At 70.5% G+C, this 56,553-nt stretch carries 53 protein-coding genes (2 of these 53 only partly in view); 25 read left to right on the top strand and 28 right to left on the bottom strand.

What is annotated here, in order from left to right; genetic code table 11:
* Positions 1-124, bottom strand: partial view of a sugar phosphate isomerase/epimerase family protein gene (locus tag ABD784_RS10880; RefSeq protein WP_344884254.1) — the beginning only. It extends 833 nt beyond the left edge of the window; only the first 124 of its 957 coding nucleotides appear in the window; the start codon lies at positions 122-124; its stop codon lies off the left edge, out of view.
* Positions 125-450: 326 nt separating this feature from the next.
* On the opposite strand from ABD784_RS10880, the gene ABD784_RS10875 reads away from it, so the two are divergent.
* Together ABD784_RS10875 and ABD784_RS10870 are read left to right on the top strand one after the other, a co-directional pair.
* A complete protein-coding gene (locus ABD784_RS10875; protein WP_344884251.1) occupies positions 451-1,650 on the top strand; it encodes an ROK family transcriptional regulator in 1,200 nt (399 codons plus the stop codon).
* 149 nt (positions 1,651-1,799) lie between these two features.
* A complete protein-coding gene (locus ABD784_RS10870) occupies positions 1,800-2,738 on the top strand; it encodes a sugar phosphate isomerase/epimerase family protein (RefSeq protein ID WP_344884248.1) in 939 nt (312 codons plus the stop codon).
* A gap of 108 nt (positions 2,739-2,846) precedes the next feature.
* Here ABD784_RS10870 and ABD784_RS10865 read toward each other — a convergent pair whose 3' ends face one another.
* A complete protein-coding gene (locus tag ABD784_RS10865; protein WP_344884245.1) occupies positions 2,847-3,305 on the bottom strand; it encodes an Lrp/AsnC family transcriptional regulator in 459 nt (152 codons plus the stop codon).
* 62 nt (positions 3,306-3,367) lie between these two features.
* Between ABD784_RS10865 and ABD784_RS10860 the strand changes: the two genes are divergently transcribed.
* The 4 genes from ABD784_RS10860 (at position 3,368) to ABD784_RS10845 (ending at position 5,218) form a co-directional block, all read left to right on the top strand.
* Entirely contained in the window at positions 3,368-4,099 is a 732-nt protein-coding gene (locus tag ABD784_RS10860) for an AzlC family ABC transporter permease (RefSeq protein ID WP_425582966.1), read from the top strand.
* Positions 4,092-4,421 (top strand): branched-chain amino acid transporter permease, encoded by a 330-nt coding sequence (locus tag ABD784_RS10855; RefSeq protein ID WP_344884242.1) that lies wholly within the window; start codon positions 4,092-4,094, stop codon positions 4,419-4,421. Before ABD784_RS10860 ends, ABD784_RS10855 begins: the two co-directional genes overlap by 8 nt.
* A 215-nt stretch (positions 4,422-4,636) precedes the next feature.
* Entirely contained in the window at positions 4,637-4,807 is a 171-nt protein-coding gene (locus ABD784_RS10850) for a hypothetical protein (protein ID WP_344884239.1), read from the top strand.
* Between the two features lie 204 nt (positions 4,808-5,011).
* On the top strand, positions 5,012-5,218 hold the full coding sequence (locus tag ABD784_RS10845) for a hypothetical protein (RefSeq protein ID WP_344884236.1): 207 nt from the start codon (positions 5,012-5,014) through the stop codon (positions 5,216-5,218).
* Positions 5,219-5,267: 49 nt separating this feature from the next.
* Here the strand turns inward: ABD784_RS10845 and rlmN are convergent, their stop codons facing one another.
* Positions 5,268-6,500, bottom strand: a complete 1,233-nt coding sequence (gene rlmN / locus ABD784_RS10840; RefSeq protein ID WP_425582965.1) for a dual-specificity RNA methyltransferase RlmN — start codon at positions 6,498-6,500, stop codon at positions 5,268-5,270.
* Between the two features lie 180 nt (positions 6,501-6,680).
* Here rlmN and ABD784_RS10835 point away from each other — a divergent pair, with 180 nt between their 5' ends.
* On the top strand, positions 6,681-7,523 hold the full coding sequence (locus tag ABD784_RS10835) for a hypothetical protein (protein ID WP_344884230.1): 843 nt from the start codon (positions 6,681-6,683) through the stop codon (positions 7,521-7,523).
* 98 nt (positions 7,524-7,621) lie between these two features.
* On the opposite strand, the gene ABD784_RS10830 is transcribed toward ABD784_RS10835, so the two are convergent.
* Positions 7,622-8,077 (bottom strand): Hsp20/alpha crystallin family protein, encoded by a 456-nt coding sequence (locus ABD784_RS10830; protein WP_344884227.1) that lies wholly within the window; start codon positions 8,075-8,077, stop codon positions 7,622-7,624.
* 822 nt (positions 8,078-8,899) lie between these two features.
* Between ABD784_RS10830 and ABD784_RS10825 the strand changes: the two genes are divergently transcribed.
* The 6 genes from ABD784_RS10825 to ABD784_RS10800 all read left to right on the top strand — a co-directional run bounded on the left by ABD784_RS10825 (position 8,900) and on the right by ABD784_RS10800 (position 13,699).
* Positions 8,900-9,466 carry a hypothetical protein gene (locus tag ABD784_RS10825; RefSeq protein ID WP_344884224.1) on the top strand — a complete coding sequence of 189 codons (567 nt, stop codon included), beginning with the start codon at positions 8,900-8,902 and terminating at the stop codon, positions 9,464-9,466.
* Between the two features lie 107 nt (positions 9,467-9,573).
* Positions 9,574-10,035 carry a hypothetical protein gene (locus tag ABD784_RS10820; RefSeq protein ID WP_344884221.1) on the top strand — a complete coding sequence of 154 codons (462 nt, stop codon included), beginning with the start codon at positions 9,574-9,576 and terminating at the stop codon, positions 10,033-10,035.
* A gap of 83 nt (positions 10,036-10,118) precedes the next feature.
* On the top strand, positions 10,119-11,102 hold the full coding sequence (locus ABD784_RS10815; protein WP_344884218.1) for a hypothetical protein: 984 nt from the start codon (positions 10,119-10,121) through the stop codon (positions 11,100-11,102).
* On the top strand, positions 11,090-11,728 hold the full coding sequence (locus ABD784_RS10810) for an ABC transporter ATP-binding protein (protein WP_344884215.1): 639 nt from the start codon (positions 11,090-11,092) through the stop codon (positions 11,726-11,728). The genes ABD784_RS10815 and ABD784_RS10810 overlap by 13 nt, the downstream gene beginning before the upstream one ends.
* Positions 11,729-11,753: 25 nt before the next feature.
* Positions 11,754-12,869, top strand: coding sequence for a hypothetical protein (locus ABD784_RS10805; RefSeq protein ID WP_344884212.1), 1,116 nt, complete (start codon positions 11,754-11,756; stop codon positions 12,867-12,869).
* Between the two features lie 185 nt (positions 12,870-13,054).
* Positions 13,055-13,699, top strand: coding sequence for a dihydrofolate reductase family protein (locus ABD784_RS10800; protein ID WP_344884209.1), 645 nt, complete (start codon positions 13,055-13,057; stop codon positions 13,697-13,699).
* A 16-nt stretch (positions 13,700-13,715) separates the two neighbouring features.
* Here the strand turns inward: ABD784_RS10800 and ABD784_RS10795 are convergent, their stop codons facing one another.
* From ABD784_RS10795 to ABD784_RS10745, 11 genes are all read right to left on the bottom strand, one after another.
* The gene (locus ABD784_RS10795) at positions 13,716-14,870 is read right to left on the bottom strand and encodes a hypothetical protein (RefSeq protein ID WP_344884206.1); all 1,155 of its coding nucleotides are present in this window, start codon (positions 14,868-14,870) and stop codon (positions 13,716-13,718) included.
* Positions 14,867-16,066, bottom strand: coding sequence for a Gfo/Idh/MocA family oxidoreductase (locus tag ABD784_RS10790; RefSeq protein WP_344884204.1), 1,200 nt, complete (start codon positions 16,064-16,066; stop codon positions 14,867-14,869). Before ABD784_RS10790 ends, ABD784_RS10795 begins: the two co-directional genes overlap by 4 nt.
* A gap of 13 nt (positions 16,067-16,079) precedes the next feature.
* The gene (gene idi / locus ABD784_RS10785) at positions 16,080-16,634 is read right to left on the bottom strand and encodes an isopentenyl-diphosphate Delta-isomerase (protein WP_344884201.1); all 555 of its coding nucleotides are present in this window, start codon (positions 16,632-16,634) and stop codon (positions 16,080-16,082) included.
* Positions 16,631-18,100 carry an SDR family oxidoreductase gene (locus ABD784_RS10780; protein WP_344884198.1) on the bottom strand — a complete coding sequence of 490 codons (1,470 nt, stop codon included), beginning with the start codon at positions 18,098-18,100 and terminating at the stop codon, positions 16,631-16,633. Before ABD784_RS10780 ends, idi begins: the two co-directional genes overlap by 4 nt.
* On the bottom strand, positions 18,097-18,987 hold the full coding sequence (locus ABD784_RS10775) for a tryptophan-rich sensory protein (RefSeq protein ID WP_344884195.1): 891 nt from the start codon (positions 18,985-18,987) through the stop codon (positions 18,097-18,099). The genes ABD784_RS10780 and ABD784_RS10775 overlap by 4 nt, the downstream gene beginning before the upstream one ends.
* The gene (locus ABD784_RS10770; protein WP_344884192.1) at positions 18,980-19,843 is read right to left on the bottom strand and encodes a sulfurtransferase; all 864 of its coding nucleotides are present in this window, start codon (positions 19,841-19,843) and stop codon (positions 18,980-18,982) included. Before ABD784_RS10770 ends, ABD784_RS10775 begins: the two co-directional genes overlap by 8 nt.
* Before the next feature lie 59 nt (positions 19,844-19,902).
* Entirely contained in the window at positions 19,903-21,111 is a 1,209-nt protein-coding gene (locus ABD784_RS10765; protein ID WP_344884190.1) for a type II toxin-antitoxin system HipA family toxin, read from the bottom strand.
* Positions 21,108-21,305, bottom strand: a complete 198-nt coding sequence (locus ABD784_RS10760) for a helix-turn-helix transcriptional regulator (protein ID WP_344884187.1) — start codon at positions 21,303-21,305, stop codon at positions 21,108-21,110. The genes ABD784_RS10765 and ABD784_RS10760 overlap by 4 nt, the downstream gene beginning before the upstream one ends.
* A 225-nt stretch (positions 21,306-21,530) precedes the next feature.
* Entirely contained in the window at positions 21,531-22,472 is a 942-nt protein-coding gene (locus tag ABD784_RS10755) for a carbohydrate kinase family protein (protein ID WP_344884184.1), read from the bottom strand.
* A 148-nt stretch (positions 22,473-22,620) separates the two neighbouring features.
* Positions 22,621-24,660 (bottom strand): CocE/NonD family hydrolase, encoded by a 2,040-nt coding sequence (locus ABD784_RS10750; protein ID WP_344884181.1) that lies wholly within the window; start codon positions 24,658-24,660, stop codon positions 22,621-22,623.
* Positions 24,657-25,982, bottom strand: coding sequence for an ATP-grasp domain-containing protein (locus tag ABD784_RS10745; RefSeq protein WP_344884178.1), 1,326 nt, complete (start codon positions 25,980-25,982; stop codon positions 24,657-24,659). The genes ABD784_RS10750 and ABD784_RS10745 overlap by 4 nt, the downstream gene beginning before the upstream one ends.
* A 308-nt stretch (positions 25,983-26,290) precedes the next feature.
* On the opposite strand from ABD784_RS10745, the gene ABD784_RS10740 reads away from it, so the two are divergent.
* A complete protein-coding gene (locus ABD784_RS10740) occupies positions 26,291-27,046 on the top strand; it encodes a VOC family protein (RefSeq protein ID WP_344884175.1) in 756 nt (251 codons plus the stop codon).
* A 7-nt stretch (positions 27,047-27,053) separates the two neighbouring features.
* On the opposite strand, the gene ABD784_RS10735 is transcribed toward ABD784_RS10740, so the two are convergent.
* The 7 genes from ABD784_RS10735 to ABD784_RS10705 form a co-directional block, all read right to left on the bottom strand.
* Positions 27,054-27,455, bottom strand: coding sequence for a DUF779 domain-containing protein (locus tag ABD784_RS10735; protein ID WP_344884172.1), 402 nt, complete (start codon positions 27,453-27,455; stop codon positions 27,054-27,056).
* 117 nt (positions 27,456-27,572) lie between these two features.
* A complete protein-coding gene (adhP, locus tag ABD784_RS10730) occupies positions 27,573-28,649 on the bottom strand; it encodes an alcohol dehydrogenase AdhP (RefSeq protein WP_344884169.1) in 1,077 nt (358 codons plus the stop codon).
* Between the two features lie 130 nt (positions 28,650-28,779).
* Positions 28,780-30,303 (bottom strand): acetaldehyde dehydrogenase ExaC, encoded by a 1,524-nt coding sequence (exaC, locus tag ABD784_RS10725; RefSeq protein WP_344884166.1) that lies wholly within the window; start codon positions 30,301-30,303, stop codon positions 28,780-28,782.
* A gap of 103 nt (positions 30,304-30,406) precedes the next feature.
* Positions 30,407-31,762 carry a GAF domain-containing protein gene (locus ABD784_RS10720; protein WP_344884164.1) on the bottom strand — a complete coding sequence of 452 codons (1,356 nt, stop codon included), beginning with the start codon at positions 31,760-31,762 and terminating at the stop codon, positions 30,407-30,409.
* A gap of 70 nt (positions 31,763-31,832) precedes the next feature.
* On the bottom strand, positions 31,833-32,147 hold the full coding sequence (locus ABD784_RS10715; protein WP_344884161.1) for a CHY zinc finger protein: 315 nt from the start codon (positions 32,145-32,147) through the stop codon (positions 31,833-31,835).
* A gap of 7 nt (positions 32,148-32,154) precedes the next feature.
* Positions 32,155-33,528: a copper amine oxidase gene (locus ABD784_RS10710; RefSeq protein WP_344884158.1), complete on the bottom strand. Its 1,374-nt coding sequence runs from the start codon at positions 33,526-33,528 to the stop codon at positions 32,155-32,157.
* Between the two features lie 158 nt (positions 33,529-33,686).
* Positions 33,687-39,557: a choice-of-anchor G family protein gene (locus ABD784_RS10705; protein ID WP_344884155.1), complete on the bottom strand. Its 5,871-nt coding sequence runs from the start codon at positions 39,555-39,557 to the stop codon at positions 33,687-33,689.
* Positions 39,558-40,168: 611 nt separating this feature from the next.
* On the opposite strand from ABD784_RS10705, the gene ABD784_RS10700 reads away from it, so the two are divergent.
* From ABD784_RS10700 to ABD784_RS10690, 3 genes are read left to right on the top strand one after another with little or no spacing between them, the layout of a single operon-like run.
* Positions 40,169-41,548 carry an FAD-dependent oxidoreductase gene (locus tag ABD784_RS10700; protein ID WP_344884152.1) on the top strand — a complete coding sequence of 460 codons (1,380 nt, stop codon included), beginning with the start codon at positions 40,169-40,171 and terminating at the stop codon, positions 41,546-41,548.
* Between the two features lie 27 nt (positions 41,549-41,575).
* A complete protein-coding gene (locus ABD784_RS10695) occupies positions 41,576-42,049 on the top strand; it encodes a hypothetical protein (RefSeq protein WP_344884149.1) in 474 nt (157 codons plus the stop codon).
* Between the two features lie 41 nt (positions 42,050-42,090).
* The gene (locus ABD784_RS10690) at positions 42,091-42,522 is read left to right on the top strand and encodes a VOC family protein (RefSeq protein ID WP_344884146.1); all 432 of its coding nucleotides are present in this window, start codon (positions 42,091-42,093) and stop codon (positions 42,520-42,522) included.
* 247 nt (positions 42,523-42,769) lie between these two features.
* On the opposite strand, the gene ABD784_RS10685 is transcribed toward ABD784_RS10690, so the two are convergent.
* From ABD784_RS10685 to ABD784_RS10670, 4 genes are all read right to left on the bottom strand, one after another.
* Positions 42,770-43,261, bottom strand: a complete 492-nt coding sequence (locus tag ABD784_RS10685; RefSeq protein ID WP_344884143.1) for an FBP domain-containing protein — start codon at positions 43,259-43,261, stop codon at positions 42,770-42,772.
* Positions 43,245-43,799, bottom strand: coding sequence for a helix-turn-helix domain-containing protein (locus tag ABD784_RS10680; protein ID WP_344884140.1), 555 nt, complete (start codon positions 43,797-43,799; stop codon positions 43,245-43,247). The genes ABD784_RS10685 and ABD784_RS10680 overlap by 17 nt, the downstream gene beginning before the upstream one ends.
* A gap of 84 nt (positions 43,800-43,883) precedes the next feature.
* Positions 43,884-44,582 carry a class I SAM-dependent methyltransferase gene (locus ABD784_RS10675; protein ID WP_344884136.1) on the bottom strand — a complete coding sequence of 233 codons (699 nt, stop codon included), beginning with the start codon at positions 44,580-44,582 and terminating at the stop codon, positions 43,884-43,886.
* 35 nt (positions 44,583-44,617) lie between these two features.
* On the bottom strand, positions 44,618-45,781 hold the full coding sequence (locus tag ABD784_RS10670; RefSeq protein WP_344884133.1) for a lipid II:glycine glycyltransferase FemX: 1,164 nt from the start codon (positions 45,779-45,781) through the stop codon (positions 44,618-44,620).
* A gap of 149 nt (positions 45,782-45,930) precedes the next feature.
* Between ABD784_RS10670 and ABD784_RS10665 the strand changes: the two genes are divergently transcribed.
* The 3 genes from ABD784_RS10665 to ABD784_RS10655 are packed head-to-tail and all read left to right on the top strand — an operon-like array spanning position 45,931 to position 49,129.
* Positions 45,931-47,346, top strand: coding sequence for a DUF6421 family protein (locus ABD784_RS10665; RefSeq protein WP_344884130.1), 1,416 nt, complete (start codon positions 45,931-45,933; stop codon positions 47,344-47,346).
* The gene (locus ABD784_RS10660) at positions 47,343-48,071 is read left to right on the top strand and encodes an SDR family NAD(P)-dependent oxidoreductase (RefSeq protein ID WP_344884128.1); all 729 of its coding nucleotides are present in this window, start codon (positions 47,343-47,345) and stop codon (positions 48,069-48,071) included. Before ABD784_RS10665 ends, ABD784_RS10660 begins: the two co-directional genes overlap by 4 nt.
* On the top strand, positions 48,068-49,129 hold the full coding sequence (locus ABD784_RS10655) for a threonine aldolase family protein (RefSeq protein ID WP_344884124.1): 1,062 nt from the start codon (positions 48,068-48,070) through the stop codon (positions 49,127-49,129). Before ABD784_RS10660 ends, ABD784_RS10655 begins: the two co-directional genes overlap by 4 nt.
* Positions 49,130-49,138: 9 nt before the next feature.
* On the opposite strand, the gene map is transcribed toward ABD784_RS10655, so the two are convergent.
* Positions 49,139-49,924, bottom strand: coding sequence for a type I methionyl aminopeptidase (gene map, locus ABD784_RS10650; RefSeq protein WP_344884121.1), 786 nt, complete (start codon positions 49,922-49,924; stop codon positions 49,139-49,141).
* Between the two features lie 154 nt (positions 49,925-50,078).
* Between map and ABD784_RS10645 the strand changes: the two genes are divergently transcribed.
* The 3 genes from ABD784_RS10645 (at position 50,079) to ABD784_RS10635 (ending at position 53,168) form a co-directional block, all read left to right on the top strand.
* Positions 50,079-50,429: a metal-sensitive transcriptional regulator gene (locus ABD784_RS10645; protein WP_344884118.1), complete on the top strand. Its 351-nt coding sequence runs from the start codon at positions 50,079-50,081 to the stop codon at positions 50,427-50,429.
* Between the two features lie 39 nt (positions 50,430-50,468).
* The gene (locus tag ABD784_RS10640; protein ID WP_344884116.1) at positions 50,469-50,699 is read left to right on the top strand and encodes a heavy-metal-associated domain-containing protein; all 231 of its coding nucleotides are present in this window, start codon (positions 50,469-50,471) and stop codon (positions 50,697-50,699) included.
* A 117-nt stretch (positions 50,700-50,816) separates the two neighbouring features.
* Complete coding sequence (locus ABD784_RS10635) at positions 50,817-53,168, top strand: heavy metal translocating P-type ATPase (RefSeq protein ID WP_344884113.1); 2,352 nt, start codon at positions 50,817-50,819, stop codon at positions 53,166-53,168.
* 57 nt (positions 53,169-53,225) lie between these two features.
* Here ABD784_RS10635 and ABD784_RS10630 read toward each other — a convergent pair whose 3' ends face one another.
* Entirely contained in the window at positions 53,226-54,305 is a 1,080-nt protein-coding gene (locus ABD784_RS10630) for an EamA family transporter (RefSeq protein ID WP_344884110.1), read from the bottom strand.
* Positions 54,306-54,444: 139 nt separating this feature from the next.
* On the opposite strand from ABD784_RS10630, the gene ABD784_RS10625 reads away from it, so the two are divergent.
* On the top strand, positions 54,445-54,987 hold the full coding sequence (locus tag ABD784_RS10625; RefSeq protein ID WP_344884108.1) for a CGNR zinc finger domain-containing protein: 543 nt from the start codon (positions 54,445-54,447) through the stop codon (positions 54,985-54,987).
* A gap of 152 nt (positions 54,988-55,139) precedes the next feature.
* Positions 55,140-56,553 carry the 5' portion of an amino acid permease gene (locus ABD784_RS10620; RefSeq protein WP_344884105.1) on the top strand. Its footprint extends 23 nt past the window's final position, so 1,414 of the gene's 1,437 nt are visible here — the first part of the coding sequence; the start codon lies at positions 55,140-55,142; its stop codon lies beyond the right edge, outside the window.

The following is a 56,553-nucleotide window of genomic DNA, read 5'->3' as shown; positions in this document are numbered from 1 at the left end:
CGGCGGTGGCCGGCTGGCCCGCCAGGGCGGCGCCGGCCATCAGGGAGAGGGCTGCGACGGCCCCAAGACGGCGGGACCTCCGGCGTCGGGTGGTTCCCGCAGGGGCGGTGGCGTGGTGAGTCAAGACTTCCTCCTCGAAGTGCGTCTCTGCTGAGCCGACGGCCGCGCGGCGCATCGGTCGGCGCGGCGGGATCGCCGCACTCCGGTCGCCAACGAGACGTTGATCACAGAACGTAGCACGACTAATGACGGTGAACAACGAATCTTCGACTTGTCGCGATATATCCACGGCCTGAGTCTGTGATGTTCCGGCGAATTGAATCGATCGCTGTGTCGGCGGGCCGCACCACTACGTGCATCAACCCGACTGCGGGGCCTGCGGGGTGGGAAGTTTCTGAATGTCAACCAAAGCCGGAGGTGTTTCGTCGATCAGTATGCTGTAATGAGTCGGTGAGTGACATAAGCAACTTCAGCGGCCTCGGCGGCTCCGGCGCCAGCGAGCTCTTCCAGCTCCTCCGCGACGGACGCCCGAGGACCCGGACGGAGCTCGCCGAGCAGATGGGGCTGGCCCGCTCCACCGTGACCCTCCGCATCGAGGCCCTCATGGAGCTGGGCCTGATCGGCTTCGTCGACGAGGCCGTCTCGACCGGCGGGCGCCCCTCGTCCCGCATCGCGCTGCGGGCCGGCAGCAAGGCGGTCCTCGGCGTCGACATCGGAGCGTCCCACCTCCGCGTCGCCCTGACGGACCTGGCCGGGCACCGGCTCCGCGAGGCGGGGCGCACCCTCGAGGTCAGCCAGGGCCCCGACGTCGTCCTGGAGGCGGTGGTCGAGCTGTGCCACGAGCTGATGCAGGAGTCGGGCCGCGCTGCCGGCGACCTGCTGGCCATCGGGGTCGGCGTCCCCGGACCCGTCGAACACCGGACCGGGCGACCGATCAACCCGCCGATCATGCCCGGGTGGAACGGCTTCGACGTCCCGGGATTCCTCCAGGACCACTTCCACGTCCCCGTCCTGGTGGACAACGACGTCAACATCATGGCGCTCGGCGAGCGCAATGTGGCCTGGCCGGACGTCGACAACCTGCTCTTCGTCAAGATCGCCACGGGCATCGGCGCCGGCATCGTCTCCAGCGGCATGCTGCAGCGCGGCGCCGACGGCGTTGCCGGCGACATCGGGCACATCCGGGTGCACAGCGGCAACGGGGTCCCCTGCCACTGTGGGAACCAGGACTGCCTCGAGGCCGTGGCCTCCGGCCCAGCGGTCGCCACCAAACTGCGGGCCCAAGGCCTGGACGCCCAGACCGGCGAGGACGTGGTCCGGCTCGTGGGGGCCGGGAACACCGAGGCGGTCCACGCGGTGCGGCAGGCCGGGCGGGACGTGGGCGAGGTCCTCTCCGCATGCGTCAGCCTGATCAATCCGTCGGTGATCGTCGTGGGCGGCTCCATGACGCTCACCGGGGAGCACTTCATCGCCGGGATCCGCGAGATGGTCTACTCGCGCACCATTCCCCTCGCGACCCAGCACCTGCGCATCGTGCAGTCGGGCTCTGGGCTCGACGCGGGCGTCCTGGGCGCGAGCATGCTGGCCATCCACCACGCGATGTCCCCGGAGCGGATCGACGAGATGGTCAACGGGCTGACCGGCAGCTGAGCGGGCTCGACGGTCTTTCGAGGATTGCCGACGAGTTTTGCTTGACAGACAACAAAAGCCGGAAATGGTGTAACGGTGGTCACATCATCCGGACGTCGAAGCTCTCGCCGAGCCGGGCGTTCTCCAGAATTGCCAGAAAGGCAACCACCATGTGCTTCGGTTTCAATGCTTCTGCCGCCCTGAACAAGTCCCTCGAGCAGAAGGGCGTCGACCGACGCGGCTTCCTGCGCGGTGCCGCAGCCCTCGGCCTCGGGGCCGGCCTCGCCACCGTCGGCGGGGCGGCGGCCTTCGCCGCTCCGGGCGGCGGCGCCGGGAAGCCCGTCCCGCCGGGTCTGATCAGCATCCAGCTCTACACGCTCCGCTCGATCATGAACGGCGAGGGTGTGGACGCGACCCTGGCCAGCCTGGCGGACTACGGCTACCAGAAGGTCGAGCTGGCCGGGCTCTACGGCCGCACGGCCGAGAGCATGCGTTCGACGCTGGACGCGCTGGGCATCCGCCCCTCCTCGAGCCACGACGGCATCAGCCGCGACTCCGCGTCGCTGGAGGGCAAGATCGCGAACGCCCTCACCCTCGGCCAGACGCACATGAACGTCCCCTATCTCGTCTCGAGCAATGGTGACGACTGGCGCCGGTGGGCGGACGAGATGAACGCCGAGGCTGCCGTCGCGCAGGCCGCAGGCCTCAAGTACGGCTACCACAACCACGCGCACGAGTTCACGACCGACGTCGGCGGCGGCGTCACCCCGTGGGACATCTTCACGGAGCGCCTGGACCCGAGCCTGGTGCACTTCGAGATCGATCTCTACTGGGCCGTCACCGGCGGCGTCGGCGTCGGCGCGGCGGATCCCGTGCAGTTCGCGATCGACACCATCCTGCAGTCCCCGCAGAAGGTCCTGCAGTACCACGTGAAGGACCGCGACGCCTCGGGCGACTTCGCGGACCTCGGCACGGGCACGATCGACTTCGCGCGGATCTTCGCGGCCCACCGGCCGAAGGAGTTCATCGTGGAGAACGATCGGCCGGACGTCACGCCGCTGCAGACGGCCGAGGTCGGCTTCAACTACCTCCGGAACCTGCGCTTCTAGGACCACCGAAACGCCGAACGCCGGGCGTGCACCTCAGGACGAGGTGCACGCCCGGCCTTTTTCATGGCGCCGGCGACGCGGCACGGCCGCGCTGGGCCGAATCGGCGGCTAGACGGCGCTCTTAATGAGTTTCATCGTGAGCCGTGAGTCAATGTGGCGCACTCCAGGGAGTTTCGTCATCTTCTCGGTCTGGAAACGTTCGTACTCGTTGCCGTCGGCGACATCGACACGGATGATGTAGTCCGGGACTCCGTAGACGCGTCGTACCTCTGTCACTTCCTCGAGCGCTGCGACGGCCGTTTCGAAGTCCTCCACCGTCTGCCGGTCCGTCATGGTGATCTCGACGTTCATGACCACGCTGAAGCCGCGACCGACGGCCTTCGGGTCGATGACCGCCCGATAACCGGCGATCACTCCCTCAGCTTCGAGCCGCTGGACCCGCCGCAAGCAGGGCGCAGGCGTGAGCCCCACCCGTCGGGCGAGCTCCAGGTTGGTCAACCGGCCGTCTTGACTCAATTGGAATAAAATTTCTCGATCAAGCTCATCCAGTGCGCGTTTGTTGTTCATTAGGTCCCGCCTCAGCAGTATCTGGCAATCATATTCCGCGAATATTTTCATATCATTGTCCTATGCGCCCCGAATGTTCGCCACCCAAATTAGCTGGACGGCCACCCGCGCCGCGCGGGGAGGTCACTTCCGCGATCCGCCTCTGCCTCCCCGCCGTCCTCGGGCTCATGCCGATGGGCGTGGCGTTCGGCGTCGCCGTCGCACAGTCCCCGCTGGCGTGGTGGTGGGCGCCGGTGTTCTCGACAGTCATCTTCGCGGGCTCGCTGGAATTCATCCTGCTCGGCCTGGTCCTGGCGGTAGCGCCGCTGACGACCGTCGCGCTCACCGCGGTCCTCGTGAACTTCCGGCACGTGTTCTACGCTCTGACGTTTCCCATGCACAGAGTCCATGGGGTCGGCGCGAAGCTCTACAGCACGTTCACGCTGACGGATTCGGCGTGGGCGCTGACCGCGTCTCCCGGGGCGCAGAGCTGGTCTCGTCGCCGCATTCTGGCCGTTCAGGCCAGCTTCCAGGTGGCCTGGGCTGGGAGCGTAACGGCCGGAGCCCTGGGCGGGACGTTGATCCCCAGCAGCGTTGTGGGCCTGGACTTCGCGCTCACGGCATTCTTCCTCGTGCTGTGCATCGACATGTGCCGCGCCCGCCGGACCGTCGGTTTCCCACTCGTCGCTCTCGGATGTGCGGTCGCCGCCGGCTCCCTCCTGGGCGATGCGATGCTCGTCGGCGGGATGCTCCTGTACGTTGCCCTCCTGCTGGCCCACTACTACTTCATCCGGAAAGCCCAGCCAGATGCCTGAAACCCCCTACATTCTCGCCGCGATCCTGATCAGTTCCGGCATCACCTGGGCCCTGCGGGCACTGCCGTTCGCCTTCCTGGGCCCCATGCGCCGCAGCGCATTGCTCCCATATTTGAACGACTACATGCCCCCGGGCGTCATCGCGATCCTTGTCCTCTACACAGTGCGCGAGACCCCTATCGCTCTCACCAGCACCACAGTCGCGGTGACAGCGGGGCTGATCGCCACCACCGGACTCCACCTCTGGAGGCGCAACGCGACGTTGAGCGTGCTCGGCGGTACCGCGGTCCACGTGCTGATCTCATCGTTGTTGCCCCACTGAGACGTCGTGATAAACCACGACCTAAGGCGGACCATGTGGTAGGCCAAACGCAGGGGGCGTCGCCGGCGCCGGTGCCGAGTCGAGCTACTCAGCCAACCCCATTCCCGAGCTCCTCGAGAATCCGTCCTCCCTCGAAATCGATTGGCGCCGCCCACCACTCCGCTGGCCAGGATCGGACGGATGTACGGCACGGACGGCACCATCGAAGGAATGCCATGGATGACCGGCCGTCGAAGCAAGTGAACCGCTTCGCGCTGCAACTCGACGACAGCGGCTCCTACGACTTCGTGATCGACGGCGTCAGACTTCGCGGGCAAATCTACGGTCCCGATGATGCGACTGGCGCCGACGTAACCCTGTTGAGCGTTCAGCATGCCCTGACCTGAGGCGAGGACCAGACTCGTCAGCTACTGGGGGAATTGCCGGGGGAATTCATTCCGGATCGAGTGTGGCTCTACTTCTGCCCTGCCTGTGGCGACGAAGACTGTGGCGGGTCCAGTGTTGCCATCGACTTTCACGCTGACTGTGTCGTGTGGCACGACTTTGCCCATGATCCGGGCCCCGAAGGGGGCAGGATCCAAGGGTGGACCTTGGCTCCAGACGACATCATCGAAGCGTTGGGCCCGTATACGTTCGACCGCAACGAGTACACCACCGCCCTCCGCGAGCTACTTCGACAGTTGCAGGACGAGCACCGCGCCGAGCAGACCCGGCTGGCCCGACTGTCGGAGGAGCTCGGGAACCGGGCGGGCCTCTGGGCGAAGTGGCGAGGACGGCACCGCGCTATCGACGAATAGCCGCCGAGTGCGCCCGGCAACTCCCACAACGGCTGCCGCGCGGCGTCTACTACTCGGCGGCGGCGAGCTGGCCGCAGGCTCCGTCGATCTCCTTGCCGCGGGTATCGCGCAGGGTGGTGGGCACCCCGGCGTCGTTCAGGATGTCCAGGAACTCCTGCATGACCTCCGGCTCCGACGACGTCCAGATAGACCCGGGCGTCGGGTTAAGCGGGATGGGGTTCACGTGCACCCAGCCGCGGCCGCGCGCGTTGAGCTTCTTCGCCAGCAGGCCGGCGCGCCAAGGGTGGTCGTTCATGTCCTTGATCAGCGCGTACTCGATGGAGACGCGGCGCCCGGTCTTCCGGTAGTAGTTGTAGGCGGCGTCGATCGCCTCATCCGCCTTCCAGCGGGAGTTGACCGGGATCAGATCATCGCGCAGCTCGTCGTCCGGCGCGTGCAGGGACAGCGCGAACGTGATCGGGATGTCCTCCTCGGCGAGCTTGTTGATCGCCGGCACCAGGCCGACCGTGGAGACGGTGATGCCGCGGGCACTCATGCCCAGGCCCTCTGGCGCCTCGTCGATCATGCGGTGCACGGCGTTCATGACGCGCTTGTAGTTCGCCAGGGGCTCGCCCATGCCCATGAAGACGATGTTGGTGACGCGCTCGGCGTCGTGCACGCCCTCGCGGCCGCTGCCCTTGAGCCCGCCCTCCGCGATGACGCGGTTGGCCTGGACGATCTGGTCCAGGATCTCCGCGGCGGACATGTTGCGGGTGAGGCCGTTCTGGCCCGTGGCGCAGAACGGGCAGTTCATGCCGCAGCCGCACTGACTGGACACGCACAGCGTCACGCGGCCCGGATAGCGCATGAGCACGGACTCGACCAGCGAGCCGTCGAACAGGCGCCAGAGGAACTTGATGGTGTCGCCGTTGTCCGTGACCAGGCGCTTCACCTCAGTCAGGAGGGTCGGGAACATGGCCTCCGCCAGCTCCTCGCGCTGCGCGGCCGGCAAATCCGTCATCTTCGCCGGATCCGTGGTGAAGTGCTGGAAGTAGTGCACGGAGAGCTGCTTGGCGCGGAAGCCCTGCAGGCCCATCCCCTTGAGCTTCTCCTGCCGCTCGGCCAGCGTCAGGTCCGCCAGGTGCACGGGCGGCTGGGAGACGCGCGGCTTCTGGGCGAACTGCAGCTGCGGGCGCCCATCGGGGCCCATCGGCTGCTTCCACCCCTCGGGGGTGGGGCGGACCTGCGGACGGGCGCGGTTGGGTCCGGCCGTGGAGGGGGTTTGAGAAGTCATCCTTCCCATTGTCCCACGCATCCTTAGCACATCACACGTGTTCTCCCCGACATCCTGACGCTCGCGTGACGGCGCGCCGCGGCAGGGGTGCGGACGATCCGGCTTGACCACGCCGCACAATAGAAATCTCCGACCTCCAGGGTGGAATCTATGCCAGGGATGAACTGGCTCGGGAAGGCAGGGGCAACCATGGCTCGGATCGACGTCAGCCTTGTCCCTTGGAACGATGCCCCACTTCCTCTCGGCCTGGAGGACGGCTGGGCCTCTACGTACGTCACGCAACGAATCGAGATCTCCGTCGACGGTGTTAGGCTCATCGACCTCGCTGGCGCTGACGAGGTGATACCGACGCGAGTAACCCCGTTCGACACCCTTACGCCGGCCGAGGCGTTAGAGGTTCTGCTGGGACAGGCACAGTACCCAGAGGACTTCGTCCGGCGCCGCGACGTCCCCCTGTTGTTATGCCCTTGTGGTGAGGCAGCCGAAGGGTCCTTGCTGGCAACTCTCATCGTCACCGATGAATCCGTGTGCTGGGAGAAACTGCGTTGGGAAAGTGATTGGCCGGACGCTCCTGCCACACCCGTGTGCGACGTCATTCAGTTTCATCGCGACGAATACACATCTGCACTGACGGCGGCGGCTCGCCTGAGCGAGGAGTTCGGCGGACGATCGACGAGTTTCCTGCGAGTCAGGGAGTTCGACCCTGGATTGCGTCACCGACTCCTGCGCCGATGGAGGGGTGAGCTAGCTGACCGCCTCAAGCACTTCGACATTCACGTGGTCGAACTTGCGGACGGACCGTGGAAAGACGAAGTCGATCGGCTTGTTGACTCCTCAATGAACCTGGTCGGGCTGATTCCACGCGATCATCGTGGCGAGCCTCATCTCCCCGCAGGCAGCGCAGCAGGTGAGATTATTCGCCACGCGATGATCCTTCTTGAATCGACCGAGTCATTCCGGCTGCCATGGCCGACTCTGGAGTCAGCTCAATGGCTACTGAAACAGCTGCGGCCGCCATCAGGTCGGGCCTAGGCGGGTTCCGAGCGCGAGGCCGCCCGTCCGGCGTCACACGACAGCACGGGAGGCCTCGGCCCGCGGAATCGCGAGCCGGGGCCTCCAGGGAAATTGCCCTATCCCTCCGTGATCGCGATGCGGCGCGGCTTGACCGCCTCGCTCTTCGGCACGCGGATCCGCAGCACGCCGTCGTTCAGCGTGGCGCTCACTGCGTCGGCGTCGACGGCCTCGGCCAGACGGACCCGGTAGCTGAAGCGGCCGGTGCGGCGCGTGCGGTGCCGGAGCGTCCCCTCACGCTCCTGCTCCTTCAACTCCCCGGCGACCACCAGATCCTGGCCGGACAGCTCGATCGAGACGTCCTCGCGCTTCACTCCGGGGAGCTCGACCTCGACCAGGTAGGCGTCGTCGGTCTCGCTGACGTCCGCCAGCGGGGCCCAGCCGGCCGTCGACTGGTCCGAACGGCCGAAGGTCGAGTCCATCCAGTGACCCATCTGGGTGTAGAGGTCCTCGATCTCACGGAACGGATCCCAGCGCTCCGGCGTGCTGTTGGATCGCAGTACGGGCAGTGCCATGATTTCCACCTCCGTCATCTTCGACGATTCTCGTTTCGGGCGACCTGCGCGGTGCATGCGCAGTCGATTATTCGAACGGCTCCTGCGCGGTTCCTATTCCCGGACTTGAGTACCTTCCGCCCAAGTTTTCATTCGGGGGCGACCGCCTGTGCATACAGGTTCTGAACTGCTGACAGCCAAGTCCTGCAAGCACTCTTTTGGACGCTCGCACGGCACTGCTAGTCGCCCGGGCGTCAAGGGCGTAGCCTCCAAAGCAAGCGAGGGGCCTCAGGGCCACTACCGGCCTACGTCGAAGAGCAGGGAGTCGTGGTGAGTTCAATGACAGCGAACGGCGTGAGCTCTTCCCCGAAGTCGATCACAGCGATTCCCGTGGGCCTAGTCTCGGGAGTCATCGCTTTCTGGCTGGGGAACCAGATGTTCCTCTGGATCTCCGACTCCCCTCTGATCTGGATGCGGGTCGCGGCGTCGATGTTGCTATTGGGTCTGGTCGCAGCGCTCGTCTACCTGGCCGGACATGCCATCTCCGCAGCGGCTGCCTGCGCAGCGGCCTTGCTCCTCCTCATGACTGTCGGCCTCTCGACCGAAGTTTCGCCGGTCGCCGGCAATGTTCTCCTCGACACGGGCAATCTGCTCGGATACGGGGCTCGGACCCCTCTCCCGACAGTCCTCCTCGGGGCTCTCCTGGGAGGGGTACTCCTCCGGCGCCGGAGCTCAAACGCAACCGCTAGTCGTATCCACAATTCATGACCCGTGTGGGGTAGCGATCTAAACCACATAAGCTAGGGTGTCATTATGGGAGCGACAGTCCTCTCGGGGTCAGCCATGAGCCAACAGAACACAATTTCGCGTGTAGGCTTCATTCACGCGATCGGTGCTCTACTCGCCTACGCAATCTGGCTGATCGAGTTTCAATCGATACGCCCGACCGTCTTCTCACTTACCGGCTGGTGGCCCCTACTCATGGGCGTTTCCGTGGCCGTCTCCGCACTGCTGCTTCTCTACATCAACGGCTCTAAAAAGGCTCGAATCGGCGCCTTCGGGAGCCTGCTGATCGCCGCACTGTGTGGAGTCTTCGAGGCGGGCGGCTTCGTTGTCTACAGCGCGTTCTTCGGGCTATCTCTGCTCCTGTGGGCGATCCTATTCAGATCAGCGCTTCTCGCGATTGCCGCCGTCCTCAATGTCGGTGCCCCCTCGGCGGCATTCTGGTTATCCAACGAGCCTGTGCTGGCGCTTCAGCTGGGAATACTCGCACCCCTATCGCTGATCCTCGCGGCGTTTCTCTCCAGATATTTCCGGGCGGGCACAAGGACAGGAGACTCCCTGGGCATGTCGTCCTTTCCCGACGGCACCAAGGCGGGCTCCGACCAGCGCGTGAGAACTGGCCATTAATGGCAGATGCAAACCGATGCGCAGTGATCGCTACTCGCTCGACTCTCCTTGCGCTCATGGCTTGCACTCCGGTCCTCGTCGGGTGCACGCCCCCCGCTGCTTCGGAATTGGAGGGCCCTTGGGCTCAGGAGTTCGAGCAGGCACTGGACTCCGTCTCCTCTGATTTTCAGCGCGAAGTCCTGTCTGACGGGGAGGTCACTCCCGCCGAGTACGCCGAGGCGCAGCAGCGCTTCAGGGAGTGCGCCGCCGCGTCGGGCCTCGACGTGAAAACTCACCAGGAAGGTGGGTTCTCCTTCAGCCACCCGAACCAGCAGGAGGGCGAGTCCATTGCGGAGTCGTGCAGTTTGAAGACTCTGAACTATGTCGAGGCCCTCTACCTTGATCCACTCGCCAACCCGGAGAACGTTCCCTGGGATGAGGCATATCTGAGGTGTCTGCAAGCGAGCGGGGTCGTGGAGGAATCCATGACTGCAGAGGACATGGCCAATTGGGAGTGGGACTACGACGATCCCGCCCAGCGCGCCTGTAGCGAGGACCCCCTGGGGTCCGACAGCGCGGCCACGGGCTGATGACGGACCCGCAGCGCTCACATCGATTCCGCGAGGTACTGCCCTCGTCGGCATCCCGACCGACCTGGGCCCTCGGCATCGTTGTGTCCCTGGTGCTCGGCGCCCTTCTGGGGTTCGCCTTCGCCCCGGCGCCCCTGCCGGACGAGTTCAAGCAGAGCATCGATCCCACCATCGACGTCGTGGCAGAGCCATTCGACGACGCACGCGAGCTACCCGTGGAGATCACCACGAGGCCGGGCCAGACTCTTCGTTCGCCGATCGACGGAACGATCACACGGATCGACTGTGCTCCCGGTGGGACGTGGTCCTCCGGGAGCGCGCCAGTGGCTATCGATGGATCTCCATTGCTCGCCCTAGCCACAAGCATTCCGCCCTACCGCAGCATCTCACCCGGGACAACGGGCGCAGACGTCGAGGCACTGCACGCAGAACTGCGCCGGCTGGGCACCGAACCACCGGAGGGATCCCTCTTCACCGCGGAATCTGCGGGCGCGCTCTCCCAGGTGCAGGGCAAGGCAAACGCGCCAACCACCGGAACACTCGACCCGGGGGCCGCCATCTGGATCCCCGCGCCGGACACGCCCGTAACGGAGTGCCCAGCCCAGACAGGGCAGCGCGTCACGGCCGGCGAACCACTCGCCGCATCACCCGATACGCTCGAGAATCTGAACCTCGCCTCGGTCCCCGAGGACGGCGTCCCCGGTGAACGCGTCGCCGTCCTGGGGGACCTCCGGCTCCCCGCACGTTCGGACGGAACCTTGGAACTGAACGCCGAGCAGATCGCTGAGCTGCGCGACATTCCCGTCGTCGAGGCGGCACTGGATCCGGAAGCCGGCGTTCCCCTGACCGTGACCTGGCGGTTGTCGGAACCTGTTCAGGCCGCGCCGCTCCCGCCCTCGTCCCTTCTCGGCCACGGCGAGTCCGCCTGTGTGGTCGATCTCGACGGGGGTGTACACGCCGTCGATGTCCTCAGCTCCGAGCTCGGCCGCACCTACGTGTCCTTCCCCGAGCGAGCCCCTGAAGCTGTGCGGACCGATCCGGACCCAGGGACACCATGCCGGGGCTGATCATGGACAATCGACCGGCGGCCCACGTCTCGCTCCGGGCTGTCGGACATCGCTTCGGAGAAGGCACCTGGCTGTTCCGTGGCATCGAAAGCACGTTCGGTGCCGGCGATCTGGTCGCGGTCACCGGCCCTTCCGGTAGCGGAAAGAGCACCCTCCTCTCCCTCGTCGCCGGGGGAACCCCCACCGAGGGGACCATCGAGCGAGGAGAGGGCCGTACCCAGTGGGTCTTCCAGAACCCCTACGGGAGCGCACATCGAAGCACTGCCGACCACGTCGCCCTGCCATTCCTGGCACGGGGCATGAGCCGTACCGAGGCAGAACCGCAGGTGCAAGGGCTGCTCGAGAGGTTCAACCTCTCGGAGTCTTCGGCGGCTCCGTTCCGCACGCTCTCTGGCGGGCAGGCGCAACGCCTCATGCTCGCCCGCGCCCTGGCGGCTGAGCCCGCGTTGATCCTCGTCGACGAACCCACCTCGCAACTCGATCCGGTCAATGCCGGTATGGTCATCGATGTCCTGCAGGAACTCGCGGGCGAGGACCGCACGGTCCTCATCGCGACCCATGATCCACGAGTCGCCGACCGGGCCACACGGCGTCTCGTCCTCGGGGACCCCGATGGCGCCTCGTGAGCAGACGGGCCCACAGCGGTCGGGAATGAGATTCAGCTCGATCCTTGGCGAAGCGACCCGCAACCTGGCCGGCGGCACAAGCCGGCTCGCTGCATGGTCCCTCCTCGCCGCGGCCCTCATCGCAGTCCTGGCAGGCTATGCCGCCCACCAGTCGGCAGCGCAACTCAGGGCTGCCGACGAGTTCGTCCACGACGGTGGGTCCACCTACGTCCTTGAAGCCGAGGGATCGGTCAGCGGAACGGCATGCCGGGCACTGGCGACCCACCCCGACGTCGTCGCTTCGGGAGCTCTTCGCGACCGACCCGACGGGCTCCGTGCGCGATTTCTGCCCTCGACCCCGCTTCCAGCATTCGAAGCCGGGCCCGGCTTCATCGACATATTCGGCTCCCCGGACACACCAGACACTGAAGCGGCACGTCGGCCGAGCGGGCTCGCCCTCTCTGCCGACGCGGCCCTGACGCTCGGGCTCCACCGTGGGGACCACCTCGACGTGGTCAACTCGGACGGCACCATCCAGACGACCTCCGTCGACCAGGTCTACGACTTCCCAGACGGCTCCTCACTACCCGCCCTCGGCTATGCAGCCATCAGCACCGTTCCGTCCAGCGGAACGTTCGACGCCTGCTGGCTGCGCGCAACGACCGCTGCGGCACGCCCCGACTCCCCCGTGCTGGCCCTGGCCCGGACTGCGCTCCTCGGACCCGACGCAGGACAGAGCCAGATCAGCCAGCTGAACGGCCGACTCGGAGACACCGCGCCCGGACCCCAGACGACCAGCTACGCAGCCGGTGCCGGGCCGTCGCTTCTCGCTCTCGTCGTCGGGGCCCTCCTGGGCACGGGCATGATCCAGACGCGGCGGTTGGAGCTCGCCTCCGCCCTGCACTTGGGTGCCCGCCGCGCGGATCTAATCCAGCAGCACCTGATCGAAGCGGCCACCAAGGTGGTCACCGGAGCGATCATCGCTGCCCCCATCGTCATCTATCTTGCAGTCGACGGAGTGCCCGGCCCCTCGACGGCGCTGCCTCTCCTCGCAGGGACCAAGACGGTCACTGCCTTGGTCGCCGGTGTTCTCCTCGGCACCGGTACCCGGGCCGCCACCGTCCGCGAAAGCGACCTCTACGCATACTTCAGGGAGCGATAGCTTCCTAACCGGTCAGCAGATAGCCCGGCACGATCAATGTGGCCGCGATGCGAAAGGCGTCGCGGGCGATCTTTTGCTCCGCACCATTGGCCAACGCGGCGCGATCCGTGGCTCTAAACGCCATTTACCGCCGGCCCCTCGAGCGGTAGATTCCGCCGTACCGACTCGGATGGGAAGGACCGGCGATGCCTCAACTGGTGCGCGTCCAGAACTTCATGCTCTCCCGCGACGGCTTCGGCTCCGGCGAGGGTCAGAGCCTCGAGCGCCCCTTCGGCCACGCGGACCCGGCGCAGCTCGCTTCCTGGGCCGGCGCCACCGCGCACTGGCCGAACCGGACCGACCCCGGCGGGACCTGCGGCCTTGACGACTACTTCACCCGCGACTTCCACAACAACATCGGCGCCGAGATCATGGGCCGCAACAAGTTCGGCCCGCAGCGCGGCCCGTGGGAGAACGAGGACTGGCAGGGCTGGTGGGGCGACGATCCACCGTTCCGCACACCGGTCTTCGTCCTGACGCACTACCCGCGGCCGTCCTTCTCCCTCTCCGACACCACCTTCCACTTCCGGGAAGGCTCGCCGCAGGAAGTGCTGGAGGAGGCGTTCCAGGCGGCGGACGGGAGGGACGTGCGCATCGGCGGCGGCGTCGAGACCGTCCTGGAGTTCCTCGACGCGGACCTCGTGGACACGATGCACGTCGCCGTCGCGCCCGTCGAGCTGGAGCGCGGCGAGCGGCTCTGGCGTAGCCCGGAGGATCTCACCGACCGATTCCACCTGGAAGTGGTCCCGAGTCCCAGCGGGATCGTCCACCACCTCTTCTGGCGGAAGTAGCGAGGGAACGACGGCGTCAGGTCGCCGTCCGCCGCCAGACGTCGTCGAGCGCTGGATCGTCCTCGGGGTCGCGCTCGAAGAGCTCGACCTCGAACTGGTCGACCTGCTGCAGGGGTGCGTCGAACCAGTACGTCTGGTCCGGGTCCCAGCCCGCCAGCATGGTGTGGCCGCCGGGCAGCCCGTGGCCGGCGAGCGGGATCGGGCGCGTCGCCGTGGCGAGGTACCCGCCCACCGTGACATGGACGGCGTCGTACTGATCGGCCACCTGCTGCCAGTCGGGCATGAACCACCCGACATCGAGACCGGTGACCTGGTAGTACATGTGGCGGCGGGCCGGCGTGACGTCGAGCGGGAACGCCGCGACCAGGCGCGCCCACGCGTCCGGCGAGTCGACCTCGTAGACCCGCGGGTCCGCCTCGGGCGCCAGATGAAGAACCCGGACTGTGCCCGCCGTCAGCCCGAAGGAGTCCTCGATACCCTGCAGCAGCAAGGGAGTGCCGATCTCGACGCCCGGCGCGAGCGCGTCGGCACCGGGCAGCGGAGTCGTCGTCAGCAGGTCCACCCTCGCCGGCGTCGCCCACCATTCGCCGCCGAAGTTCGCACGCACGTCCCGGGGCCGGTCACTGCGGGCGCGGCGCACGCCCGCGTCCACGTGGCGCCGCCAGCGCTCGAGCTTGTCCCGGCCCTGCGCGTCGGTGCGGGACAGGTGCGGAGGGAAGCGGCGGTCGGGAGAGGACGGATCGATCCAGTCGATGTGCGCGGCAGGGTAGTTCAACCGTCCGGACCAGGCGAGCAACGGCCGGTCCAGGGCAGCGAATACCGGATGCTCCAGCAGCGCCTCGGCGGCCGGGCGCAGCTCATCGGCCCTGCCCGGCTCGGCGAGGAACACGTCCTCCGGGTGCGGCGGCTCCCAGTACATGGCCGAGGACACCGAGTCCACGAGGCTGCCCATCACATCCGCCTCGGACAGGCCGCGCAGGGCTGCGGGCTCCGCGGTCGCCCAGCGGCCGGCGAACGGCTCGAGCGGTCCGGACTGCCACCCGATCGTTCCCGGCTCTGCCTCTGGTCCGTCCGGTGCCTCGGGCTCGGCCGGAGTTCCGGCGCGCAGGATCGCCTCCATCACGAACCGTCGCCCGCGTGGCCCGGCGAGCAGCTCGGCCGGTTCCATCATCGGAGTCCACCCCGGCCGCCGGCTCCACGGCAGCCGCGCCCGCCGGCCCACGGCATCCGTTCGGCCTCCACGGGCTGGCCCGCGTCCGCTGCCTCGCGGACCAGCAACTGCAGGTACTGGTCCTGGGCGGCCTCCGCCACCTCGTACGGCGCCGGGCCCTCGGCCAGGACATGCTCGGCCATGCCGGCCAGTTGCTCCGCGATGGAGAGCTCCTCGTCCGCCAGCCGGGCCGGCCGGAAGCGGTTCAGGTACTGCCATTCGCCGTCCAGCCGGTAGCCGCGCAGGAACAGGCCCTCGTGGTTGCCCGCCCCGCCTGCCGCGACGCGCTCGAGCCGGCCGAGCGCGGGCTGACCGGAGACGTCGACGGAGCGCACGGTCCCGTCACGGATCTCGCCTCGCTCGCCACGGACCAACAGGCTCGGCGAGCGCACCCAGGAGCGGTACTGGACGTCGTCGAACTCGTACACGCCGAGCCGGGCGGTGCCGTCCCGGCCGGCGGGGAAGTCGAGCCAGGCCAGCGCGTGCACGGTGTCCACCGGGGCCAGGTCGGTGGGATCGGCGTACCGGCTCGGGCTGGGCAGGACCCGGCGGCGATCCCGGCGGGCGGTGATCACCGGCGGCTCGAACCCCGCATCTAACGCCCGGCGGAGCACGGAGATCCCGTGGTAGTCGTGTGCGATGCTGACGTGGGCGTCGGTGACGGCACCCAGGCGGCCGGAGGCTGCGACCGCGAGCTGCGCGGCCACGAGCGGCTCCAGGTGGTACTGCTCCGCGACGTGCACGCAGGCACCGGACTGGACCCGGTCCGCGAGCGCCGCCAGCTCGCGGACGGTCGCGGCGGCGGGCGTCTCGGTGAGCGCGGGGACACCGGCGTCGGCCAGCCGGTGCAGCACCTCCTGGGACGGACCGGCCGGGAGCGTGTCCACCACGAAGTCCGGGCGCAGTCCCACCAGCTGGCCCACCGTCTCCACGGCGGCGAACCCGTGATCGCGCAACAGGCCGCGGGCCTCCTCGGCGCGGGCCGCCACGCCGACCACCTGGAACCACGCCGGCAGTGCGTCCATGACGCGCAGGAGGGTCCGCGCGCGGAACCCGGACCCGACCACGCCGACGCGGGCCGGGCGCGGGGGCACCGGGTGCTCCGCGTCCGGGGAGACGGCTCGGCGCTGCGCCGGGGTAAGGAACAGCCCGCTCACGACGGCGTCCCCCTCACGACGGCGTCCTGCCGCCGTCGTCCTGCGTGTCCGGGGCGCCCCAGATGCCCTGCTGGACCTGCAGGACGAGCCACGGGCTGAAGGCGAAGGGGGTGGCGAGCACGGCGCGGCGCGCCTCGGACGGGTCCACCCAGGCCCACTCGACCACCTCGTCCGGGCGCGGTTCCGGGTCGCGGGCCGCGACGGCGGTGAACACCGGGCAGACCTCGTTCTCCACGATCCCGCTGGCGTCGCGGGCCCAGTAGCGGAAGTCGGGCAGCGCGGGCTCGATCGCCCCGAGCTCCAGGCCGAGCTCGTGCTCTGCACGGCGCGTCAGCGCGTCCTCGAACGGCTCCCCGGGCCCGGGGTGCCCGCAGAACGCATTGGTCCAGACGCCGGGCCAGGCGACCTTGTCCAGCGAGCGGCGGGTCAGCAGGACGCGGCCGTCCGCATCGAAGACATGGCAGGAGAACGCCTGGTGCAGCGGGGTGTCCAGCCCGTGCACCAGCGCCTTGGGGTACGTCCCGGCGGGCGTCCCGTCCTCCTCCAGCAGGACCACCACTTCCGTCATGCGCCCGTCCCCTCCGCGTCGGCCTCGGCCCGCGCGGTGATCCGCCGGGCCATCCCCGAGAAGATGGTGCCATGGAACGGCACCAGCGCCCACCAGTAGAGCCGGCCGGAGAGGCCCCGCGGGAAGTAGACGGCCCGCTGGCGGCAGATGCAGCCGTGGCCGTCGGGCTCGATCCGGAACTCCAGCCAGGCCTTCCCGGGGACGCGCATGTCCGCACGGAGCCGCAGCAGCCGCTCCGGATCGAGGGCCTCCACGCGCCAGAAGTCGACGACGTCGCCCACCCTCAGGTCCGCGCGGCTGCGGCGCCCACGGTTCAGGCCGACCCCGCCGACCACCTTGTCCAGCAGCCCGCGCAGCCGCCACGCCAGCGGCAGCGAGTACCAGCCGGTCTCGCCGCCGACGGCCACCACCACCCGCCAGAGGGCGGCCGGCGACGCCGACGTGCGCACCTCCTTCAGGTCCGTGAACACGGTGCGCCCGGCCCAGTCCGGGTCTGACGGCAGCGGCTCGGCCGGCTCCCCGAGCACATGCGCGGAGGCCCAGCTGGTCTCCACCGAGTCCAGGTCCAGCCGCTCCAAGGCGAGGTCCAGGGCACGGCGGTAGCTCGTCAGCCCCTCTGCCGGGGGTGGGACCACCTCGTCGATCCGCCGGTCCCGCGCCACGCAGTCGTGCTGCAGGGACTCCACCAGCGGCACGGCCAGCGTCCGCGGGATCGGCGTGACCAGGTTGACCCACTGGGCGGCCAGCCACGGCGTGAGGACGGGCAGGGTGAGGACCCGGGGCCGCCGGATCCCGGCCGCGTCCGCGTAGAGCCGCATCATGTCCTTGTAGGTGAGGACGTCCGGCCCGCCGATGTCGTAGGTCCCCGCCCGCCCCGGATCGGCCTCGCCGACGGCCAGCAGGTAGTGCAGGGCGTCGCGCACCGCGATGGGCTGGATCCGGTTGAGCACCCAGCGCGGCGCCGGCATGACGGGCAGGACGTCCGTCAGGTGGCGGACCATCTCGAAGCTCGCCGAGCCGGATCCGATGACCAGCCCGGCCTGCAGCTCGAAGAGCGGCACTCCGGAGCTCTGCAGGATCCGGCCGACCTCGAGCCGGGACTCCAGGTGCCGGCTCAGCTCTCCCTCCGGGTGGAGTCCGGACAGGTAGACGATCCGCTGCACGCCGGCGTCGCGGGCGGCGACGGCTGCCGTCAGGGCGCACTCGCGCTCCAGGCGCCCGAAGTCCCGGGTGCTCGCCATGGAGTGGACCAGGTAGTAGAGCGTCTCGGCGCCGGAGCACAGCTCTGCCGCTGCTTCCGGGTCCTCCAGTGCGCCCTCGACGATCCGGACGTGCTCCGCCCAGGGGAAGCCCCGCAGCCGCCCGGCGTCGCGGGTCAGGACGGCGACGCTGTGTCCGGCGTCCAGCAGGCGCGGCACCAGCCGGCCGCCGATGTAGCCGGACGCACCCGCGACGGCGATCCTCACGACTCCTCCTTCGCGGCCCGGAGCCGGGCCCAGACGGTCGCGGCGGCGATGACCGCCGCGGCGAGGAGGGCGACGACGGCGGTGCCCGGCAGCGCGTCCGGCCCGGCGAAGCGCCCGACGGCCAGCCATGCCAGACCCCATACCATCGCGGCCGCGGGGGCCAGCCGCCCCCGGCCGGCCGCGGCCAGCAGCACGCCGAGCACCGCGACGCCCGCCAACGCGGCGCCGGCGGCGATGGCCACCGGTCCGGCCCAGGCGGCTTCCCCGGCGGCGGCTCCCTCGGTTCCCCCGCCCTGCGGGAACAGGCCAAGCGAGCCGAGCCAGGCGGCCGCGTTGGCGACGGCCGCCACTGTCACCCAGCCGAGGTAGAGGCCGAACGTGCTGTCGACGAGGAGCGCGTCCCACCGGGACGCCGGCCGGGTGCGGGCCGTGCGGACGAACACGGCGCCGAGGACCGCGAGCAGCGCCAGGATCACCACCAGACTGAGCCCCAGCCAGCCGGCCTGGACCACCCAGATCCAGACGGCGTTGAGGATCATCGAGCCGACGGCGAGGACCCGCAGCGACCGGTGGCGCGGGTCGCGGCGACGTGACGGCAGCAGCTGCAGGACCGCGTAGCCGAGGAGCCCGGCGTAGACCGCGCTCCAGATCGAGAACGCGCCGCTGGCCGGGGCCAGGGGCGTCGCCTCGGCGCCCAGCCAGCCGCCGGCGGCCTCGGCGATCGGGGTGCCGCCGGCGGCGCCGGAGCCGATCGCGGCCGCGGCGATCGCCGCCACCGCGCCGACCAGCGCCAGGACGGCGGGCAGGAGCGTGCCCGCGGCGAGGCGTCCCTGTGCCCTGCTGGATGGCCCCTGGGCCCGGGAGGGCGGGAGCGTCGGCTCAGGCACCGGTCTCCACCGGCCGCTCGTCATCGGCGCCGCCGGGGCGGCCCCAGTCGGCCCAGGAGCCGTCGTAGACCGCCACCTCACGGTGGCTGGCGAGCGTCGCGGCCAGCGCCACCACGCTCGCGGTCACGCCGGAGCCGCAGCTGGTGACGAGCCGGCGGTCGCCCACCTCGGCGTCGAACACCCGGCGCAGCTCCTCGACCGGCAGGAACTTGCCCTCGCGCTGGAGCTCGGTGAACGGCAGATTGCGCGAGCCGGGCATGTGGCCGGCGCGCAGACCGGGGCGCGGCTCGGGTGCCTCGCCGACGAACCGGTCGCGGCTGCGGGCGTCCATCACCGCGGTTCCCGGGTCGGCGAGGAGCGTCGCCACGGTGTCGGCATCGACGAAAGCGTCCGGGTCGAGCACCACACTCGCGTTGCCGGCCGGCCCGTCGTAGGCCGGCGCGGAGTCCTGGACGGGGTGCCCGGCCGCCTTCCAGGCGGGGAGGCCGCCGTCGAGCACGGCCACGGCGAGGCCCGCCGCGCGCAGCATCCACCAGGCGCGCGGCGCGGAGTAGAGGCCGGCGGCGTCGTACACCACCAGGGCGTCGCCGTCGTCGACGCCCAGCGAGCGCAGCGCGTCGGCGAACTGCTCGGCCCCGGGCATGGTGTGCGGGAGGTCGCCGGGCGCGGAGAAGCGTCCGTCGATGTCGAAGGGGCGCGCTCCGGGGATGGATTCGCCGTCGGGCAGGTGCGGGGCGATGGACGCATCGAGCACCACGACGCTGCCCAGGTGGGCGGCGAGCCAGTCGGTGTCGACGAGCGGGCCGGGGAGGATCGGAGTGGTTTCGGACTGCTGCGGAGTGGACTCGGTCACCATGGGCCGATCCTACTCACGAAACATCGGAGCTGGCCCGGAGACGGGGACGCCGGGGTCAGCTACGCGGCGATGTGGTCCGGGAGCTCGGCGCGCCGGTGCCGCAGCTCGCGCTCCGCCCGGTTCAGCGGCGACCCCGTGTAGCCGAGTTCCGCCAAATCGATGCGGCCGGCGGCCACCGTGGCCGTGCGTGCCGCAGCCGGCACCGCTGTCTGCGGGAGGCCGATCGCGTCGGCGAATTCGGTCCAGTGCCGCCAGCGCAGCCTGCTCGTCCGGCCTGACAGCGGCACCGCCAAATCGAGATCCAGGTCCGGGTACGGTGCGGTCGACAGGACGTCGTAGACGGGCGCCACCCGCCAGACGCCCTCGCCGTCGCGGAGCACCGAGATGTTCTTGGCATGGAGATCTCCGTTGCCGGTGAGCCAGGCGAAGAGGAACTGCAGGAACACGTTGCGGGCCGCCACCGGTCTCGCCCGGCAGACCTCGACCACGGATACCGCGATCTCCTCCGCGGACACCCGGTACTTCGCTGCCGGGAGGATGCCGAGCAATTGGGCCGCGTCCTCCATGGCCCGGCGTACGGGACGGCCGTCCACCGTGGCCCGATCGAAGCGCTCCACCAGGAGCCCGTCCGCCCCGCGTCGATCCCGGACGATCTCCGCGTGGGCGGTCGGCAGCTTCATCGACCGTGCAGCGAGCAGGTGGGCGGCTTCGTTGCGGACCAGACCGGGGTACTCGGGCGGATCCAGTTTGAGGATCGCGTCCCGCTGACCCAGCCGGAGCGGTCGCGTGAGCATCACTGCGCTCGCCTTGCGCTGCACGCCGGGCAGGGCATGGAGGTCGACGGCGTCGGCCAGAGCGGCGACGTCGAGCTCGCCGATCGGCCCGGACGCTGCGGACGGCAGGGTCCGGGGCGGCTCGCCGGCTGGGACCACCCGCACATCTCCCGGCGTATCCGCGCCGACGGCCAGCAGCAGGGTCAGTTCGTCGTCCGGGCTGGTGCGGGCCGCCCGCCGGAGGACCGTGAGCCGGTGCCCCTCGGGCAGCAGTCCGGCGAAGAAGGCCGGCAGGCCCCCACCCGGGGTACGGACCGGTGCCTCCCCCAGCGGGAGGGTCGTGGCGACCGGCGGCCCCGCGTACTCCGGGCGGTAGACGAAGGAAACTGCTCCATCGTCCGCGCGTTCCAGGCGAGCTGCCAGGGTGCCGCCCTTGTAGACGTCAGCGGCCCCGACCTGTCGGAGATCGGCGAGGGACGCAGCTGTGCGTGTCACGAGGCCACCACGGTCAGGCCGACGGCATGGGCGGCGGCGACGACGATCCTGAGCGCCTGTCCGCCGGTTCCGCGTTCGACCTCGCGCACGGTGCGCTCCGAGGCGCCGATCAGCTCGGCCAGGTCGCGCTGGGTCAGCCCGTAGCCCTTCCGGGCACGGCGGATCCGATCTCCGATGCGCTGCATGTCGTCCATCGAGCCTCACCCGTCGTCACGACGTGAAATCAGCAGAATCCTGCCGCTTTCGGTTCTCCTCGAAGTCATTCTGACTTAGAGGGCGAGTTTCGGCAAGATCCTGCCGGTTCGACCCGCCTGGGGCGACGCCGGCGGGCTACTCGGGGTGAACCGGCAGGATCCTGCCGCTTCGAAGCCTCCTCGAGCTGGCGGCCGCGATCCCCCGGCCGCGATCCCCCCAGCCGCTCAGCCCTCGAGCTCGTCCAGCCCCGGCGGGTTCGCGCCGGCCCGGCTGACGGTGATCGCGGCGATGCGCGCGCAGCGCTCCAGGACCGCCCGCAGATCCTCCACGCCGAGCGCCTCCAGCGCGGTGCGGGCCTCCGCCTCGCCCTCGCTGATCCGCTCGCCGGCCCAGACGCCGGCGTGCCGGGCCAGCCCGTCCAGCAGGCCGCCCATGAAGGAGTCGCCGGCGCCGACCGTGTCCACCACGTCGACCCGCGGCGCGGGGACGTCCACCCGGGCCCCGTCGCGGTGGACCGCCAGGACGCCGTCGCCGCCGCGGGTGACCACCACGATCCGTCCGCCGTCGGCCCACTCGGCCGCCACGTCCGCCGGGTCCTGCCCGGGCCGCAGCCACTCGAGGTCCTCGTCGCTGACCTTCACCACGTCCGCGATCGCGACGAGCCGCTCCACGCGCGGCCGCACCTCGGCGGGCTCGCCCATGAGGCTGGGCCGCAGATTCGGATCGTACGTGATGACGGCGCCGGCAGCCTGGGCCCGCTCCAGCAGGTCCGCCGTCGCCTCGAAGCTCGGGGCGTCCACCGCCGCGATCGACCCGGTGTGCACCCAGCCGACGTCGTCCCCCACCTCCACCCGGGGCAGCTGGTACCGCACGTCGAACTCGTAGTCCGCCGCGCCGCCGTCGTTCAGGGTGGCGATCGCCACCGAGGTGGACTCGGAGGAGTACGACGCCGGGTGCACGCCCACGCCGGAGTCCTCCAGGTGGGCGCGGATCGCCTGGCCGCGCTCGTCCTCGCCGATCCAGGTGACCAGCTCCACCCGCTGCCCGAGGCGGCCGAGGCCGAGGGCCACGTTCGCGGGGCTCCCGCCGGGGTGCTCGACGCTGCGCCCGTCGGTGGAGCGGACGACGTCGATCAGCGCTTCGCCGACCACGAGGAAACGGGACATGGGACCTCCGGGGTTGGTGCGGGATTCGTGCAGCTGTCGGCGGCTCGGGGCCGCGACAGGCTCGGCACGAAGCCTAGTTCGCCCCGGCCCGGGTGTCATGGTTCGTGTCGGAGGCCGGCCCCGCGAAGGAGGGCGGGCGCGGGTCGGGTCAGACCAGGTCGCGCGGGATGCTGCGCTGCCAGTTCTCCGAGTAGACGCGGGGATCGCCGCGCGCCGGATCGAGCTCGTACGCGTCCAGTTGGGCGCTGATGAGGAACTCCTCCGGCGTGGACGTCAGCACGGTCCGGGTCACCACCTCCGTGCGCCAGCCGGGACGCTCGAAGCGGCGCACGGTCCGGGTCTCGCCGCGGACCGAGTTCACGTCATTCCAGCGGAAGCTGTACCACTCGCTGGTGGCGCGGCGGATCACGGTGCCCGTCTCGTCGATGCGGAACGCACCCTGGTCGTTGACGATCTCCATGGTGGAGACGTTGGTGGCCAGATCGCGGGAGACGGTCCAGCGGTGCTCGCCGGGCTCCAGGTGCGTGACCTCGAGCTCGGGCGCCGACTCCGGCTCGCCGAACGGCCGGAGCTCCGCGTCCCCGGGGCGGGCCGCGCGGATCGGCAGAGTCAGGGTGCTCGAGCCGGTGGCGAGCGTGACGGTCGCCGCCTCCGGCGACGGCCAGGCCAGGGGCCAGTAGGACGTGGAGACGGAGAGCCGGAGCCGGTGGCCGGCGGGGACGCGCTGGGCGATGCCGTTCAGGGGGATCCGCACCCGGTACTTCCGCCCGGGCTCCAGCGGCTGCGGCTCGGCGCTGCCGTCCCGGTGGGTCAGGTTCAGCAGCCCGTAGGTGATCCGGGTGGCCTCCCCGCTCGGGGCGACGTCGGAGAGTCGGACGGCGAGCATGGCAACCGGCTTGTCGGAGGACACCAGGAAGCTGCACTCGGGCAGGCCCAGGATCTCCGTGGGCTCGGCGAACGGGTCCGTCTCGTAGATCAGGGCGCCGCCGTCCTCCTCCCGCTGGTCGAAGGGGAGGTCCGGGGTGGCGGCGTAGGACGCCCATTTGCCGGCGAACATGCCCACGCTCAGGGGCGACTTCAGCTGCACCTCGTGGCCCGGCTCGTCCGTGGCGCTGCCCTGCTCCATGCCGTGGCGCCGCAGCACGTAGGTCCGCGGCTCGATCCCCGGCGCGGGCCAGCTCGGCTCGCCGACCCAGCGGCCGGGCCGGTCCTCGTAGGACGTCTCCGGCGGCACGCTGTCCTGCATCCAGGCGCGGAGCATCGGCTCCTCCCCCAGGCCGGTGTCCCGGCCCTTGAGCCAGTGGTCCCACCAGCGCACCACCTCCTGGAGGAAACCGATGGCGGGCCCGGGCACACCGGTGTGGGGGTACTTGTGCCCCCAGGGCCCGATCAGGCCCCGGCGCGGCACCTCCAGGTGCTCCAGGAGCCGGAAGATCGCGTTGGTGTAGCCGTCGGCCCACCCGCCCACGGCCATGACCGGGACCTGGATGCTGCTGTAGTCCTCGCAGACGGAGGCGGGCTTCCAGTAGTCGTCGCGGCGCTGGTGCTCCAGCCACGTCTCGAGCCAGAGCCCGCTGCCGCGCAACCGCTCCAACCACATGTCCCGCCACTGCTCCCCCACGATCTCCGGGTCCGGCGGCAGGCTGTTGAAGGCGAACATGACGGTGGCCTCGGACAGGTTGTCGCCGAGGAGGCAGCCGCCCATGTAGTGCATGTTGTCCACGTACAGGTCCTCCGTGGCGGAGGCGCTGATGATGGCCTTCAGCGCCGGGGGACGGCGCGCGGCGACCTGGAGCGAGTTGAAGCCGCCCCAGGAGATGCCCATCATGCCCACGGACCCGTCGCACCAGGGCTGCTCGGCCAGCCAGGCGATGACGTCCTCGGCGTCCTCGTGCTCCTGGGGCCGGTACTCGTCCACCAGGACGCCGTCCGAGTCGCCGCTGCCGCGCATGTCCACGCGGATGCTCGCGTACCCGTGCCCGGCGATGTAGGGGTGGTTCATGGCGTCGCGGCCGCGCGTGCTGTCCCGCTTCCGGTACGGGATGTACTCCAGCACCGCCGGGACGGGCTCCTGCTCGGCGTCCTCGGGCATCCACAGCCGGGCCGCCAGCCGGGCCCCGTCGCGCAGGGGGATGAAGACGTTCTCGACGGTACGCACGGGGTGGGGGAGCTCCTCGACGATCCTCACGCCGTCCCCCTCCCGCTCGCGTCCTGGCCGCCGGGCGGGACCGGCCGGAAGTCGAAGGGCAGCTCGGCCAGGATCGCCTCGTAGCGCTCCACCAGCTGCTCCCGGTTGTCCGCCCCGATGTACAGCTTCCCGACGATGTACCGGTAGCTGTCCTGCCCGGGGAGGTCGGCGAGCCGGTCGCCCTCCTTCACCTGGAGCGTGAGGGTGGTGCCCGGATACCGCTCCCTCAATCCGGCCCGGTACTGCTCATCGGGCACCCGGGCGACCACCGCGTCCTCGTCGTGGAAGACCATGCACTGCGCCGCGACGGCGAACGGTCCCTGCCGGTGCGGCATGCGCGGCTCCCGGCCGAGCGCGATGTCGATGGCGACCTCGTGATTGGACGCGCCGTCCACCAGCGCGAAGAGCTCGCTGTGGGACTGCGAGATGCGGGTGTTGACCTCGATCAGCCAGAGCTGGTCCTGCGCGGCGTCCCACATGAACTCGGCATTGAAGCAGCCGTTGTCGAAGCCGATGTGGCGCATGAACCGCTCGGTCAGCTCGATCATGCGCTCCTGCACCGCGGTGGGGACGCTGGCCGCCGGGTAGTCCAGCCGCTCGAAGCTGGTCCCGGCGGCGTCCTTGCGCATGTCGAACACGCCGTGCGCGTTGAAGGACCCGCGGAACATGGTTCCCTCGGGCGCGGCCTGCGTGCCCTGGACGAACTGCTCGGCCAGGCACGTGTTGCCGTCCACGGCGGCGACCTCCGGCGGCAGGTCCACGCGGGCGAGCACGTCGTTGAACGCGTCCCCGACGTGGTGGATCTCGTCGCGGATCTGCCGCACGGCGGCCTCGAAGTCCCCGGCGTCCGTGATCTTGAAGCCGAGGTTGGACGAGTGCGCCTTGACCGGCTTGACCCAGAACGGGAAGTCGAGCCCGATCGTGGCCAACGCGTCGTCGTCGAACGGGTCGAAGACGTCGAAGGCGGGGACGCACTCCGGCACCACGGCCCGTTGCTCCAGCCGGCTCCAGTACTTGTGCTCGCATTTGAGCAGGCTCGACAGGGTGGGCGCCGGGATGCCGAACTCGTGCGCGAGGAGCGGCGCCATGACGCTCACCGGGAAGTCCCAGTGCGCGACGACGGCGTCGACCGTGCCGTCGAAGTCCTCGAGCTCGCGTCGGGCCGCGGCCAGCAGCTCCTCGAAGTCGATCTCGGCGCTGTTGACCAGCCGCTCGTAGTCCAGCACGCCGTGGAAGGCGTACCCGTCGGCGCCGGGGAGCGCCTGGAGCTCCCGTCGCTGCACGTCCGTCAGCGCGGGGACGAAGATGTTCTTGACGTCCATCTGGAGTTCCTCCGGTCCCGGCCGGCGAGCGACCGATCGCTCGCCTCGGCCCATAGCTCCGTGTGAGGGGCCACTGCCCCTTCAGTCTGCCCCTTTCGGTCTGTCCCTCTGGGTGGCGTAGTGGGCCCCACGCTAGGCACCGCCCCGGATGCTCTCAACCCGTGCGCGGAAGTCCACACGAAGCTCTGAGATCGCGTGTCGGGCCCTCCCAGTCGAGGCCCGGGAGGTCTGGTCGGCGGAGGCGGGGCACGGCATCATGGGACCCACAGGCCCGCGAGGGCGCTCCCCGCGATGCAAGGACAGGCACCATGGCAGCCAACGGCACTCCGACGTGGGTGGATGTCTCCCTCCCGGACGTCGACGCCTCCAAGGACTTCTACTCATCCCTCTTCGGCTGGACCTTCGAGGACCAGGGCGAGGACTACGGGCACTACTACATGGTGCAGACGGCGGACGGGCACGTCCTCGGCGGCGCCATGGCCGCGGCGCCCGACGATCCGACGCCGCCCGCGTGGACCGTCTACCTGGCGACCGACGACCTCACGGGCACCCTGGAGCGGGCCAAGGAGGCCGGCGGCACGGTCCTCCTCGACGCCATGCCCACCGGCGAGCTCGGCACCATGGCCGTGGTCGCGGCGCCGTCCGGCGCCGTGTTCGGGCTGTGGGAGGCGAGGACGTTCGAGGGGTTCGACGCCGTCGACGCATCCGGCCACCCCGTCTGGTTCGAGACCATGTCCGGGGACTACGACGCCGACCTGAAGTTCTACACGAGGACGCTCGGCTGGGAGCCGGCCGCGATGGACGGCGTCCGCTACTCCACCAATCGGGCCGGCGACGCGGCGACGGCGGGGATCTGCGACGCGGACGAGTTCCTGCCTCCTGGCACGCCGTCGTACTGGCGCGTGTACTTCCGGGTGGACAACACGGACGACGCCGTGGCCCGGCTCCTCGAGCTCGGCGGCCGGGTGCTCGACGGCCCGCAGGACTCGCCGTTCGGGCGGCTCGCGACCGTCGCCGACCCGAACGGCGTGTCCTTCCAGGTGATCATGCCCCCGGAGGCATAGAGCCTCGTCAGCCCATGATCTCGCTGCGGATCAGGAACCGCTTGCCCTCCGGCGCCTCCACCGAGAAGCCGGAGCCGCGACCCGCCACGACATCCACCGTCAGGTGGGTGTGCTTCCAGTAGGCGAACTGCTCCACGGACATCCAGAAGTCCAGCTCGCCCAGCGGCCGGCCGGCCGCGTCGGTCAGGTCGAACGTCCCGAGCAGCACGTCCGCGTCGCCGGTCTTGAAGTCCCCCGCAGGGAAGCACATCGGCGACGACCCGTCGCAGCATCCGCCGGACTGGTGGAACATCAGGGGCCCGTGCCGTCCCCACAGCCGCCGCAGCAGCTCCACCGCTGCCGCGCTGAGGGCCACGCGGGAGACCTCCTCGCCCTCGATCCGCGGGCGCGCTTCGAGCTCATGCTCCATGGGTCGGTCCTCTCGGTCGGGGGGGGGGGGGGGCGGGCCGAGGCGTTCGCCGGCCCGCCCCGATGGGGCAGGATCCCGCGTCGATGGGGCCGGATCCCGCCGCCGGACGGCGGGTGACTAGGACGTGGCGACGGCCTGCGCGTCTCGGTGCGCGGACGCCGCGGAACCCGCGCCTGCGTACTCGATGACCGCGCGGCCCTCGATCTTGGCGTGGCGCATCTCGTCGAACACCGCGTTGACGTCCTCCAGGGGCCGCCGGTGGAACGTCGGATGGATCAGGCCCCGCGCGTAGAAGTCGAGCGCCTCGTCCATGTCCTGTCGCGTCCCGACGATCGAGCCGCGGATGGTCAGGCCCTTCAGCACGATGTCGAAGATCGGGGCCGGGAAGTCCCCGGGCGGCAGGCCGTTGAAGACAATCGTCCCGCCCCGCCGCGCCATGCCGATGGCCTGCCCGAAGGCGGCCGGATGGACGGCGGTCACCAGCACGCCGTGGACTCCTCCGGTGGCCTGCTGGATCGCCTCGGCCGGGTCCTCGGCGAACGCGTTGACCGTCACCTCGGCACCGTGCTGGCGGGCCAGCGCCAGCTTGTCGTCGGCCACGTCGATGGCGGCGACCCGGAGCCCCATGGCGACGGCGTACTGCACCGCGATGTGGCCCAGTCCGCCGATGCCGGAGATCGCCACCCACTGCCCGGGCCGGGCCTCGGTCATCTTCAGCCCCTTGTACACGGTCACGCCCGCACACAGCACCGGGGCGATCTCGTACGGGTCAGCGCCCTCCGGGATGCGGGCGGCGAATCGCTCCTCCACCAGCATGTACTCCCCGAAGGACCCGTCCACCGAGTAGCCGCCGTTCTGCTGTGCCTCGCAGAGCGTCTCCCAGCCGGTGCGGCAGTACTCGCAGGAGCCGCATGCGTTGGCCAGCCAGGCGTTACCGACCAGCTCCCCGACCGCGATCCCCTCGACGCCCGGGCCCACCGCCTCCACCGTTCCCACGCCCTCATGGCCGGGGATGAAGGGAGGCGTCGGCTTGACGGGCCAGTCGCCCTCGGCGGCGTGCAGGTCGGTGTGGCAGACGCCGGAGGCGATCAGCCGGACGAGCACCTGGCCCGGGCCGGGCGTGGGGATCTGCTGCTCGGTGATCCCGAGCGGCTCGCCGAACTGCTGGACTACTGCTGCTTTCATCGTGCTCATGGGTTCTCCTTCGAACTCTGTCTCGAATGGTGCCTCGAACGGTGTCTCGAACTCAGGGGCTCGCGGGTCGAGCCGGCGTGAAATGCGCGGTGCGGCCGGGGGCGTGGCTGGCGTTCCGGGTCTGCTCTGCCTAGAAGAAGCCGAGCTTGTTGTGGTTGTAGCTGACCAGGAGGTTCTTGGTCTGCTGGTAGTGCTCCAGCATCATCAGGTGCGTCTCGCGGCCGATGCCCGAGGACTTGTAGCCGCCGAACGCGGAGTGCGCCGGATAGGAGTGGTAGTTGTTCACCCAGACGCGTCCGGCCTGGATGTCGCGACCGGCCCGGTAGGCCACGGACCCGTCCCGGGACCACACGCCGGCGCCGAGCCCGTAGAGGGTGTCGTTCGCGATGGCGAGGGCGTCGTCGTAGTCCTTGAACCTGTCCACCGAGACCACGGGACCGAAGATCTCCTCCTGGAAGATCCGCATGGAGTTCTGTCCCTCGAAGATCGTCGGCTGGACGTAGAACCCCTCCGCGAGGTCCCCGCCGAGGTCGGCCCGGCCGCCGCCGGTGAGGACCTTGGCCCCCTCCTGCCGGCCGATGTCGATGTAGCTGAGGATCTTCTCCAGCTGGTCGTTGGAGGCCTGGGCGCCCATCATCGTGTCCGTGTCCAGCGGGTTGCCCTGGACGATCGCCTCGGTGCGCGGCACCACGTCGCCCAGGAACTTCTCGTAGATCGACTCCTGGACCAGGGCGCGCGACGGGCACGTGCAGACCTCGCCCTGGTTCAGCGCGAACAGCGTGAACCCCTCCTGCGCCTTGTCGTAGAACGCGTCGTCGGCAGCGGCGATGTCCTCGAAGAAGACGTTAGGGCTCTTGCCGCCGAGCTCCAGCGTCACGGGGATGAGGTTCTCCGACGCGTACTGCATGATCAGCCGGCCCGTGGTGGTCTCGCCGGTGAACGCGATCTTCCGGATGCGCTTGTTGGCCGCCAGCGGCTTGCCCGCCTCGAGGCCGAACCCGTTGACGATGTTGAGCACGCCGGCCGGCAGCAGGTCGCCGACCAGCTCGGCCAGGACCAGGATCGAGGTCGGCGTCTGCTCCGCGGGCTTCAGGACCACGGCGTTGCCCGCGGCGAGCGCCGGCGCCAGCTTCCAGACCGCCATCAGGATCGGGAAGTTCCAGGGGATGATCTGGCCGACCACGCCGAGCGGCTCGTGGAAGTGGTACGCCGTCGTGTCGTCGTCGAGCTGGGACAGGCGACCCTCCTGGGCGCGGATCGCACCGGCGTAGTACCGGAAGTGGTCCACGGCGAGGGGCAGGTCCGCGTTGAGCGTCTCGCGGACGGCCTTGCCGTTGTCCCAGGTCTCGGCGACGGCGAGCATCTCGAGGTTCTCCTCCATCCGGTCCGCGATGCGGTGGAGGATCAGGGCACGCTCGGCCGCGCTCGTCTTCCCCCACGCCGGTGCGGCCGCGTGGGCGGCGTCGAGGGCGGCCTCGATGTCCTCGGCCGTGCCGCGGCCGACCTCGCAGAAGCCCTGCCCGGTCACGGGCGTGACGTTCTCGAAGTACTCGCCCTTGATGGGGGCCCTCCACTCGCCGCCGATGTAGTGGTCGTACCGCGGCTTGAAGGTGACGAGCGATCCCTCGGTGCCGGGATTGGCGTAGACGGTCATGACAACTCCTTCGTCGTGTGGTGTGCCGTGGATCACGGTCACTTGACGACGAAGCTACGCCCGGGCAGGTTGCACCAACGTTGCAACGGCGGGACGGTGCGGGTCAGGCCCCGTGGGCGGCGTCCAAGCGCTCCAACCGGGAGACGACGACGGCGCGGCGCGGCGATCTGGGCGGCAGGATGCGCAGCGCGGTCCGCAGCGCCTCGACGTCGTCCGACGCCTCCGGCAGCTCCAGGTACTGCATCAGCACGTCCGGCCCGGCGTCGGAGAGCATGGCCTCGCGCAGCGCGCCGGAGAGCTCGGCCCGGAGTGCGACGACGCCGGGCGCCGTGGACCGCGGGAGGACCTCACCCGCGTAGGACTCCAGGGCGCGCCGGTAGTGCCCGCGGCCGACGAACTCCAGCACGCGCCGCGCATCGCAGTCCGGCGCCGGCTCGAAGCGGTACGGCCGGGAGGCGAGCCCGACGGCGGTTCCGCTGGCATCCTCCGCCAGGCCCGCGCGGAGGGCCTGGCGCAGCCGGACGAGTTCGGCCCGGAGCGTGACGGTCCGCGCGTCATCCCCGAAGAGCTCGACGGCGAGCCGGTCCGCCGTCAGTCCCGCCTCCCCATGCCAGGCCAGCAGCGCGAGGATCTCGCCGTGGCGGCCGCCGAACCGGACCGTACCGGCAGGGCAGTCGAGCACCACGTCGTCTGATCCCAGCAGGCGCAGGAACGGCCGGCCGGCCGGCTGTGCGCTGCCGCCGCCCCTCACCGCCACCGGGCGGCGGGCGCGCACCGGGCCGCGCCCGCGGATCGTCCCGGTCGAAGCGGCCAGCTGGAGGCCCTGCAGGCGCAGCTCGGCCTCCGCTGCGGCCACAGCCGCCCGCACCAGGCCCATCGAATGGGCCGCCACCGCCTCCGGGCCGCCGGTGAGGTCGACGACCCCGAGGAGCCGCCCGTCCGGTGCGTGGATCGGCGACGCGGTGCAGCTGAAGCGGTGGGCGATCTCGCTGAAGTGCTCGGCGCCGCTGACCTGGACGCCCTGGCCGGTCGCGAGCGCCGTCCCCGGGGCGGATGTGCCGACGGAGCGCTCGGACCAGTCCGCGCCGGGGACGAACGCCATGCCCTCGGCGCGGCGGACGGCGCCGCCGTCCCCCTCGATCCAGAGAAGTCGGCCGTCCGCGTCTCCCACGGCGACGAGCAGGCCGGTATCGCGGGCGGGCTCCACCAGCAGGCGGGTGATGACGGGCAGGACGGTGGCGAGCGGGTGGTCCCGGCGGTACGCGGAGAGGTCCGCGGACTGGAGCGCGACCGACGGTTCGATGCGGCCCGGGGCCAGGAAGCCCAGTGAGCGGCGCCAGGACTCGCCCACCACCGGCCGGAGCAGCTCGAAGGCCTGGCCCGCCGCGGAGCCGAGGGCCCCGTGCGCAGCCAGGGCGGAGCGCTGGAGGGCCGGCTGGGCCGGAGTCCTGGCGGGCATGGCGCACCCCCTCGAATTATGACGGGCATCACATTGCGGTGCTGGCAGTCTAGCCCAGCCGGATCGGGGCTCAGTCCGCGAAGTAGAGCGAGGAGTGGAGCCGGCACCCGGGATTGAAGTGAGCGCCGCAGCACGGGCAGGCGTCGGTCGCCAGGTAGGCGGAGATGCTGAGCTCGGCCCGGCAGACGCCGCAGAGGATCGCCTCGGCCTCCCGCTGGTCCGGCGGCCAGGGGGCGGCCGCATGGTCGGCGTGCTCCTCGTGGCAGAGGTGGCAGGGGTAGTAGGCACGGCAGCAGTAGAACTTGATCGCGACGACATCGAGCGCCGAACGGTAGTGGACGCACCGCGTCTGGCCGTCCACCGCACTGCCGAGAACCGTTGGCATTCGCCGGCTATCCTCCGAACTGGCCGGCGTCGCGCTCGATGAGGTCGTCCACGTCCTCGCCCTGCCACGTCTCCGGCTGCCCGTTCAGCCCCTCGCGCCCGTCCGGGACGCCCGGCCGCTGGGCGAACAGGTCCCGCGGAGAGAGGGAGAAGCCCTGCCAGTGCATCTCCATCGGGGACTGATCCTCGTCCCGGGGGACGTGGTGGAAGCCGACGGCGACCCAGGACACCACGTCCTCGAGCGGCTCCTCCTTGCCGTTCGCGATGAAGTCCAGCACGCCGCGGCCGCAGTCCGCCGGATTGTAGGTCGCGTACAGCTCGCAGTCCTTGGCGTTGGTGAACGCCACGTCGTAGCCCGAGTCGGCTCCATGGTGGTGCTCGTCGCGCAACGCGGTGAAGGAGTCTGTCTTCTCCAGGCCAATCTCGTAGGAAATCGGATGGCCGTCCGCGTTGAGCGTCTCCGGCGAGAGGACCCGCCACCAGCGGCGATCCTCCTTCCTCGCCACGGCTGGATGCTCGATCGGCATCAGCGAGCCCTCGACGATCCGGGACTCGTCGCCCTCGTCACCGGTGTCGACGGCGTCGTACTGCTCCACGGCCTGCGCGCCGTCGCCGAGTCCCCAGTCGACCCGCCACACGGCGTTGTGCGAGTGGCTGGCCGCATAGTCCGCCTCGCCCTCGCCGACGGGCCAGCCGTGCTCCTCGTCGGCGTAGTCCACCGGGGAGAGGTCGCCGGTGGCGCCGAGCTGCGGACGGATGGCACCGGAGGATGTGAAGGTGTACTGGCTGATGTACTCGTACCAGCCCACCTTCGAGATGGCGTACACGTTCCACTCGCTCGTCTGGGCGGTGGTGAGCGTTCCGTTCTCGAACGAGCGGTACCCGAGGCGCGCCTCCACGCTGGTGGAGCAGAGGACCTCGCGCTCCGGCGAGGGCCCGTACTCGCCCTCGCCGATGTTGGGGATCTCGGTGGCGTGCCGCTCGCCGGAGCATTCCTGCTCGGTGAGCGTCTTCATCCGGGTGCCGCCGAAGCCGGCATCCGTGATGTCACTCGTGAGCCGCTCGCCGCTGTCGTACGGGACCTCCAGCTGGGCCAGGGCGATCGAGTCGATGATCCGGTGCTCGCCCTGGTCGGGCGAGGAATAGACGACGTCGGTCAGGACGAGTCCCCGGTCGGCCCCGACGCTCCAGCACATCGTCCAGGCGGCCCCGTTCTCGAACTCGTGGATCAGGGACTCCCCCGTGGCGCACTCCGGAGCCGTTGCAGCCGCCTCGCCCTGGTCCGTCCCGGTCTCGGCCGGCGCGTTCCCACCGCAGCCCACCACCATCGAAAGAAGCGCGGCCGACGCTGCGCCGACCAGGATCCGCTGCTGTGCTCTCATCGGTTCCACCTTATCCGGGGGCCGTCGCGTGCCCGTTCTTCTACTCTCGCGGGGCGCCCTCCCCCAGCGCTCGCGCACGAGGGCCGCCCTCCCCGTGTGGGGAGGACGGCCCTCGCTCCGAACCGCTCAGCTAGAGCGGAGCGTCATCCTTCGCAGGATTACGCCTCGCCGATGCCGTTCTTGCGGCGGCTGTGGCGAACCAGGAGCGCGCCACCTGCCAGCAGCATCAGTGCCAGGATCGACAGGGCAACCGACGTGGCGCCGGTGTTGGCGAGACCGCCACCGTTGCCGCCGTTGCCATCGTTCCCGCCGTTGCCGCCACCGTTGGTGCCGTCACCGTTGTCTCCACCGTTGTCTCCACCGTTGTCGCCACCACCGTTGTCGCCGCCACCGTTGTTGCCGCCACCCGTTCCATCGCCTGCGGCGATGGTCAGGTCGGCCTCATCGGTGTTGCCCTCGTCGTCGGTCGCGGTCGCGGTGTAGTCACCGGGGCCGGCCTCCGCCGGGAGCTCGACGTCGATGCTGAACGTGCAGTCGTCGCCGACGGTCGCCACCGGTGCGCCCGAGGCGAAGATCGATGCCCCGTCCGCGTCGGCGATGTCGACCTCGACCTCGGAGCCGGCAGTGAAGCCGACGCCCGAGACCGTCACGGTGCCGCCGACGGTCGCCGTGGACGGATCCACGGTGATCTCCGGCTCGACGCCGCAGGTGCCGGCGTTGGGGTCGAGGACCTCGTAGCCGGTCTCGCCCGTGTTGCCCGACTCGTCGGTGCCGATGATCGTGTAGTCACCGGGGACTGCGTCCTCGGGGATCGTGATCTCGGCGGCGATGGTGCCGTTGTCGTCAGCGGTGGTCTCCACCGTGGCGACCACGTTGCCGTCGCTGTCGACCAGCTCGACCGTGACCTTCTCGCCCGGCTCGAAGCCGGAGCCCGTCACCTCGGTCGTGTCGCCCGGCAGGCCGGAATCCGGATCGGCGGACAGTGCCACCTCTCCGTCCTCGAGCGCGAGGACCTCGAACGGCGTCTCCGCCATCCCCTCGGTCTCCACGTCCGTGCCGCGGATCGTGTAGTCCGCGCCCGCCGAGGCGTTGCCCGGAACCGTGAGATCCGTCAGGATCGCACCGTTCTCGTCGGCGGTGACCTCCTCGGTGGCGACGACGTTGCCGTCGGCATCCACCAGCTCGACCGTCACGTCGCCGTTCGGCGTGTAGCCCTCACCGGAGACGCTCGTCGTGTCACCCGGCTGCGCGGCAGCGGGATCAGCAGCGATCGTCAGGTCGGTGGCCGAGGCCTCCAGGACCTCGAACGGCGTCTCCGCCGTGCCCTCGGTCTCGACATCGGTGCCGCGGATCGTGTAGTCGGCACCCACGGCTGCACCCTCGGGGACCGTCAGGTCCGTCTGGATGTCGCCATTCTCGTCGGCCGTCACCTCAACCGTGGCGACGACGTTGCCGTCGGCATCCACCAGCTCGACCTTGGCGGCGCCTTCAGGCGTGAAGCCCTCACCGGTCACCGTCGTCGTGCTCCCTGCCGGCACTGCCGTCGGATCGGCGGCGATCGCGAGCACGCACTCCATCGCGGTGACATCCACCGTGACGGTTGCGCCCGTGGCGATGTCCGTGGCCGTCACCGTGTAACCGGCGTTGACCAGGGCGTCGTCCGGCAGTTCCACGCCGGCCGAGATGTTGCCCTCGGCGTCTGCCGTGGTCTCGACGGTCTTGACGACCTCACCAGCGGGGTTCTTGACCTCGAGGACCACCTCGCCGTCGGCGGTGTAGTTCGCCCCCTCGGCCGTGGGCTGCTCGTCCGGGGCGAGGCAGGAGGTGTCGATCACCAAGGTGATCTCGCCCGTACCCGCGCCCGCCTCGAGGACCTCGAACGGCACGTCGATGGAACCGTCCGTCGCGGGGTCGGTTGCCTCGATCGTGTAGTCGGGGCTGGCCACCGCGTCATCGGGGACGACGACGTCGACGGCGATCTCGCCGTTCTCGTCGACCGGAGCCTCGACCGTCGCCACGACGTTGCCGTCGGGATCCATCAGCTCCACCGTGGCCGTCTCGCCCGGGGTGAAGCCCGTGCCGGTCACGTTCGTGGTGTCGCCCGGCTCGCCCGAGGTCGGGTTCGCGCTGAGCGTCATGATCGTCGCTCCGGGCTCGAGGACCTCGAACGCCGTTTCCGCGGAGTTCGTGGTCTCGACGTCGGTACCGCGGATCACGTAGTCCGCACCCGCGGCAGTATCCGCCGGGACCATCAGATCCGTGGTGAATGCGCCGTTCTCATCGGCCGTGACCTCGAGGGACTCGACCACGTTGCCGTCGGCGTCGAGCAGCTCGACCGTGACGGCACCGCTCGGGGTGTACCCGGCGCCGGTGACGGCGGTCGAGTCCTCCGGGGCGGCTGCTACCGGGTCAGCGGAGATCGCCAGCTCGCCGGCGGCGAGCGGCAGGACCTCGAAGGAGGTCTCCGCCGTGCTGCCGGTGGCGCTGTCGGTACCGCGGATCAGGTAGTCCGCGCCTTCGGCGGCATCCGCCGGAACCGTGAGGTCCGTGGCGAGTGCACCGTTCTCATCGACCGTGGCCGGCACCGTGGCGAGCACGTCGCCGTCGGCGTTGACCAGTTCGACCGTCGCATCGCCGTTGGGGGTGTAGCCCTCACCGGTGATCGCCGTGACGTCGCCCGGGGCAGCCGCCGCGGGGTCCGCGGCGATCGTCGGATCGATCGCACCCGGCTCGAGGACCTCGAGGGGCGCGTTGCCCTCATTGCCCTGGCCGTCCACGGCCTCGACCGTGTAGTCGCCCGGGGCCGCGTCAGCGGGAACCGGGAGCTCGGCAGCGAAGTCACCGTTCTCATCGGTCGGGACCGTCACCGGATCGCCCACCGGGTTGCCCTCGGAGTCGACCAGCTGGACCTCGACCTCGTCGTTCGGAGCGAAGTCCGAACCGGTCACCTGGGTGGAGTCGCCCGGCTCGACAGCAGCCGGATCGACAGCAACCGTCGGGTCGCCCGCGGCGGCATCGTCGATCAGGCCAGCATCAATCGTGAGCATGACCGGGGCCGCCGACGTCAGGGTCACCACACCGGTGCGCCCGTTGTTCGGATCGGCGTCCGAGTCCGTAGCGTCCTCACCCGAGGCATCCTGCGGCGAGAAGGCCTTGCCCTCCGGCAGGTCGGCGAACTCGACGACGTAGTCGCCCAGCTCGAGACCCGAGAAGGTGTAGATGCCGCTCTCGTCCGTCGCCGTGGTCATCGGATTGCCATCGGCATCCACGAGCGGGTTGCCGTCGGCATCGAGCAGGTTGACCGTGACGCCGGCAACGCCGACCTCACCCTCGTCCTGCACGCCATCGGCATTCGTGTCGTCCCAGACGAAGTCACCGAGCTGACCCGGGCCAACGCCCGGCTCCAGCACGACGAGGGGCGCGTTGCCCTCGTTGCCCTGGCCGTCCACGGCCTCGACCGTGTAGTCGCCCGGAGCCGCGTCAGCGGGAACCGGGAGCTCGGCGGCGAAGTCACCGTTCTCATCGGTCGGGACCGTCACCGGATCGCCCACCGGGTTGCCCTCGGAGTCGACCAGCTGGACCTCGACCTCGTCGTTCGGAGCGAAGTCCGAACCGGTCACCTGGGTGGAGTCGCCCGGCTCGACAGCAGCCGGATCGACAGCAACCGTCGGCGTGGTCGCGCCTGCCTCGGTCACCGTCAGCGGCGCCGAAGCGTCGTTGCCGGTCGTGTCATCGGTGCCGACGACCGTGTAGTCGCCCGGAGCCGCATCAGCAGGAACCGGGACCTCGGTGCTGAAAGCACCCGTTCCATCCGTCGGGACCTGAATCGGATCGCCGACCGGGTCACCGGCCGGATCCGTCAGCTGCACCGTCGCCGTGGCATCCGGCGTGTAACCCGAGCCATCGGCCGTGGTCGGCGTGCCGGCCGGAACCGTCGCCGGATCCACCGTGATCGCCGGAGCGACCGTGCCCGCCTCGATCACCGTCAGCGCCGCCGAAGCGTCGTTGCCGGTCGTGTCATCGGTGCCGACGACCGTGTAGTCGCCCGGAGCCGCATCAGCGGGAACCGGGACCTCGGTGCTGAAAGCACCCGTTCCATCCGTCGGGACCTGGATCGGATCGCCGACCGGGTCACCGGCCGGATCCGTCAGCTGCACCGTCGCCGTGGCATCCGGCGTGTAGCCCGAGCCGCTGGCGGTCGTGGATTCACCCGCGGGAACCGTCGGCGGGTCCAGGCCGATGTTCAGTTCCTGAACGTCGGGCTGGGTCACCGTCAGCGGAGCCTCAGCGGGGGTGTCCGTGGCGACATCGGTCGCCTGGATGATGTAGTCGCCCGGGGCCGCGTCAGCGGGAACCGGGAGATCCGTGGTGAAGTCGCCGTTGCCGTCCGTGGGGACGGTGGTCGGCTCGCCGATCGGGTCACCGGCGGCATCGATCAGCTGCACGGTGGCCTCGTTGTCCGGGGTGAAGCCCGTACCGGAGACCGTCGTGGAGTCACCGGCCGGAACCGAGGCCGGGTCGACGGTGATCGACGGATCGATGGCTGCGAACTGGTCGCAGGCGTCGACGCGGGCGCCGGCTGTACCCAGGTTCAGGCGTGCTCCGCCGATGGCCGGTGCTGCGCCGATGCTCAGGGCCGAGACCTCGAGGCTACCGGTCGTCTCACCGCCCGCAGGGAGGGCGCAGGTCTCAGTGGTCTGGTGGTTGAGCTGCACGGACAGGACATTCGCTGCGATCTGCTCGAGGAACGGCTGGACCACGGCACGCGCCGGAGCGGTGATGGTGTCCGTCTTGATGAGCGTGAACAGGTCGTAGAGGATCTGGCCGTCGTTCGCCAGGAGGGTGTCCCGCACCGTGGTCGCCAGCGTGGTGACCAGCGGCTCGATGACCGTCTCGAGTCCGTCGAGGGTCGTGCACAGCACCGTGCCGCCAAGGCCCGATGCAGCGCAGTCGGTCGAGGAGTACGTGCCGTCCAGGCTCGCCGAGAAGGTCTTCGCGGCCGAGCTGCCGGCCGCCGAGGCCTCGGCGTCCAGGTGCACCGTCACGCTGCCCAGCGACGCGTTGAACGTGCGGAACGCGATGTGGATGACCTCTTCGATCACGTCGTGGATCGAGTCCGCGATCATGGGGTAGAGGTTCGAGTCGATCAGCTCGGTGTTCGGGTTCTGGCTGTTCAGGCCCTCGGCGTTGGTGCCGGCGCCCTCGTCGTTGCCCATGAACTTGGCCATGTCGATGTACATGGTCCCGGTGGCCAGATCGAGATCGATGATGCTGGTCTCGGTGGTGATCGGCTCCGCCAGCAGGGCTTCGCGGATCGCGCCGGAGACGTTCGACTCGATGCGCGGGGTAACCGACACGTTGGCCGGCAGCGCAGCGAGGATCGGGTCGAGCAGACCCGCCGATTCGACGATCCCGTTGATGGAGTCCTCGATGGCGCCGTCCACCTGCGCGGTCGTGTCGACCAGCTCAGCAGCGGCGTCGCCGACCTGCTGCGAGCGGAGCGCGAGGATCAGGTCGGCGACCTTGTACTGGCCCGGGCCGCCCACGGCGTCCGGATCCTGGAAGACGCCGTCCACGGCCTCGACCTCGGCGCCCAGGGCGCCGATCTCCAGGTAGGCCTCGTCCATGAGGGCCGCGACGTCGCCGAACCCGAGGGAGTTCGCCAGCTGGAGGACGTCCAGCCGGGCGTTGCCCATGGATGCGCCGTCGATGGTGTCCAGCGTGAGGGAGCCGTCAGCGCCGGCCACCGAGGTGATGGCCCGCGCGTCCTTGGGTGACGTCGCCTCCGACTGGGACTGCAGGACGCCGGCCTCGCCGAAGTCCAGGAAGTCAGTCAGCGGGATCTCGATGCCGCCGAGGGAGATGACCTCGCTGCCGAGTGCCCCGACATCGAGCGCTTGATTGTCCGGGCCGGGAGCGGACGGGAAGGTGGCCCTCGACTGTCCGCCGCCGACCAGAGCCTGCTCGAACAGGCTCGTATCGATGATGCTTGCGGCGGACTCCGCCGGCTCCTCGGGAGCCGTGTTCACATCCGCAGAGGCTGGAAGGCCGTATCCCGCTACCGCGAGCGTCGAAGCGACGCCGATAGCGAGTGACCTCCTTAACCCTTTCTTGAGCCCCGCACCCTTTCGGCGCGAGCGTGGTTGGTTCTCACTCACTAGTATTTCCCCTCTATCTAGGAATGCTGGAGTGGCTGAGCATGCCGACGGCAAACGCCACCCGCCCCCACTCAATACAGTGGATGCACAGATTTCAAGTGCTCACTCCAAATGACCTGAATATTCGCTCAGAAGAATTGAAGGTTCACGTGAAAGGCATCACCGAGTGGCATCTAGCGACACGAACGCCTCTGACTAGGATGAATGATCCGAACGCACATCGAACGACCGGATCGCCCAGCGCGGCGGCTGCGTCAATGCTTCGATATTTACGTGAAAACTAAAGTAAATGGACGTGATCCATAGCATGGTCGATCTCTGGCTTCAAGGGATCTCCGCGCACAGAAATTTAATCTGCGCGCCGCGCCCCAGTGAGTCACCGTTAAGAGGGAACTCATGGTCCGTTAAGAGTGCGACCGAATTAGCGCACCGCCGCCGATGCATTCTTTACTGGGCACGGTGGGCAATGCGATAGTGACGCCGTGGATGACACCGCGACACCGCAGCCGCCCGACTGCATCGTTGTGGGCGGCGGCCCCGCCGGGCTCATTGCCGCCCTGCTCCTGGCGCGCTCTGGAGTGCGCGTCACCGTGCTGGAGAAGCACGCCGACTTCCTCCGCGACTTCCGGGGCGACACCGTCCACCCGACCACCCTGACGCTGCTCGACGAACTGGGCCTCTTCCCCGAGTTCGCCGAGCTGCCGCAGAGCCGCATCGAGGAGGCCAGGCTCCCGGTGAGCGACGGCAGTACCGTCCGCCTCGCCGATCTCCGGCGGCTGCCCCTGCGCCACCCGTACATCGCGATCACGCCCCAGTGGGACCTCCTGAACCTGCTGGCCGCCGCCGGCGAGCGCGAGCCGAACTTCGAGCTGCGCATGAGGGCCGAGGTCACGGAGCTGATCTGGGAGGGCGGGCAGGTGGTGGGCGTCAGCTACCGCGACGGCGCCACGGGCCAGCAGCAGCGACTGCGCGCGCTGCTCACGGTCGCCGCCGACGGCCGCACGTCGCTCGCCCGGGGCGCGGCGCAGTTGCCGGTGCGCGAGTTCCCGGTGGGCATCGACGCCTGGTGGTTCAAGGTTCCGACGGACGAGACGGCGACGGAGCGGCTCGGCAGTCGGCTCATGCCGCGCAACGCCAACGGCGACTTCTTCGTGGTGATCCCCCGCCGCGGCTACGCCCAGGTCGCCCGCCTGATCCCCAAGGGCGCGGACGCCCGGCTCCGCGCGGAGGGCATCGACCGGGTGCGCGCGGCACTCGCAGCGGCCGTGCCCGAGCTGGCGGGCTGCGTGGACCAGCTGGAGCTCGACGACGTGAAGGTCCTCGACGTGCGGCTGAACCGCTTGGAGCGCTGGCACCGCCCCGGCCTGCTCTGCATCGGCGACGCCGCGCACGCGATGTCCCCGATCGGCGGCGTGGGCGTCAATCTCGCGATCCAGGACGGCGTGGCGGCGGCGCGCCTGCTCGCCCGTCCCCTGCTGCAGGGGCGCCTGGGCAACACGCACGTGGCGGCGGTGCAGCGGCGTCGCACGCCGCCGACCGTCTTCACCCAAGGTCTCCAGCGGGTGATGCACCGGGGATTCGACGCAGCGCTGGCCCGCGGTCGGGACTTCGCCCTGCCGACGGCGGCCGCACGGGTCCTGCGGGCGTTCCCCGCGCTGTCCCTGGTGCCCGCCTGGGCGATCGCCGTGGGACTCCGGCCCGAGCACGCCCCCGCCGTGACCCGACGCCGACCGCAGCAACGGCGCGGCCGCAGGGCACGGCACGCCACCGGACCGTCGGAGCCGTCCGCACCGTCGGGGGCGACAGGGCCGTCGGGGGCGGCAGGGCCGTCGGGGGCGACAGGAGCATCAGGGGGTTCCTAATCCGGGGATTCCTGCGATGATCTCCCCATGAGCGAGCAGCACCCACCTCAGGCCTCCGGCGACGGCCCCGACGAGCAGCACCGGCGCGGCGCCGGGATCGACGACGCCACCGTGGAGGCGCTCGGCAAGCTCTCCGAGGCACTGGAGGCCGTGGAGCACGCCCGCGGCCTCCTGTACGGGTTCCACCGGCTCACCGGGACCGCCGATCTGGCACTGGACGACGCCGTCCGCCTGTTCCGCGAGGCCGGCCACCCGGAGACCGCGGACCGCGTGGAGACGGAGGTCCTGGGCCGCAACGTCATCCGCGGCAGGTGGACCTTCCAGATCGTCGAGGACTACGACGACAACTACTACGCGGCCTTCAAGGCGGTGGAGCGGCAGGCGCGCGACGAGCTGGCCGAGGGCAAGCGGCACCTGTACGAGGCCGAGATGAAGGAGGCGCGCCGGACGCACGGACGCCCGCACCACGAGGCACTGCCGCCGGAGGACGAGTCCGGCTGAAGGTCTGGCGGCAGCACGTGACCGGTGCCATAGTAGGCCCCATGAGCCGCATGATCTTTGTCAATCTGCCGACTGCCGACCTCGCCCGCTCGGACCGTTTCTACGAGACGATCGGCCTCACCAAGAACAACGATTTCTCCGACGGCAACGCCAGCGGGTGGATCATCGACGAGAACATCTTCCTGATGGTCCTCAAGGAGAACTACTTCGCGACGTTCCTCCGCAACGGCGACAAGCCGGGCAGCGGGGAGGGGCAGAAGGAGGTCCTGACCGCGCTGTCGGCGGAGAGCCGTGAGGACGTCGACGAGACTGTCGCCCGCGCCGTGAACGGCGGCGGCTCGGTCTACCGGCCCGCTACGGAGGAGATCCCGGGCATGTACGGGGCGGCGTTCGCCGACCCCGACGGCCACGTCTGGGAGATCGCCTGGATGGACATGGCCGCGATGCAGGCGGGCCAGCCCGACGACCAGTGAGCAACGCAGGGCAGTGAGCAACGGACAGCCAACGGGCACCTGGGCACCAGCTCGGTCCCAGCATCCCCGCCTAGAGTCGTAGACACCTCATGAAGGTGCGAGTGATGAGTGAAGACCCCCGGCCATCGGCCGGGGGTCTTCGTCGTCCGCAGGACTCCTCAGGACCCCGCCCCGCGGGTCGGCGGGGTCCGGCCGACGCGGAGGTGCGGCGGCCACGAGATGGGCCGCAGCCGGGCACAGTCACCTGTCACCGGAGCACAGAGGCGGCGAAGGCGGCGGCCCGGTGCCGGAGTCCCTCGATCCGCTCGGCGATGAACGCCTCCATGTCGAATCCCTTGTAGGGCAGGGGAGGCCGTTTGCGCGCGTTCTCCGAACACGTGAAGTTCTCGCAGATCAGCGTGCCCACGGTGGAACCATCGCGACCCGCCTGCCCGGCTCGTCGTGCCACGTACAGGACGGCGGAGTCGGCCAGGTAGACGTCCTCGCACCACGCGCACATCGCCGCCCGGGCCCTGCCTCCGGGCACAGCTCCTGTCTGCAGGACCAACCCCACGGGTCCCTCGGATGTGGGGACGACCGCGAAGCCGCGCCGGGGATCCTGCCGGTCACGCCAGCCGAGGTACTCGAGCCGAGACCAGTCCAGCTGCCGCAGGCCGGGCGGCAGAGGGAGGTTGGCCGCATCCTTGCGCGAACAATTGACGAAGGACTTGCGGATCTCGTGATCACTGAGCGGATTCATCGGTGCTCTCCTCGAGCGGATCGGTATAGAGAACGGTCGCGAGCGACCTGCGGGGACGTGCGGTGCCGGCGGAACGGGCGTCGACCTCCGCGATCAGCGCTTGGATTCGCCGGCTGAGCTCCCGCAGCTGCTCGTCCGTGGCTCGGAAGGCGACGTGCCCGAAGCTGACCTCGTCAGCCTCCAGATGCTCGATTCGATCGTCGACACGCGCTGCCACGTCGGCAAGGAACGCCGTGAAGAGAGCGCGCCGCTGCCCGGGCGGCAGGCCCCGCATGCCGTCCTCCGAGATGAGCGCGGCCTCGCGGCCCAGGCGATAGGTCCGCTCGACCCCTCCGCGCACGGGACGCTCCCGGGCGACGGCCAGCGCTCCGCCGTCGTGAAGGGCTGCCACGTGCCGGTAGAGGCTCGCCGGCGGCACGTCCGGCAGCCGCGCGCGTAGCTCACCCGTCGTGAGCTCGCGACCACCCAGGAAGGACCGCAGGACCTGGAGGCGGACCGGGTGCATGACCAGTTCCGTGGGACTCGTTCGCTCCTGCATGTTGATTATCATAGCTGATAACCAATGAAGCGAGGCGCGTCGGTCCGGGGCCGACCCGCGCGGCAGGCGCCGCCAGCACCCCGTTCAGCGCGCCGTCCAGACCGTCCAGTGATCGGTCTCCCTGGGGCGGGCGGCGTCGGGGTACTTGGACGCGACGAAGTCGACCAGATCGGCGAGTTCTGCGTCGTCGAGCTCGTGGAGGATCGACCGGCCGGTCCGGGACCGCAGGTCCCCGGCCAGCTCGTCGACGGACGCGTACTCCCGTCTCACCTCCGCGAGGGCGTGCTGCCGGACGACGTCGAACCCCGCCTCCGCGAGCGCGGCCTGCAGGCCCTCGGCCCTGGGGCGCCGGGCCCGCTCGACCTCGAGCAGCCGCGGATAGCGCTCGAAGAAGTAGCCGCGCGGGTGCTCGGGCGAACCGGGACGGGCCACATCCGCCATCGTCCGGTCCTGGACGATCAGGGATCCGCCCGGCCGCAGGATCCGGCGCGCCTCGGCGAACACTGCCCGGAGGTCGGCCACATGGTGGATGAGGGCCCGTTGCAGCACCGCGTCGAAGGCGCCGGCCGTCAGCCCGGTGTCCGCGGCGTCGGCGACGACGAAGCGGAGGGCTCCGCCACCGGCACGGCTCCCACGGGCACGGCCAGGCGACGCTGCCCGCTCGCGCGCACCGGAGACCATGGCCGCCGAGCCGTCGACGCCGACGAACCCGGCCCACTCCCGGTCGGCGGTCCGCGCGGCGTAGGTGCGCCGGTTCCCCGGGTCGGCGAAGTCGATGCCCATGGGTGCTCCTGTCCGGCGCGCGCTCCGGCGGCGGTCTAGTGCCGGTCGCGCGCCTTCATGTAGAGGTCGAACGCCTTGGCGAGCGGCCGGTTCAGCGGATAGTCCCACTCGCCGAGGGTCTGCACGACGTCGCACCCCAGCGTGGTCTTGAAGAGCGTGAGCCCGGCCAGGTGGTGCTCCTTGTCCAGGGTGGCGGAGACGCCGCCGTGATCGAGGAAGGCGCAGCCGGCGGCCAGCGAGTCGGTGATCATGCGGTGGATGAGGGCCTTGGGCCCGAACAGCTTCCGCTCCGCCGACGACGACGCGCCGTAGACGTACCAGGACCCCTCGCCGGACTGGACGCGGACGGCGGAGGCCAGGTCCCGCCCCTCGTGCACGGCGAAGTACACGGTGCAGGTCCCCGGGGCGTGCGTGTTCAGCTCGTTGTACATGGTGGTGAAGTAGGACGCCGGCCGCCCGGTGAAGCCGTCCCGCTCGGCCGTCTCCTGGTACAGCGCGTGGAAGCGGGCGATGTCCTCCACCCCGCCGACCTGCACCTCCAGCGGCCCCGAGGCCGCCTTGCGGGTCTCGCGGCGGGCGTTCTGGTTCATGCCGGCGAGGACGCCGTCGACGTCGAGCGGCTCGCCGGCGGGGTCGCGCAGCGGGATCCGGGCCTGGAACTCGGGCTGACCGGCGGTGAAGTCCTCGCTGACCTCCGGCTTGGACCACCCGGCGGCCGCCAACTGGGCGGCCGTGAACTCCGCCTGCTGGTCGCTCTGGAACGCGGGCAGATCGCTCATGAGGGCGTAGGCGGGGCTGTCCTCGCCCTTCTTGCCGGACATCGCCTTGCGGACGTCGGCGGCGCGCCAGGCGTTGCGGACACCGGGCACGCCCATCCGGACCAGGAAGACCCCGCGCTGTCGCAGGTGGGCCAGGAGCGGAGCGGTGACCTCCGCCGTCGTATGGGCGGCCCAGTCGAGGACCGGGCCCTCGGGGATGTAGGCCAGCGTGCGCTTCAGGACCGGCAGGGGCCGGTGCAGCAGCTGGGCGCTGCCGACCTGCTCGCCGGCGGCGAACCAGCCGAGGTACTCGGGGCGCCACTCGCGCTTCACGCGCGCCCACGCCGGCAGCTGCAGGAAGCTGGCGCCGGGCCGGTCGGCGAGGAATGCACGGTGCTCGTCGGCGGTGATCGGACGGACGGAGAGCTGGGTGGCAGGCACGGCATTCAGCATAGCCCGGGCAGAACTTTCGGCCGGGACCCCCTAGCCTCGGTGCACTGAAGTAGCTACTCTGGTGTAAAAGGTTGCACTGGCACCGCGGACGCGGCGTCCACGCGAAGCCGCAACGATACGAACCGAAGGGAACAACGATGTTGACCACGGATACCACCCGCATCCCCGCCCAGGAGCTCCCGGGCCTGCCCGCTTGGAAGGACCTCAAGACGGCGGCCACCGCCCTGCAGCAGGTGCAGGTCAAGGACGGATCCATCCCGGAGCCCGCGGACCACGCCGCGGCCCGGGCCTGCATCGAGACGATCGTCGAGTCTATCGACCAGCTCCGCCCCCATCTGGAGCACGACGGCGAGTACCTGGGCCTGGTGCAGCAGGACCTGCGCCGCTGGGAGCAGGACGGCTTCGGCGTCCCGGACTTCCTCGACTCCCTGGTGGCGTTCCACCCGGAGCAGGCGCGCGTGGACGGGCTGCCACACCTGGTGCTGTTCCCGATGTACACGCAGAACGGCAGCACCAACCGGTTCGTCGAGGCCGTCCTGGTGCAGGTCATCTGGCCGGAGTTCATCGCCGACCTGGAGGCGGGCGACTACTCGAACAAGCTGTTCGTCCCGATCCGCTTCCTCGACTTCACGCCCGGCTACGACACCAACTCGGCCGTCCTGTTCCCGGAGAGCGTCGCGGTCCGCAGCACGCCGACGTTCACGTGGGGCGGCATCTTCGCCGACCGCGAGGCCGCCCGTTTCCGCCGCGTCCTGAAGGCCGCCGCCGACATCACCTCGCTGGAGCTGCCGCCGGGCGCCGACGAGCTCGCCGAGGACCAGCACCTGGCGGAGAAGACGTTCGTCATGTGGGACCTGATCCACGACCGCACCCACATGCGCGGGGACCTGCCGTTCGACCCGTTCATGATCAAGCAGCGCATGCCGTACTTCCTGTACTCGCTGGAGGAGCTGCGCTGCGACCTGACCGCCTTCCGCGAGTCGGTCCGGATCGAGCGCGACGAGAAGCGCGACGACGCCACGCGCCGTTACGCCAAGCTGGTCCAGTACGCGGTGATCTTCGACCGCATCTTCCGCTTCGCCGTCACCGGCAACCGGGTCCGGAACTACGACGGCCTGGGCGGCCAGCTGCTCTTCGCGTGGATGCACCAGCACCACGTCCTGCACTGGACCGACGGCGAGCTGAGCATCGACTGGGACGAGGTGACCGGCGTCGTCGTCGAGCTCGGCGCCCGGATCGAGGACCTGTACTGGCGCTCGATCGACCGCCCGAAGACGGCCCACTGGCTGGCCGCGTACCAGATGATCTCCGAGACCCTGACGCCCAACCCGGCCTCGGTGTGGGCGAAGGGCCCCGACGCGCTCCCGCTGGACGGCCCGCCGCGCGGCCTGACGGACCAGGTGCTCGACGACGAGTTCCCGCTCTCCATGTTCTACGAGGCCCTGGAGCGCAAGATCCGCCCGGTCATCGAGTCCACCTCCGGCATCACCGGCGAGTCCCCCGAGCTGGACGAGTCCTCGGAGCCGGGCGGCGCCGCGCGGGAGTCCGCATGAGCCGCACCGTGGTGATCGCGGGCGCGACCAGCGCATCCGGCGTCGCCGTCGCCACCGCCCTGGCCGAGGCCGGGATGCGCGTGGCGGCGGTGGGCAGCAGCGCCGGGCGCGTCGAGCCCGTCGCGGCACTGCACCCGCAGATCACCGGGTACGCGTGCGACCTCGCCGACCCCGACGCCGTCGCAGGCCTGGCCGACGCCGTGCGCGCCGACCACGGTCCCGTCGACGGGCTGATCCACCTGGTGGGCGGTTGGCGCGGCGGCAAGACGCTGGCGGACCAGTCGGACGAGGACTGGGACTTCCTGCACCGCCGGGTCCTGACCACGCTGCGCAATACCACCCGTACGTTCGACGCCGACATCGCCGCCTCCGACGCCGGCCGGGTCGCGATCGTCTCCGCCGAGTCGGCCGGCGCACCCACGGCGGGCGGGGCCAACTACGCCACCGCGAAGGCCGCCGCCGAGACCTGGACCCGCGCGGTGGCCCAGGGGTACGACGGCGGGCGTGCGGCCGCCGTCGTCCTGGTGGTCAAGGCGCTGGTCGACGCGGGCATGCGCGCCGCGCAGCCGGAGCGGCGCTTCCCCGGGTTCACCGACGTCGAAGTCCTCGGGGCCGCCGCGGTGCAGTTGTTCGAGCTCGACGCCGCGGAGATCAACGGACAGCGCCTGCGTCTGGGAACATCGTTGTCGACGGACCATTCCTCCGAGACAGGAGTCTTCGCATGACCTCGACCGCCACGGAACCCGCAGTGCTCGCCCAGCCGCGCGGCTTCGCCTCCGACAATTACGCCGGCGCCCACCCGGAGGTCCTCGCGGCCGTTGCCGCGGCCAACTCCGGCCACGCGACCGCCTACGGGGAGGACGGCTGGACGGCCCGCCTGCAGGACGTGGTGCGCGGCCACTTCGGCGAGCAGGCGACGGCCTTCCCGGTGTTCAACGGCACGGGCGCCAACGTCCTCTCGCTGCAGGCGCTGCTGCCCCGGTGGGGCGCCGTGGTCTGCGCGACCACCGCCCACATCAACGTGGACGAGAACGGCGCGCCGGAGCGCGTGGGCGGCATGAAGCTGCTGGCCGTGCCGACCCCGGACGGCAAGCTCACCCCCGAGCTCATCGACCGCGAGGCCTGGGGCTGGGGCGACGAGCACCGCGCCCAGCCGTTGGCCGTCTCCATCACGCAGACCACCGAGCTCGGCACCTGCTACACGCCGGAGGAGGTGCGCGCGATCGCGGACCACGTGCACGCCCGCGGCATGCGCCTGCACCTGGACGGTGCGCGCCTGTCCAACGCGGCGGCCCACCTGGGCGCACCGCTGCGCGCGTTCACCACGGACGCCGGGGTGGACGTCCTGAGCCTGGGCGGGACCAAGAACGGCATGCTGTTCGGCGAGGCCGTGGTCTGGCTGGGCGAGGACGATCCGGGCCTGCAGTACCTGCGCAAGATGGACATGCAGCTCGCCTCCAAGATGCGCTTCCTGTCCGCGCAGCTGATCGCCCTGTACGAGGGCGACCTGTGGCTGCGCTCGGCCGGGCACGCGAACCGGATGGCGCAGCGGCTCCGCGAGGGCCTGGAGGGCCTCGACGCCGTGACGCTGACGCAGCCGACGCAGTCCAACGGCGTGTTCGCCGTCCTGCCCGACGGCGCCGCGGACCGCGTGCGCGAGTCGTTCCGGTTCTACGACTGGGACCAGGAGACGGGCGAGGTCCGGCTCATGTGCTCCTGGGACACCACCGAGGAGGACATCGACGGCCTGGTCGGCGCCGTGAAGGCGGCCGTCGCGGGCTAGAGGGCCGCCCTAGGCAGCGGTCGGCGGCGTCGGGATCGTGAGGATCTCGGCGCCGTCGTCCGTGATGGCGACCGTGTGCTCGCTGTGCGCGGTCCGGCAGCCGGTGGCGCTGCGCAGCGTCCAGCCGTCGGGGTCCGTGACCAGCCGGGCGGTGTCCACCATGGCCCAGGGCTCGAGGGCGAGCATCAGGCCGGGCCGGAGCGTGTAGCCGCGGCCGGGGCGGCCGGTGTTCGGCACGTGCGGGTCCTGGTGCATAGTGGAGCCGATCCCGTGGCCGCCGAACTCCGTGTTGACCGGGTAGCCGGCCTCGCCGAGCACCGTGCCGATCGCGTGGGAGATGTCGCCGATGCGGGCCCCGGGGCGGGCTGCGGCGATGCCCGCCTCCAGCGCCCGCTCGGTGGTCTCGATGAGCGCCACGCTCTCCGAGGGCCGCGCGTCGCCCACGAGGAAGCTGATGGCCGAGTCCGCCGCGACCCCGTCGAGGACCACCGCGAGGTCGACCGTCAGCAGGTCGCCGTCGGCGAGCGCGTAGTCGTGCGGGAGGCCGTGGAGCACGGCATCGTTCACGGCCGTGCAGACGTAGTGGCCGAACGGGCCCCGGCCGAAGGACGGCTCGTAGTCGACGTAGCAGGAGCGGGCGCCGGCGGCGAGGATCATGTCCTTCACCCAGCGGTCGATCTCCAGGAGATTGGTGCCCACCCCCGCGCGGCTCCGGACGGACTGCAGGATGTCGGCGACCAGGCGGCCGGTGACCCGGGCGCGGGCCAGCTCGGCGGGGTTCAGGATCTCGATCACGCGGTGCTCCTCCAAGGGCGGTTCCAGTCCCCGCCACCCTATCTTTCCGCGGCGCCGACGACCTCGCCGCAGGGGCCAGCACCGGGAGCACTGTGGTCCCACATACCCCCAGGGGGTACTTGACACTGATACCCGGCAGGGGTATGTTGGCACCATGGAGACGACGACCACGGACACCACCACGCCCACCGGAACCGCGCAGGACGCCGGACCGCACGGCTACTCGGCGGACAAGGAGGCGCTGCTCAAGCGACTCCGCCGCATCGAGGGACAGGTCCGCGGGATCGCCCGCATGGTCGAGGAGGACACCTACTGCATCGACGTCCTCACGCAGGTCGCCGCGGTCAACGCCGCGCTGCACAAGGTGTCGCTGAACCTCGTGGAGGATCACATCGGCCACTGCGTGGTGGGCGCCGCGGAGCGCTCGCAGGCCACCGGTGACCCCAGCATCGTCGACGAGAAGGTCAAGGAGGCCTCCGCGGCCATCGGCCGTCTCCTGCGCTGACCCCCGAACCACCGACAGCACCACCACGAGGAGAACCCCATGAGCACCACCACCCTCACCGTCGATATCGCCGGCATGACCTGTGGCCACTGCGTCGCCTCCGTGACCGAGGAGATCGAGTCGATCGCGGGCGTCGAGTCGGTCGACGTCGACCTCAACGCCGGCGGCGTGTCCACCGCCCGCATCACCTCGGCCCGCGAGATCACCGAGGCCCAGGTCGGCGAGGCCGTCGCCGAGGCCGGCTACACCCTGGTCAGCAACAACGGCTGACCCGCTTCGCGGTGGGCCGGGCCCGCTCCGGGCCCGGCCGACTGCCACCTCCTTCCCTCCCCTGCCATCATCGCGCCCGCGCGGCGCGTCGATGCCCTCTGCCCACCGGGAGCCCACATGACCAGTCACCACACCACCCAGTCCAGTCCCTCCGGTGACACCGCCGCCGGCCCCACCACGCACGGCACGGACACCCGGGTCGTCGAGCTCTCGATCGACGGCATGACATGCGCGTCCTGCGTCCGCCGCGTGGAGCGCAAGCTCGGCAAGCTCGACGGCGTCGAGGCGACCGTGAACCTGCCGCTCGAGACGGCGCGGGTGACGGCCCCGGCCGGCCTGGCCACCGACGAGCTCATCCGCGCCGTCGAGGCCGCCGGGTACCGGGCGGAGGAGATCCGGCACGAGGGCGGCCACGAGCACGAGGACGTCCCCGCGGACGTCCTGCGCACCCGCCTGATCGTCGGGGCGATCTTCACCGTCCCCCTGTTCGTCATCTCCATGGTCCCGGCCGCCCAGTTCCCGCACTGGGGCTGGGTCGCCTTCGCGCTGGCCACCCCCGTGGCCCTCTGGTCCGGCTGGCCGTTCCACCGCGCCGCCGCCGTCAACGCCCGGCACGGAGCCTCCACCATGGACACGCTCGTCTCGATCGGCGTGCTGGCCGCCTACCTCTTCTCCGCCTGGCAGTTGATCAGCACGCCGGACCTCACCGCGCACGCCGGCGGCCAGATGGCCTCCATGGCCGATCACCAGCTGTACTTCGAGACGGCCGGCGTCGTCGCGACGTTCCTGCTGCTCGGCCGCTGGCTCGAGGCCCGGGCCAAGGCGCGCGCCGGCGATGCCCTGAAGTCGCTCCTGAGCCTGGGCGCCAAGGACGCGACCGTCCTGCGCCCCGGTCCGGACGGGCGCGAGCACGAAGAGCGGATCCCGGCCCAGGACCTCGTCCCCGGCGACGTGCTGGTGGTCCGCCCGGGGGAGAAGATCGCGACCGACGGCGAGGTGCTGGACGGTGCCTCCGCCGTCGATACGTCCCTCCTCACCGGCGAGTCCGTGCCGGTCGAGGTCGCACCCGGCGACGCGGTCACCGGCGCGACCATCAACGCCTCCGGGCGCCTGCTCGTGAAGGCCACCCGCGTCGGCAGCGAGACCACGCTGGCGCAGATGGGCCGCCTCGTGTCCCAGGCGCAGACGGGCAAGGCGCCGATCGCCCGCCTGGCGGACCGGATCTCGGGCGTCTTCGTCCCGATCGTCCTCGCGATCGCGCTGCTGACGTTCGCGCTGTGGCTGGTCCTGGCCGGCGACCTGCAGTCCGCCTTCACGGCCGCGGTCACGGTCCTGGTCATCGCCTGCCCGTGCGCCCTGGGCCTGGCGACCCCGGTGGGCCTGCTCGCCGGCACCGGCCGCGGCGCCCAGCTGGGCCTGCTGATCCGCGGACCGGAGGTCCTCGAGGACACCCGGCGCGTCGGCACCGTGGTCCTCGACAAGACGGGCACAGTCACGGCCGGCCAGCTCGAGGTCACGGGGGTCCACGCCTTCGGCCCCGCGGAAGACGGCCCGGCGTCCGACGACGACGCCCGCCGGCAGGTGCTTCTCCTCGCCGGGGCGGCCGAGTCGGGCTCCGAGCACCCGATCGCCCAGGCGATCGTCGACCACGCCCGCGAGGTGGCCGGCTCCCTGCCGGACGTCCGGGACTTCGCCTCCTCCGCCGGCGGCGGCGTCCGCGCGGGCGTCGAGGGGACGGCCGTCGTCGTGGGGCAGGCCGCGTGGCTGGCCGAGAACGGCGTCAACGTCCCCGCGGAGGTCCGGGACCGGCTGCGCGCCGCCCAGGACTCCGGCTCCACCGCGGTCCTCGTCGGCACCGCCGGAACGGACGCCGGCGCGGGCCGGGCGACCGGGATGCTCGAGCTGCGCGACACCGTCAAGGACGGCTCCGCGGCGGCGATCGCCCGCCTGCGGGAGCTGGGCCTGCGCCCGGTCCTGCTCACCGGCGACAACCCCGGCGTGGCCCGGCAGGTCGCCGCCGAGGTGGGCATCGATCCGGACGACGTCTACGCGGGGGTCCTGCCCTCCGGCAAGGTCGACGTGGTGAAGGAGCTCCAGGCGGACGGCGCCGCGGTCGCCATGGTGGGCGACGGAGTCAACGATGCGCCCGCGCTGGCGACGGCCGACCTGGGCATTGCGATGGGCTCCGGTACCGATGTGGCCATCGAGGCGGCGGACATCACCGTGATGGGCAGCCATCTGGGCCAGGTGGTGCAGGCGATCGAGCTCTCGCGGGCGACCCTGCGGACCATCAAGACCAACCTGTTCTGGGCCTTCGCGTACAACACACTGGGCATCCCGGTGGCGGCGTTCGGATTGCTGAACCCGATGATCGCCGGGGCCGCCATGGCCGCGAGCTCCGTCCTGGTGGTCCTGAACAGCCTCCGGCTGCTGCGCTTCGGCCGCCGGGCCGCCGGGCCGGAGGAGTAGCCCCACCGCCCCGGCAGGTCGGTCGGGCAGATCAGTCGGGAAGGTCGGTCCGGCAGGTCAGTCCGCGGGACCGGGGCGCGACGGCACGATCGGGATCGGCGCCGTCGCCTCGGGTCCGCTGAGCAGCGGGTCCGGGCCCTCCGGCTCGCCGGCGGCCCGGGCCCGGCGCAGCTCGTCGGTGCGGACCAGCAGCACCCCGCCGACGATGCAGACGCCGCCGAGGATCTGGATGAGCGCCGGGACCTCCGCGAGCAGCAGCCAGGCCCAGAGCACCGCGAACATCACCTCGGTGAGGGCGATGAACGAGGCCAGCGTGGCGCCGAGGAGGCGGGCCGCGATGATGCCGGAGACATAGGCCAGCACCGCGGCGACGACGATGAGTCCGGCGAGGGCGACCCACCAGGGGGTCTGGAAGCCGCTGAACTCGACCATCCCGAAGGTGGCGCGCAGGGGGATGAGTCCCACCGCGCCGAGGCCGAACATGAGGCAGGCGCCCAGGAACAGGCCGCCGGTGGTCAGGACCAGCGGGTGCAGGGTGTCGTTCTGCTGGGCGCTCACCACGAAGTACACCGCGAGGCCCACCGCCGCGGCGAGTCCCCAGAGGACGCCCGCCGGGTGCACGGATTGCGAGCCGGTCACGTCCAGGACCAGGACGAGGCCGGCCACGGCCAGGAGCACTCCCCCGGCCCGCATCAGCCGGGGCCGCTGGCGCGTCACCGCCCAGGAGGTGAGGACGATCAGCACCGGCGCCATGTACTCCAGGAGCAGGGCGACCGAGACATCCAGGTACTGCACGGCCTGGAAGTACGCGAACTGGCAGACGGCCACGCCGAAGACGCCGAAGAGGACCACGGGCTTCCAGTTGCTGGCGAGCGAGCGCCACTGGCCGCGCAGCACGAACAGCGTCGGGACCAGGAGCAGTGCGGCGGCCCCGAGCATCCGGGCACCGACGGCCGCGCCGCTGGTCCACCCGGCGTCGAGCAGGGGCTTGGCGAAGGCGCCCGACGTCGCGAACACGGCCGCGCTCAGCAGCGCCACCCAACCCCCGGCCATCGTCGGCCGGCGCGGCGCCAGGGCGGCGCCGGCCGCCGCGTCCTGCCCCGCCGTACCGGACGCCAGCCCGCTCTGCTGCTCCACAGCTCCTCCTCGATCCCGAGCCACCGCTCGGCTGCTCCCCTGCCACTCCGCCACGAGGGCGGCATCCGGTCAGGGGTGAAATGAATTAGACTCCTGACAGTCGATGATACGCGTACGCCACCGGAGGTTCACAACCGTCATGCATTTTGCCCCTGACACGCTGCTGTCGCTGAGGACGGCCGTCCACCTGGTCAACACGGCCGCAGGCCCGGGCGACCAGCTGCGGACCATGGCCGATCTGGACCACTTCCTGCAGCAGGAGGACTTCACCGGCTCACGGACGCGGACGGTGGGAGAGCTGCGCGAGGTCCGCCACCTCCGGACCGTCTTCCGGACCCTCTGGACGGCGGACGAGGACCGCGCCGTCGAACTGGTGAACAACATCCTGCGCAACGCGCGCGCCCTGCCGCAGCTCGTCAAGCACGACGGATGGGACTACCACCTGCACGCCACGACCCCCGAGGCGCCGCTGGCCGAGCGCATCGCCGTGGAGATCGCCCTGGCCGTGCTGGACGTGATCCGCGGCGGCGAGCTGGAGCGCCTGCGGGTGTGCGCGGCGCAGGACTGCGAGGCCCTGCTGCTGGACGAGTCCCGCAACCGGTCCAAGCGGTTCTGCAGCACCGGCAACTGCGCCAACCGCGAGCACGTCCGCGCCTACCGGGAGCGCAGGGCCCGCGCCTAGCCGTGCCCGGCCGCACCGCTGACATCATCCGACACGCCCGCACGCCGCGGGCGGGGCCGCCGGTAGAGTCCGAGCTGCATTTCCCGCACCCCACCGCCCGGACGGCCGCACCGTCGTGCCCCGGCGGGATACGTCGACCGCCAGGAGGCCCCTTGGAACACGCTTCGCCCGCCCTCGCGGCACCGGCCCGGACCTCCCCGGATGAGCCGGCGACGGGCCTGCGGCGGTCGCTCGGCCCGCGGCACCTGGTCATGATCGCGATGGGCGGCGTGATCGGCTCGGGGCTCTTCGTCAGCTCCGGCTACACGATCTCGCAGGCCGGCCCCCTCGGCGCCGTGATCGCGTACCTGATCGGCGCGTTCGTGGTCTACCTGGTGATGTCCTGCCTCAGCGAGCTCGCGGTCGCCTACCCCGTCTCCGGCGCGTTCCACGTCTACGCCACCCGCTCGATCGGCCCGGGCACGGGCTTCGCCACCGCCTGGCTCTACTGGCTGACCTGGGCGGTCGCCCTCGGCTCCGAGTTCACGGCGGCGGGCCTGCTGATGCAGCGCTGGTTCCCGGGCGTCGACGTCTGGGTCTGGTGCCTGGTCTTCGCGGGCCTGCTCTTCGGCCTCAACGCGGTCTCGTCGAAGTTCTTCGGCGAGGCCGAGTTCTGGTTCGCCCTCGTCAAGGTCGCCGCGGTGATCGGGTTGATCGTGCTCGGCGGTGCCGCACTCCTCGGCTTCCGCCCGCTGAGCGAGGGCGGCGACCACCCTTTCCTCCTCGAGAACTTCCAGACCACCGCCGGCCTCTTCCCGAATGGCTTCACGGGCGTCCTAATCACCACCCTCGCGGTCTTCTACGCGTTCTCCGGCTCGGAGCTGATCGGCGTCGCCGCGGGCGAGACCAGGGATCCGGCCACCAGCATCCCCCGGGCCATGCGCAGCACCGTGATCCGGCTCCTGATCTTCTTCGTCGGCGCCATCGCCGTCATCGCGGCGACCGTCCCGTACCAGGAGGTCGGTGTGGACGAGAGCCCCTTCGTGACGGTCTTCTCGACCATCGGCATCCCGTGGGCGGCGGACCTGATGAACTTCGTCATCATCACGGCGCTGCTCTCCGCCGGCAACAGCGGCCTGTTCTCCTGCGCCCGGATGCTCTACTCGCTCGCCGATGAGGGCCAGGCTCCCGCCGCCCTGCGCCGGGTCACCCGGCGGGGCATCCCCCTGGTGGCGCTCTCGGTCAGCATGCTCGGCGGCCTCGCCTCCCTGGTCAGCAGCGTCGTCGCCCCGGAGACGGTCTTCCTGGTCCTCGTCTCGATCTCGGGCTTCGCCGTCGTCGGGGTCTGGATGTCCATCACCGCCTCCCACTTCTTCCACCGCCGCGCGTTCCTCCGCGCCGGTGGAGACGTGGCCGGCCTGCCGTACCGGTCGCCCCTCTTCCCCGTGGTCCCGATCCTCGGCTTCACCCTCTGCCTGGTCTCGATGATCGGCATCGCCTTCGATCCCACGCAGGTCGCGGCCCTGTACTTCGGCATCCCGTTCGTCGCGGCCTGCTACGCGTACCACCACTACCGGATCGCGCCCC

Origin of the sequence: Zhihengliuella alba (assembly GCF_039538765.1) — a bacterium.
Classification (GTDB): Bacteria; Actinomycetota; Actinomycetes; order Actinomycetales; family Micrococcaceae; genus Zhihengliuella; species Zhihengliuella alba.
This window is presented reverse-complemented; position numbering and strand designations above follow the sequence as displayed.

Excerpts from the sequence above, each read along its gene's own strand:
- ABD784_RS10870 (WP_344884248.1), top strand. The coding sequence starts at position 1,800 with ATGTGCTTCGGTTTCAATGCTTCTGCCGCCCTGAACAAGTCCCTCGAG.
- ABD784_RS10865 (WP_344884245.1), bottom strand. The coding sequence starts at position 3,305 with ATGAACAACAAACGCGCACTGGATGAGCTTGATCGAGAAATTTTATTC.
- ABD784_RS10860 (WP_425582966.1), top strand. The coding sequence starts at position 3,368 with ATGCGCCCCGAATGTTCGCCACCCAAATTAGCTGGACGGCCACCCGCG.
- ABD784_RS10855 (WP_344884242.1), top strand. The coding sequence starts at position 4,092 with ATGCCTGAAACCCCCTACATTCTCGCCGCGATCCTGATCAGTTCCGGC.
- ABD784_RS10850 (WP_344884239.1), top strand. The coding sequence starts at position 4,637 with ATGGATGACCGGCCGTCGAAGCAAGTGAACCGCTTCGCGCTGCAACTC.
- rlmN (WP_425582965.1), bottom strand. The coding sequence starts at position 6,500 with ATGGGAAGGATGACTTCTCAAACCCCCTCCACGGCCGGACCCAACCGC.
- ABD784_RS10835 (WP_344884230.1), top strand. The coding sequence starts at position 6,681 with ATGGCTCGGATCGACGTCAGCCTTGTCCCTTGGAACGATGCCCCACTT.
- ABD784_RS10830 (WP_344884227.1), bottom strand. The coding sequence starts at position 8,077 with ATGGCACTGCCCGTACTGCGATCCAACAGCACGCCGGAGCGCTGGGAT.
- ABD784_RS10825 (WP_344884224.1), top strand. The coding sequence starts at position 8,900 with ATGAGCCAACAGAACACAATTTCGCGTGTAGGCTTCATTCACGCGATC.
- ABD784_RS10810 (WP_344884215.1), top strand. The coding sequence starts at position 11,090 with ATGCCGGGGCTGATCATGGACAATCGACCGGCGGCCCACGTCTCGCTC.
- ABD784_RS10805 (WP_344884212.1), top strand. The coding sequence starts at position 11,754 with ATGAGATTCAGCTCGATCCTTGGCGAAGCGACCCGCAACCTGGCCGGC.
- ABD784_RS10800 (WP_344884209.1), top strand. The coding sequence starts at position 13,055 with ATGCCTCAACTGGTGCGCGTCCAGAACTTCATGCTCTCCCGCGACGGC.
- ABD784_RS10795 (WP_344884206.1), bottom strand. The coding sequence starts at position 14,870 with ATGATGGAACCGGCCGAGCTGCTCGCCGGGCCACGCGGGCGACGGTTC.
- idi (WP_344884201.1), bottom strand. The coding sequence starts at position 16,634 with ATGACGGAAGTGGTGGTCCTGCTGGAGGAGGACGGGACGCCCGCCGGG.
- ABD784_RS10770 (WP_344884192.1), bottom strand. The coding sequence starts at position 19,843 with ATGGTGACCGAGTCCACTCCGCAGCAGTCCGAAACCACTCCGATCCTC.
- ABD784_RS10760 (WP_344884187.1), bottom strand. The coding sequence starts at position 21,305 with ATGGACGACATGCAGCGCATCGGAGATCGGATCCGCCGTGCCCGGAAG.
- ABD784_RS10755 (WP_344884184.1), bottom strand. The coding sequence starts at position 22,472 with ATGTCCCGTTTCCTCGTGGTCGGCGAAGCGCTGATCGACGTCGTCCGC.
- ABD784_RS10745 (WP_344884178.1), bottom strand. The coding sequence starts at position 25,982 with ATGGACGTCAAGAACATCTTCGTCCCCGCGCTGACGGACGTGCAGCGA.
- ABD784_RS10740 (WP_344884175.1), top strand. The coding sequence starts at position 26,291 with ATGGCAGCCAACGGCACTCCGACGTGGGTGGATGTCTCCCTCCCGGAC.
- ABD784_RS10735 (WP_344884172.1), bottom strand. The coding sequence starts at position 27,455 with ATGGAGCATGAGCTCGAAGCGCGCCCGCGGATCGAGGGCGAGGAGGTC.
- adhP (WP_344884169.1), bottom strand. The coding sequence starts at position 28,649 with ATGAGCACGATGAAAGCAGCAGTAGTCCAGCAGTTCGGCGAGCCGCTC.
- exaC (WP_344884166.1), bottom strand. The coding sequence starts at position 30,303 with ATGACCGTCTACGCCAATCCCGGCACCGAGGGATCGCTCGTCACCTTC.
- ABD784_RS10720 (WP_344884164.1), bottom strand. The coding sequence starts at position 31,762 with ATGCCCGCCAGGACTCCGGCCCAGCCGGCCCTCCAGCGCTCCGCCCTG.
- ABD784_RS10715 (WP_344884161.1), bottom strand. The coding sequence starts at position 32,147 with ATGCCAACGGTTCTCGGCAGTGCGGTGGACGGCCAGACGCGGTGCGTC.
- ABD784_RS10710 (WP_344884158.1), bottom strand. The coding sequence starts at position 33,528 with ATGAGAGCACAGCAGCGGATCCTGGTCGGCGCAGCGTCGGCCGCGCTT.
- ABD784_RS10695 (WP_344884149.1), top strand. The coding sequence starts at position 41,576 with ATGAGCGAGCAGCACCCACCTCAGGCCTCCGGCGACGGCCCCGACGAG.
- ABD784_RS10690 (WP_344884146.1), top strand. The coding sequence starts at position 42,091 with ATGAGCCGCATGATCTTTGTCAATCTGCCGACTGCCGACCTCGCCCGC.
- ABD784_RS10685 (WP_344884143.1), bottom strand. The coding sequence starts at position 43,261 with ATGAATCCGCTCAGTGATCACGAGATCCGCAAGTCCTTCGTCAATTGT.
- ABD784_RS10680 (WP_344884140.1), bottom strand. The coding sequence starts at position 43,799 with ATGCAGGAGCGAACGAGTCCCACGGAACTGGTCATGCACCCGGTCCGC.
- ABD784_RS10675 (WP_344884136.1), bottom strand. The coding sequence starts at position 44,582 with ATGGGCATCGACTTCGCCGACCCGGGGAACCGGCGCACCTACGCCGCG.
- ABD784_RS10665 (WP_344884130.1), top strand. The coding sequence starts at position 45,931 with ATGTTGACCACGGATACCACCCGCATCCCCGCCCAGGAGCTCCCGGGC.
- ABD784_RS10660 (WP_344884128.1), top strand. The coding sequence starts at position 47,343 with ATGAGCCGCACCGTGGTGATCGCGGGCGCGACCAGCGCATCCGGCGTC.
- ABD784_RS10655 (WP_344884124.1), top strand. The coding sequence starts at position 48,068 with ATGACCTCGACCGCCACGGAACCCGCAGTGCTCGCCCAGCCGCGCGGC.
- ABD784_RS10645 (WP_344884118.1), top strand. The coding sequence starts at position 50,079 with ATGGAGACGACGACCACGGACACCACCACGCCCACCGGAACCGCGCAG.
- ABD784_RS10640 (WP_344884116.1), top strand. The coding sequence starts at position 50,469 with ATGAGCACCACCACCCTCACCGTCGATATCGCCGGCATGACCTGTGGC.
- ABD784_RS10635 (WP_344884113.1), top strand. The coding sequence starts at position 50,817 with ATGACCAGTCACCACACCACCCAGTCCAGTCCCTCCGGTGACACCGCC.
- ABD784_RS10625 (WP_344884108.1), top strand. The coding sequence starts at position 54,445 with ATGCATTTTGCCCCTGACACGCTGCTGTCGCTGAGGACGGCCGTCCAC.